Raw genomic sequence first — 57,671 nt, 5'->3', positions numbered from 1 at the left:
TTTGAATGCTGGTGGTGATGTTGTCAAACAAATTTTCGTTTTCAAAGGCGAACCCTGTTTGCTCAAATCCTGCTGGCTCGTCAGAAAAATCCGCCTGCGTGCGACTGTCGTAAGTGTTGTTCATAAATGCTAAAAAATAAAAGGAAAAAATAAACGCCCTACTATTGTAGCAAAAATTCGGTAAAGATGGGTAGATTTATGTGCAAATTGGGTAAATTGTCATCTACCCTGTGTCAGATGATGATTTTTTGGGGGGTGTAATTTTTTATATGCCTTTACTTCATTCTCAACTTAAAACACTAACGCATTGATTGTTCAATAATTATTTTGGCATTGTAGGGGTGAATCACATTCGCCCTTGATAAATCAATCGTTTATATAAAGTTGAGAATAGGGCATGCCTTTATTTAAAAGCTCTTAATTGAATAATGCCCATTATCATCTTATCATCACGCCTTTTTCATAAGCCCGATTACCACGCCCAACGCCAGCAGTTGCACGCCAAAGATGGTCAGCACGGCATAGAGCCATCCACCATGAGCATAGGCGATGGCACAGACCCATGCCCCGACACTGCCCCCACCATAGTAGCCCATGTAGTACAGTCCTGACGCCAACGAACGCCCTTCTTTGACGTGGCTTGCGATGTAGCTGATGGTCGCCGACTGCGTGATAAATACCCCTGATGACATGATGGTCAAGCCGATGATGATGAGTGCTAGGGGGGCGGATAAAGTGATGAACAGTCCTGTGATGGAGCAGATGACGGCAAAGATGATGGTATTGGTCATGCCAAAGCGAGCGATGATTTTGGCGGACAAGGGGGTGATGACCATGCCGATAAGATACAGGGCGAAGATGTTAGCCAGATGAGACGCTGACAGCCGATAAGGGGCATCGGCTAAGTGTAAGTTGATAAAGGTAAAACAGCCCACCAAGCTAAACAGCACACAGCCACCGAGCAGGCAGGCACTCATGACATGGCGGTTTTTGGTGTGGGACAAGAGCAGGCGTAGGGCGTCTTGGAAGTTTTGGCTTTTTTTAAAATGTTGTGATTTGGGCAGGCTTTTTAGTACCCACACCGCCCCCACCAAGGTCAGCCCCGCCATGACCCCATAGCCCCACCGCCAACCTATCCATTCGTGCAAATGCCCTGCAAAGAACCGTCCGCTAAATCCGCCCAGCACCGTGCCTGCCACATACAGGCTCATCATGCCAGCGATGTTGTCACCGTACTCTTCGCCAATGTAGGCAATGAGTACCACCGTGATACCGGGGACGGCAAGCCCCTGCAAAAACCGCCAAAACGTCAGCCCGTCCACCGACCCTGCCATGCCGACCATAAAAGTAGGAATGGCGAGTATGAGTAATGAGCCGATGATAAACCGCCGTCGCCCAAAGGCATCCGAGAGCATGCCCATAAAAGGCGACATCAGGGCAATCGCCATGACTGTTGCTCCGACCGCCAGCCCCACTTGCACTTCGCTCGCCTGCAAGTCCTGCATGAGTACCGGCAAAATCGCCTGCACCGAATAGACCTGTAAAAAGGCAAAAAAGCCAATCATGGCAATGGTGAATTTCTGGGTAAAAGTGGGGTTGTGGGCGGTCATGACATCATCAAAGATAGTAGGTAACATAGGGCGTGCCTACCATTGATAACATTTTATAAAATAAGGTAAAAACTTAACATTTTAAATCAATTTTTTGCATGAAAAATGGCTAAATCTGGTTTTTCTACGTCAAAATCCNNTTTTCTCATTTTTCATTGCAAATACCAATGTTCAATACGCCCTAATATTGTATCACAATTTGTCAGGGGTGGGAGTGATGTCAATGATTTATCAAAAAACTCATCCAAACCGATGTCTATCATCATTTTGTCTTATTTATTTTTTAAAAAACATAACCAAAAGTAAATAAAGTTATTACCAATCCCCAAAAATTTGATATAATATTGCACTGACAACTTTGTCATAATACGATAATCATTTACGCAGGAGTGCGACATGAATACCACCAATTTATCCACGTTCATCACTGTCATGCAAACTGGCAGTATCTCAGGTGCTGCCGAGAAACTGTTTATTACCCAACCTGCCGTCTCTAAGCGGATTAAGAGCTTAGAAGATGAGTTTGGTACGGCACTGTTTGACACCATCGGGCGTGGCATTATCCCTACGGCATCGGCTCATGAGCTACTGCCCTACGCCAAAAAATGGCTTGAAGACTATGAGATTTGTAAAGCCAGTCTGCTCTACTCAAAGGAAGTGGCGACAGGGCGATTGGTCATCGGTACAAGTCACCATATTGGACTGCACCACCTGCCCCCTGTCTTAAAGCAGTTTATTCAAACCTATCCGTCTGTTCAGCTAGAAGTGCAGTTCATGGACAGCGAGACGGCACACAAGGCGGTGCTAGAAGGCGATGTGGCATTGGCATTTTTGACCTTACCCCCAACCTTTGACAGACGGCTTGCTTATCATACGCTGTGGTCTGACCCCTTGTATTTTGTGGCAGGCGTGCTAAGTCCATTGGCTCAAAAGTCCAATGTCAGCCTACTGCAATTGGCTCGCCACCCCGCCATTTTGCCTGCGGCGAATACTTTTACCAGTCAAATCACGCTGTCGGAATTTAACAAGCACAATCTGCGTCCCTTTGCCACCATGAGTACCAATCCGTTAGAATCCATTCGTATGCTTGTGTCGGTGGGACTGGGCTGGTCGGTTTTGCCTGAGACACTCATTAATCAAGATTTGGTAAAGATTGATTTAAAAGAAAACATCGAATTACAGCGACATTTGGGACTGGTTATTAACCCCAATCTTACCCGCTCCTCAGGCACAGACGCATTTTTGCAGATGCTGGGCGTGGAGGAGATTGTGGGTGGCAATGGTGTGTGAGCATCAAGCGTGTTTTTATGGTTTATATTGTAATATTATAGAAATATAAAATTACAAAAACTATACAAAATAACGCTAAAAAAAAACAATATATTGACAATATTTCTATTTTGTTAGAAAATAGGGTTAATTAGTAGCATTAATACACATTTTGGTGATAATGTTTATTAATTGCCCTTTTTTGTTAATTTATTCGTTCGTGTGGTGTTGTTTCGTGCTGAGATTTTTGAGGTTTTTTGTTGATTCCAAACTTGTTAAGGGGCAACAAAAACCGATAAATCAACAGTGATTTTGAGTGGTTTTTTAAAAACAACACCACCATTTTTTTAAGGATTTGCCATGAAAATCAAACACATCGCCTTAACTTCGCTTGCCCTAGCGGTAGCTACATTGATGACAGCTTGTAATGATGGTCATTATCAAGTGAAAAAACCAACCGAGTTGGTAAAACCGACCACCACCACGCCAAGCAACCCAACTAACCCAAGCAATCCAAGCAATCCAAGCAATCCAAGCAATCCAACGCCACAACCTACCTGGGATAATACCGTCAGCTATGGCTCACTCAAAGCAGGGGCAGAGGCGGATGCGGTGGCATATGTGAGAAGTGAGCTGGGCGTAGCTCCTACGAACATGAGTTATTCTTTAACCATTGATGGTAAACCTCAAACGAGCGACATCAACCTAGGTCAATATGACAAAGGACACAGCACGCATAAAATTACCGAAACGGTAACAGGGACAGTGGCGGGTGAGCGTGGCTCTATCACCAGAAATTCCAAGGCTTATATTTTCCAGCAGGATTATTCGTTGGTGGCAGGCATTCATAATGTGGACATGGTTGCCAACGGTCAAAGAGAGGAGATTGATGAGGTGCATTTTGCCATCAAAGGCGATCCCACCAAAAATCTACCAACAACAGGCACATTTAATTACGCAGGCACTGGCATGGTCGCCACTTCGGCTGGCATGAGTCAAGGTAAGTTTAGCTATGATGTGGATTTTGTAGAAAAAACAGGCAGTGGTAGCATTAGTGGTTTGAGCAATTCTAGTGATATTGAACTGACCAAAGGAAGTATTGAGCTAATCACTCACACAAGTGAGCTGGGCGATACGATGACCATGCAGGGTGTGAACGCCATTGCGATGAATGATAAGAATATTGGTGGTTATACGCTGGGATTTTTTGGACCTAACGCTGAGGAAGTGGTGGGCAAGGTTGAGTTATTAAAAAATAGTTCTTATGAGGGAGCAAAAGGTATTTTTGGCGGTAAAAAACAATAATTCATAGTTCTATATGACACAAAAAGCCGTGAGAGTACGGCTTTTTGTGTGTTTATTTACAAGGAAAAATAAATGAAAAAATTAGGTTTGACTGCCGTTGCTCTCATGGGTGTTCCTGCGATGGCTGATGTCGTGGCGTATGGCAGTTTGGCAGAAGTTCGGCACATTGCCATGCCATTAGAAAAACCCCCTGACATCACACCGATACAAAAGGCAGGCTCTGAGATTAACATGGGTAAAGTAGGTACGCTAAACCTAGGTGATGGGCTGACAGGGCAGATTAATCGGGCGATTGTGGCAAAAGATTGGCAATCGCTTGATGGGCTGCTACACACCTATCAATCATCAGCAGAATATGACCCCATACTATACCAATATGCACTGGGGGCATGGCATCGCTCACAATTTAATCATCATCGGGCGATAGCAGTGTATCGGCAAATGCTGGCGGACAATCCTGATTTTCATTATGTCCGTTTTGACCTTGCGCTCATGCTCTTTGAAGATAAGCGGTATGATGAAGCCAAATCAGAGCTGATGGCAGTTAAGCCTTTGCTAAATGCTGACATGCAGGCATTGACCGAACGTTATCTTGACCAAATTGATAAACGCAATAAAGCGAACACAAGTTTTAATGTCAATTATGAAAAAACCGATAACGTCAATAACGCCTCACCTGCCACCCAAGTCAGATGGCAAGGCAAGACATGGAAAAAAACCGCTGAGAGTCTGCCCCAAAAAGCCACAGGGGTGCGATATGGCTTTGACATCGCCAAAGACAAACAGCTTAGAGCCAATCACTACCTAACCGCCAATGCAGGCATTGATGGGGTGCATTATTGGAATAAGCCTGAATATGATGAACAAACCGCCACGCTTGGGCTGGGATATAAGCACCAAAACGTGCGTGGTAATGTTAGCGTTGTGCCATTTTTAAATCATACATGGCTTGATGATAAGCCTTATCAATATGAAACAGGCATCAAGGCAAACATCAATCGCCGTATCAGCTCAAAACTTCATGTGGGGGCAGGCGTGCAATACGCCAAACGATACTATGATGAGAAGCGACTGGCAGAGCGTTATGACAGTGATGTCCGTCGTGTGAGTGCCAGTTATCGCTACGTATTAACGCCGAGCTTGATGGTTTTTGGTGGGGTGGACATTACCGATGATGACACTAAGGATAAAGAGGTTGCGTCTGTGCGTCATGGCATAAATTTGGGTGTGCTAAGTGAGATGGATAATGGCATGGGCGGACGTGTGTCGGTGCGTTATGCCAAACGAAAATTTGACGCGCCCGAACAGCTGCTTTATGGTTTTGTCCGTCAAGATGATGAATATTATCTACAAACAGCACTGTGGTATGATAATTGGCAATACAAAGGCTTTGTACCAAATCTTAATATTAACTACCGCAAGATAGACAGTAACATGGCGGATTTGTATTCTCGTGATGGTGTGCAGTCATTTGTCAGTGTTGAGAAAAAGTTCTAGGGGTGTGGTTAAATAAGTAAGTAGGGCGTGCCTGCCTTTTATAACACTATTTACAATATAGAAATATTTTAGAAATAAACCAATCGTTTTTGCATGAAAAATGGCTAAATCTTGTGGCTCGAAGTCAAAAGCTCGTTTGATAGAACGACCATCAAACTTCGCTTTTTCCTTGAAAAACGTGCGATTTTTCGTGATTTTCATTGCAAATATAAAAGGCAGGCACGCCCTAGTTTTATTCATAAAACAAAAGGCTGTGGCATATTCACAGCCTTTTGGTCATTTACAATCATTCTTTAACAAATGATTTTCCAGATAATGAATGTTTTGAGCATCTTCGGTAAAGGCTTCATCTTGTAATATCACATCACGGTGCAAAGTGGCGTTGGTTTTAATGCCTTCGATGATGAGTTCGTCTAGGGCGTGTCGCATTTTTTGTACGACCTGCTTGCGAGTTTGGGCATGACAGATGAGCTTACCAATCATTGAATCATAGTAGCTGGGAATACTGTATCCTTGATACAAATGACTGTCAAAACGCACGCCAGCACCACTGGGGGCGAATAGATTATCAATGCGACCAGGGCAGGGCATAAAGGTTTTGGGGTCTTCGGCATTGATGCGACACTCCATGGCATGCCCACGAATGGTAATCTCATCTTGATGGTAAGACAGACCATAACCTGCGGCGATTTTAAGCTGTTCAACAATGATATCAATGCCAGTAATCATCTCGGTAACAGGGTGTTCAACCTGTACACGAGTATTCATCTCAATAAAGAAAAACTGCTCGTTTTCATACAAAAATTCAAATGTTCCTGCCCCACGATAGCCAATTTGTTCGCACGCACGCACGCACGCATCCAAAATTGGCTGTTTGATGTCATCAGCAATGCCAGGGGCAGGGGCTTCTTCTAGCACCTTTTGGTGACGGCGTTGTAGTGAGCAGTCACGGTCAAACAGGTGTAGGGCGTTGCCATTGCCGTCGCCTAGGACTTGGACTTCTACGTGGCGTGGGTTTTTCAAAAACCGCTCCATATAGACCGTATCATCGCCAAAGGCGTTTTTGGCTTCGGTTTTGGCGGCTTGGACTTGATTGATAAGCTCTTCAAAACGTTCAACCACACGCATGCCACGACCACCCCCCCCAGCTGCTGCCTTGATGATGAGTGGAAAGCCAATGGCACGAGCCTGCTCTTCGGCATTGTGTAGGGTGATGGTGCCTTGTGAGCCAGGAACGGTTGGTACACCTGCTTTTTTCATGGCGTTGATGGCAGAGACCTTGTTACCCATCAGGCGGATGTGGTCAGGGTGGGGGCCTACAAAAGTCAGCCCTGCTTCTTCGACCTGCTCGGCAAAGTCGGCATTCTCGGACAAAAAGCCATAACCAGGGTGAATGGCATCCGCCCCTGTTATCTCGGCAGCAGTCAAGATGGCAGGGATGGACAGATAGCTTTGGGTGGATGGGGCATCGCCAATGCAGACTGCTTCATCACAAAACCGCAGGTGCATCAAATCCTTGTCCGCCGATGAATACACGCCCACCGTCTGTATACCAAGCTGTTTGCACGCACGCACGATACGCAGGGCAATCTCGCCACGGTTGGCAATCAATAACTTCTTAATCATAACTCACCCGTTAGGCTTTGTAGCGAATGACTGGTTGCCCAAACTGCACCACGTCAGCGTTAGATACCAAAATCTCTTCAATGATACCGCTTTGGGTGGCTTCTAGGGGGTTCATGATTTTCATGGCTTCGATGATACCAAGCTGGTCGCCTGCTTCTACTTTTTGTCCGACTTTGACAAAGGGTGGGTCGTTTGGGCTGGGGGCGGAGTAAAATACCCCGACCATGGGCGATGTCTCAACCTTGCCGCTCGGAGTTTTTGGCGTGGGGGCGGTTGGTGCGGTACTGGCAGGAGCGGACATTTGGGGCATGGCAACGGTTTGCACCGCCACGTTACGGGTCAGATGAACATAGCTGTCATCGTTGCCCAGTTCTAGGTTTGCCAAATCTTTCTCTTCCATGAGTTCAATCAGCTCACGAATCTGAGCGATGTCAATGGTGGCATTCGTTGCCGTCTGTGTTTTTGTGGATTGGGAAGTTGGTTTTTGGGTGTTTTTTAGAATGCCCATGCCGTCACCTTATAAAATGTAAAAGTTTATTGTAACAAATTTTTTCAAAATCGCCTAGTGGCAATCATCGGCGTTATTGTTAAAATCGGTAACGCCAAAATTTGTGTTATCATCAGGTGCATAGTGTACATGCGTACGGATATTTTGCAAGTATTTTTTGCAATTTTGGGTAAATTTTTTACAAAAATGGGGTAAATTGGGCAAAACAATGATTAAAAATGAGTAATTTTTAATCATTTTTGATGTCTGGGTCATCAATAAATGTCCTTTAAAATCGTCTTTATAAACTGGGTTGGGCTTGTTGCCAAGACTGGGGTGTAGTAAAATTGATTTTAATTGGCAATGATTGTGTTTTGACTGGGGTGTTTTATGAAATTATTTTTTAAAATAGGTGTTGTGTTTACTGCCGTTATTTTATCTGCTTGTGGTGGTATAAATGAGCAAGTGCGACAACATGATGACTATTTACCAAATGATAATGGGGTTAAAAAGGCTTATGATGGATTATATGCAAATTTATCCAATAGCCTAAAAGTTGCCTTAGAAGATAATCAAAAAAAGTGGCAACAAGACACTTTTAAAAACTGCACTAAAAATCCACAAACACAAAAGCAGTGCCAAGCAACTGCCAATCATCATCGCTTGTCGGTATTGACCCATCATCAAAGACATCTTGCTAATTTATTAAACTTCCTGCAAAACTAGTTTTCCGCTCGCCCTGAGCTTGTCGAAGGATGGCGGAAAACCGTTATGGTTCGACAAGCTCACCACGAACGGTTTTCTTTAATCTGGGGTTTTGCAGGAATTCTATTAAACAAAGAATTAAACGGTTTGGAAAAAACTGATGGCAAATACGTTGGTGCTTTTGATGCTTATTGTATGTGCGGTGCCGTTTTTCCTTTTATCGATACAAAAAATAACACAATCATTTGGAAAGACTTTTGTACTAACGTTATTGAAAAACACTCCATTGATAACGTGCTTTTGTCAGATGATGGCATAAGTTTTATCATGACAAATAAAAGTGGCTCCAACTATGAGCTGATGGTTAAATATCATCAAAATGGGCTATATAAAGTCATGATGAATGGCGATTATGATTTAAATCAAACGGTATACATCCCAACTTACCTTGCAAATAAAAAACTTTATCCTGTTGATGCGGATTTGATTTGTGGGGATTTTGATGGGTGATAAATAAGAAAGTTTTTGCACCCAAGAAATTTTAAAATTACCACAAACGCAATGATGTTTGGATGTGGGGGCGTGCTGTGCGTGCCTATAAAAATAGCAATATTAAAGGACATGTGCGGAGCCGATTCTTACAGACTCATGACAAATATCAAGTTCGTTGGGTGTAACCCCAATATGATTGTTAAAAATGAGAAGGATAAAATATTTTACCCTTATATATCAAATTGCAAAAACCATCCAACCAACCACCCCTGTGTTTGGCATAACATTAAGAAACAATCTCATCAAGCCATGCCGGTCTAACCCATTTGGGGGCGTCGATGAATTTAAAATTTGCCATTTTGTGCAGTAGCTCTTCGCTGTTGTCGGCGATGCACAAAAGCTGTAAATTCTCTTTGGGCATAAACCCACTCTCGGCAGTCTTGGCGAGCATGTTAAGTAGCGGGTCAAAGAAATGAGCGACATTTAATAAGCTGATGGGTTTGCGGATGAGATTAAGCTGAGTGATGGACAGCACTTCAAACAGTTCTTCATACGTCCCCAAACCGCCTGCCATGACGATAAAGCCGTCCGCCAGTTCGATGAGCTTGGTTTTGCGAGTGACCATGTCGGGGGTTTCGATGAGTTCGGTCAGTCCCAGATGGGCGACTTCTTTTTGTTTTAAAAAGGTGGGAATCACGCCAATGACTTCTCCGCCATGCGATAACGTGCTGTCGGCAAGCGTTCCCATGAGTCCGACATTGCCCCCACCATAGACAAGGCGGATGTTATGATGGGCAAGGCGTTCGCCTAGGATTTGGGCGTGATGATAATAATCGGGAATCTCACCAAAGTTAGAACCACAATAGACGGTGATGTTATTTAGCTTGATGGCAGACATAAAAACTCGCTATATTTTACTTATTTATAAAGGTAATTTGTGGGTGTTGTTACAAAAAAATTTAAATGACATTTATCAAAAGTCATTAATGTACACCCGAGAAACTTTAAAATTACCACAAACACAATGAAGTTTGGGTGTAGGGGCGTGCTGTGCACGCCTATAAAAATTGGCATGTTATCAAAGGACGTGCGGAGCCAGTCCCTACAAAGCCTGTGGTAAATATTAAGTTTGTTGGGTGTATAATGCCATTTTGTCAAAACAATAAACACCCTAATTTAACAAAACTTTGATAAAAAATCAATGATGGCTTGGGTGGTATGGTGTGTCAAGATGATTTGAACAAACGACTTTTTAGCGCGCCCACATAACGCCATGGCTGTACCGTGCCAAGCCCCATGCCGATGAGCCCTAGCACCATGACGCTGTTTAGGGGTTCGCCCAAGAGTGGCACGGCAAGTAAGGCTGAGATAAACGGGGCAAGACTGGCAAGTCCGCCAGCGAAAAACGCCCCAAGTCGCTCAACCGCCAGCGAATACGTCATCGTGGCAAATATCATCACCATGACGCTATGAAACGCCCCTTGGATGATGGCATGCGACAAAGCAACGCCACCAAAGCCCAAACCGCCCACACCCAGATACAGTAGCACGCCATAGATGGGCAGGTAGAGTATCGCTGACCAGATGGCGGTGCTACACATGACTTGCCATGGGCTAAATCCCCATTCTTTTAGCATGATACCATAACCTGCCCAACAGCAGGCACAGATGACGAACAGTATATCGCCCACGCCAAAGGACAAGCCCTTGATGAGCATGAGAGCGGTCATGAGCATGAGTGTGATGATGATAAGGATGAGTGCGATTTTGGTGTCGTGGTCGGGGCGTTTTTTGAGCAGTAGGAGCATGAGCAGGGCGGTGGCGACAGGTATCATGCCATTTAAAAACACCGCCCCATGCACCACAGGGGCGAGCAAAAAAGCACTGTACACAAGCGAGCTATAACCGACCCCACCAAACAGTGCTAAGATGACGGCTTTGGGTTGCCACAAAAACGCCATGTTTCGCCGATAGATGAGTATGGGCAAAAGTAGCCCTGCCGACACGCCAAAACGCACGGCGATGATGTCCCACGCTGATATGCCCCAACTGGCATTTAGGCGAGCGAGCAAGCTAAAACTGCCCCACACGAGCATGGTCAGCACGATACAGACATAGCCTTGGGCGGTGGGCGAGAGCTGACAAAACAGCTGGCGTAAATGAGTCATGAACACTACCAAGCGATGGATGGGTGGGCAGATGGGCGATACAAAAACCGCCTATTTTACCACAGCCTTGATACGCCCGTCATGAAATTCGATGTCAATCTCGCCTTGTCTGATGGTGTTTGATGAGCCAATGACATGCCCGTCTTGATGGATGAGTGCGTAGCCTTTGGTTAGGGTGCGGGCAGGGTGTTGTACCAAAATCATGCTTTGTAAGTGGCGAGTCTCATCACGCAAGGCGGATAAGCGGGGCAGTAGTGCTTTGTGCCGAGATAGAGTGTGGACGGTGGTTTGGCGAGCGTGTTTGATGTGTTCGTGAGCGGTTTTGTGCTGACGGGTGAGCAGGTCGCTGATGGCAGATGAGAGCGTGTGGGTGCGGTATTTGGCATGACTGCTTAGCGTGCTTAATAAAAAGTCTCTGTCTTTTTTGGCAAGTTTTAGGGTTTGGCTTGCCCCGTGATGGACGCTTTTCATGGCAAGATGGCTTTGCTCTTTGGCGTGGTGCAGGCGAGTGCGACTGATGTCGTTGATGGTGGTCATGGCACCTTTGGCAAGGGCGACCATTGTGACCAGATGGTTTTCGATGGCTAGGATGACCTTAGATGGCGTATCAAAGCGAGTGTATGCCACTTCATCGAGTAGCACCTTATCACGCTCATGCCCGATACCGACCCACACAGGCATGGGCGATTCGGCAACCAATGCCGACAGCTCATAGTCATTAAGATACGCCAAATCGCCCACCGCTCCGCCCCCACGGATGATGACGAGCAGGTCGGCATGATGGGCGTGACTGGCATAAAACTCACCGATGGCGTGCGTGATGGCTGTCCTTATCTCGCTTGGGGCGTGATTGCCCTGAAAGGTGGCGTGATGATAATAGAACTGGCACGCCCCCGTCTGTGCCAATCTGTCCGCTTCGGCACGAAAATCACCCAGTCCTGCCGCCTGCTCGGGGGCGATGACGATGACGTGACGGATGTCAAAGGAGGTGGGTAGGGCTTTATTTAGGGCGGTCAGTCCTTCATCATGTAGGCGTTTTAGCATGGCGTTATAAGCCTGAGCCAATGCCCCGAGCGTGTAAGTGGGGTCAATGTCGCTTATATTAATACTAAACCCGTACTGCGGATGAAAACTTGCCGAACCTTTTATCAGCACCGCCAGTCCTGCCGAGAGCGGTTTGCCTGTCTCGCGGGTGAATTTGCCGACAACCGCATTTGCCCGATATCGCCATAACGTCGCCCGAGTACTGGCGATGATATTGCCGTTATCGTCTTTTTCGGCAAGTTCAAAATAATAATGCCCACCCTTGGTATTGACCGCTCGCAGTTCTGCTTGTATCCACACTTCATGGTCAAAGGTGTCGCTGATGACCAGTTTTACCGCTTCTAGGTAGCTACTTAGTGATAACTGCACCCCTGCCAATGTCGGCTCATCGGATACGCCATTCATCTCATCGGCGATGGCTTGATGTAGGGCGTTGATGTCGGCACTGTCTTGGGTTTGTGCTAGCCTGTCTAGGTTTTGGTCTAGGGCGGTCAAAATGGCTTTGTGGTTCATGGTGGCTGTTTTAAAGTAAAAAGGTAAAAAGTAAAAAGGCATTTAAAGGGCAAAATAACACCGAGATTGTAACAGATTTTTGATGATTTATGAATGCTGATGGTGGTAAAGGGGTAGGTTTTAATTTAAAATTGCCAAAATGCCATAAATAACGTAACATAGCAAAAACTTTGAACAAATCTAAATGAGCAACACAAAGGCACACCATGAGCAAAACTATGAGCAAAAACACCCCAATCACCCCGACCGAACTGACCGCCATTTGCGATGAATATTTACAAGCAAGCGAGTTTAACGACTATTGCCCCAACGGCTTGCAAGTCGATGCCGATACGCCCATTAGCAGGGTCATCACAGGCGTAACCGCTTGCCAAGCCTTGATAGATAAGGCGATAGAGCATAACGCCCAAGCGATATTGGTACATCATGGCTATTTTTGGAAAGGCGAGCCTGCCCCATTGGTCGGCATGAAAGGCAAACGCATTCGCACCCTGCTCCAACACAACATTTCACTCATCGCCTATCATCTGCCCCTTGATGCTCACCCTGTCATCGGCAATAATGCAGTGCTTGCCGATGAGCTTGGCTTGACCATAACAGGGGCGTTATATCCCCATGAAAAACACCCTGTGGGTAACATCGCCACTTGTCTGCCCACGACATCTGCCGATTTTGCCAAAAAAATCGAACAAGTGTTGGGGCGTACACCCCTGCACATTAGCGATGACCCTAACCGCACCCTAACCAAAATCGCCCTATGCACAGGTGGTGCCCAAGACATGATAACCCAAGCTCACATCATGGGCTGTCAGGCATTTATCTCAGGAGAAGCGTCCGAGCGTACCACACATTTGGCACGAGAGCTGGGCGTGGATTATTTTGGGGCGGGTCATCACGCAACCGAGCGGGGCGGTATCAAGGCATTGGGCGAGCATTTGGCGGACGTGCTTGGGCTTGATGTGGTTTTTGTGGATATTGATAATCCTGTTTAAAGGGGTGTTTTCAGTCATATTTTAAAAATTCATTTGCAAAAGTAACTCATTTCGCTTGTCTTTTTGGTATTATTTTTTAAAAAATAATGGTAAAATTAGCCGATTTTTGTTTGTATTGTAAATTTTAAAGTTTATTAAACAATATTTTAAATTATCCTTTATCTTATAAGGAAATCTATGTTAAATCTCACCGCCACAGACGTGCGTATGAATGTACAGGCTACCAATAAAGACGAAGCCTTATCCCTGCTTGCCAAGATATTGAGCGAAGATGGGCTGGCAACTGCCGATTATTTTGCGGGGCTACAAGCCCGTGAAGCACAGACCAGCACCTATCTGGGGCAGGGGATTGCCATTCCGCATGGCACGCCAGAATCACGCTCTTGTGTGCAACAAACAGGGGTGCGGCTGGTGCATTTTGCCGATGGTGTGGTGTGGAATGACGATGGTGAGCGAGCGTATTTGTTGGTGGGGATTTGTGCCAAATCTGATGAGCATTTGTCTATTTTAAGGCAACTGACTCGCACCCTTGGCGATGATGTGGCAGATGACATCAAAAACGCTAAGACACCAGAGCAAATCATCACAATCATTAATGGCGATAAGGCACACGGCAAAACCAGCTTTGTGGTGCATGAGAATTTATTAAAAACCGAAGTAGTAGCCAACGATATCGATGAGCTGTATGGCGTGGCGGTCAATGTATTAAAAAATCAAGGCAAGATAACAGGGGTGGTTGGCATTCGTCCTGCCTTTGTGCAACTGTCATCACATTTGGGCTGTGTAACCTTAGAGCATGATGAGTTGGTTGCCGAGCCTGCCCTAGCGTTGGTGGTTGCCAAAAAAGCCCTAGCATGGCAGGATAAGACGGTGCAAGCGTTGGCGGTAATTGCTGACAATCGCCACACCGATAAGCAGGCATTGGCAGGGGTGTACGATGTTTTGTTAAATGATGAATTTAATGCCAAGCTGACTGCCCTTAGCGTGGGCGAGCTTGCCGAGTGGCTTGGTGCCGAGCGTGCCGTGCATTGGCAGTCGGCAAGTGTGGTACTGCTTAACGCTCATGGGTTGCACGCACGTCCTGCTACTGCCTTATCCGAGCTTGCCAAAGGAGCAACAGGCGAGCTAAAAGTAGCGGTGGATAATGGGGCATACGTCTCCGCCAAGAGCTTAACCAAACTGCTCTCACTGGGGGCGACACGAGGGCAGAGCCTAACATTCATCGCTGAGCCAAATACCGATGCGACCGAGTATTTACCTAAACTTATCCAAGCGGTGCAAGACGGACTGGGCGAAGAAGTAACACCGATAAGTCATAGCCAAGCAAGCAACCAAAAAAGTGGCAAAGAAAATCATGAACCCGCCCCTGTGCTTGACTTGACCGGCAACACCGTCATCACCAAAGGCGAACGCACACACGCCACGTCAGCGTCAGCGGGACTGGCTCATGGCGAAGCATTTGTGGTGCGTCAAGTGCGGTTTGATTATCCTGTCCAAGGGGTCGATAAGGCGAGCGAGTGGGCGAGCTTGCAACAGGCGATTGGGGCGGTCAAAGATGAGCTAAAAGTCATTGTTCAGACTGCCAAAAAAGCGTCCATTGCTCAGATTTTTACCGCTCATGTGGCTCTGCTTGATGATGAAGAAGTGACGCACGGGGCAAAAGATGGCATTGATGATGGGTTATCGGCGGCGGCGGCGTGGCATGCTCACATTGAACAGCTTGCCAAAACCCAAGCCAGTCTTGCCAATCGTCTGCTTGCCGAGCGAGCGGCGGATTTGCGAGATGTGGGACAAAAGGTGCTTGCCAAGCTGACAGGTCAAGTAGTCGCAACCGAGCCTGATGAGCCGTATGTGCTTATCAAAGAAGATCTGCTACCGTCTGATGTGGCACGCCTAGACCCTGCACGAGTGGCAGGCATTCTCACGGCAGTGGGCGGTGCCAGTTCGCACAGTGCCATCGTCGCCCGAGCGTTGGGCATTCCTGCGATTGTGGGGGCAGGCAAGGGCGTGCTTGACATTAATGATGGCGAGCAGGTGCTAATAGATGGCGGTCAAGGCTGGTTTGTGGTGGCACCAACCGATGAGATGGTGGCGGTCGCCAAAGCCGAGCAAGCAAGCTGGGCGGAGCGTAAACGCCTAGCCAGTGAGACCGCCCTAAACCCTGCCATTACCCAAGATGGTCATCAAGTGGAGATTGCCGTCAATCTAGGCAATGTCCACGACACCAAGATGGCGGTAGAGAATGGGGCAGAAGCGGTGGGACTACTGCGTACTGAGCTTGTGTTCATGAGTCATCAGAGCGTGCCTGACATTGACACGCAGGTGGCGGATTATACACAAGTGTTTGATGCCTTAGATGGTCGTCCGCTTGTGGTGCGTACCTTAGATGTCGGTGGTGATAAGCCCTTGCCGTATCTACCCATGCCGTTTGAAGACAACCCATTTTTGGGGGTGCGTGGCATTCGCTTAACCCTAAGACAACCTGCTTTATTAGAAAATCAGCTCATCGCCTTGATTAAAGCGTCCAAGGGGCGTGATTTGCGTATCATGTTTCCCATGATAGGCAGATTAGAAGAATGGCATGATGCCAAAGCCATACTAGATAAAGTACTGACCGACCACCCCCATGACAAGCTCCAAGTGGGTATGATGATAGAAGTGCCAAGTGCGGCGGTCATGGCGGATGTGTTTGCCAGTGAAGTGGACTTTTTTAGCATTGGCACCAACGACCTGACTCAGTATGCCCTTGCCATTGACCGTGGTCATGCCACGCTCTCAAAGGATGCGGACGGTTTACACCCAAGCGTGCTAAGACTTATCCAAAACACCGTTGCCAACGCCCACGCTCACGGCAAATGGGTGGGTGTGTGTGGCGAGCTGGCAGGCGATGAGCGAGCCATACCGATACTGGTGGGGCTAGGTGTGGATGAGCTGTCCATGTCGACAGGCAGTATCGCCCTGACCAAGGCGGTGGTGCGTGAGCTTAACTTTACCGATTGCCAATACCTTGCCAAAAAAGCCCTAGCCTGCACCAGTGCTGGCGAAGTGCGTGCCTTAACCACTGCTAAGGAATCCTAAGATGACACAAGTACTCTGCATTACCCTAAACCCTGCCATTGACCTAACCGTCAGTCTGGACGAATTAAAACTAGGAGCGGTCAATCGTGCCGTATCTAGCCAAATGGACGCCGCAGGTAAGGGGCTAAATGGGGCTCAGATTTTGGCGGATTTAGGTGTGGATGCCATTGCCACAGGGTTCTTAGGTGGCGATAATGACGGCATTTTTAATCGGCTTTTTGGCGAGCGTGAAGCACTCAATCACAGCGAAAATTTGGGTCAAGTGGCGGATAACTTTGTGCGTGTGGCAGGCATTACTCGCACCAACATTAAGCTTACTGATGATTATTATGGCATTGGGCGTACCACAGATGTCAACGGACAGGGCTTTGTGGTTACCGAGACCGACAAACTGCACTTTTTTGAGCAGGTGGCACAGCTTGCCCCTACCTGTGATGCGGTGCTGATTGCTGGCAGTTTGGCGACTGGTTTTGGTTTGTCGGATTTTGACCATTTGCTCACGGTTTTGACCGACATTCATGATAAAGTGGCGGTTGATGTCAGCGGCGAAACCCTAAAAATCGCCATGCGATATCCGCTATGGCTCATCAAGCCCAACACCGATGAGCTGACCGAAGTCTTTGGCGTGCCTGTTGAGAGCCTAGATGAGCAGGTGGCACTTTTTGATGAGATTCACAGTGATATTGAGCATATTTTTGTGTCTATGGGCGAGCAGGGCGTGCATTGGCTAAGACGACAGGGCAACACTCGTGAGCTGTACCGTGCCGTTCCGCCAACCATGAAAATCAAAAGCACGGTCGGAGCAGGCGATACCTTTGTGGCAGGCATGATTTTTGGGTTATTAGTCAATGACGAGCCACAGACAGCGTTGGTGCGTGCCACCGCATTATCAGCTCATGCGGTCTCTATCATTGGCTTTAAAGTGCCAGAGCAGGACGTGCTAAAAGACTTAATCGGACAGGTGTCTGTGGAAAAATTGGCTTAATCTAAGTTTAGACTTAATTGAATTTTAAAATTTAAAAAGAAAAATAGGCAAACCCTATGACGAACAAAACTTATGCCATTAGCGTGGTGGATGATTCTGCTTATGGCTTGCTCATTGCCAAGCAGTTGGTTGCCAGTTTGCAAAAAAATGGCATTGATGCACAATTTATTACAGACAAAAACACCGCTCATGGTGTGAGCGTGGTCATCACTGATGATGAGCGAGCTAGTACCGAGCAGGTCATTTATCTAAATCAGCACGAGCTTGACTCAGCCAAATTTGGCGATGTGGATTATTTAAAAACACTGCTTACGCCTAACCAAACCGACCAAGCGGTTTTAAAATCGGCAACTTCATCGGTGCGTAACATCGTGGCGGTAACCGCTTGCCCGACAGGGGTGGCCCACACCTTTATGTCGGCAGAAGCTATTGAGAACTATGCCAAAGCACAGGGCTGGAACATCAAGGTAGAGACCCGTGGGCAGGTTGGCGTGGGTAACGCTATTACGGCAGACGAAGTGGCACAGGCGGATTTGGTGTTTGTGGCGGCGGATATTGACGTGGATTTGTCCAAATTTAGTGGCAAAAAAATGTACCGCACGTCCACAGGACTGGCACTCAAAAAAACCGAGCAAGAATTTGCCAAAGCCTTTGAGCATGCAAGCGTTTATGGTGGCACCCAAAGTGCAAGCACGGCAGGCGAGAGCGATGAGAAAAAAGGGCTGTATAAGCACCTAATGACAGGCGTGTCGCATATGTTACCATTGGTGGTGGCAGGTGGTTTGCTCATTGCCATGTCCTTTATGTTTGGCGTGGAAGCCTTCAAAGATGAGAGCATTGCCTTTGGCTTACCAAAAGCACTCATGGACATCGGTGGGGGCGGTGCATTCGCCTTGATGATTGCGGTGTTTGCCGGCTATGTGGCGTACTCTATCGCTGACCGCCCCGGTTTGGCGGTGGGTTTGATTGGTGGTATGCTTGCCAATACCGCAGGGGCGGGGATTTTGGGTGGTATTATTGCTGGCTTTTTGGCAGGTTATACGGTCAAGTTTTTAAATGATGTCGTCAAACTACCTGCCAGTTTGACGTCCTTAAAGCCGATTTTGATATTGCCGTTATTGGGTTCGCTCATTGTTGGTCTGCTTATGGTCTATGCCATTAATCCGCCTGTGGCGGCACTCATGACCACCCTAACCGAGTGGCTAAAAACCATGAATGACACCAATGCCATTATCTTGGGGCTGATTTTGGGAGCGATGATGTGTACCGACATGGGTGGTCCTGTGAATAAGGCGGCCTATACATTCTCGGTGGGTATGATTGCCTCAGGAGTGTTTACACCGATTGCGGCGGCAATGGCAGGGGGTATGGTGCCGCCCATTGGCATGGCGATAGCGACGTGGATTGCCAAAAATAAGTTTAATGACAATCAGCGTAACGCTGGCAAAGCGTCCTTTGTGCTGGGTCTGTGCTTTATCTCAGAAGGGGCGTTGCCCTTTGTGGCGGCTGACCCTGCTCGTGTGATTATCGCGTCTGTGGTCGGTGGGGCGTTGGCAGGGGCGATTTCTATGGGGCTTGGTATCGGGCTACAAGCACCGCATGGCGGACTGTTTGTGATACCGTTCGTCTCACAACCGCTCATGTATCTGGTGGCTATCACGGTTGGCAGCGTGGTAACTGGCGTGCTGTATGCCTTTATCCGCCAAAAAGAACCGCAAAAAATGGTGGCATAATGATAAAAACCCTGTCGGCTGGCAGGGTTTTTGGTGTTATAAAAATTGAACGGTAAAAAATCGGACAGTCTCCCGTCCGATTTTAATTTAGGTTGTTTTGTTAGTTTTATTTTAGTATTTCTCTAAAAGTACCGTCTGTGTTCATGCGTAGCAACATTTTGGCACGGTCAGTATCTAGTGATGCCTGCCAGAAACGGTCTTGGTTTGGCACGAACAACACATAACTCACCACGCTTGGCACTTCTTCAATAGGGGTCAAGTCGTCTTTTTCCACTGTTTCGTTGTATAGCTTGATGAATTTGTCCGCTACGTCAGCAAAACGCAAGTCGTGCATTGGTGTTAGGTTTGGTTCTAAATCGCCACCGCCAGAGAGTTGAACAGGAGTGGGTTCGCTCCATTTGCCGTCTGACCATTTGTAGATGTAGTTATCAATATTCTCAGGCTTGTCGGGGTCTTGGATGTCAATGCTGATTTGGATGTCAGTAAAATTAACGCCTTGGAAGAATTTTAACTCCTTGCCTGCAAATTGGGGCAGTGCCAGCAGTTCATCTTGAACTTTTTGTAGTTTTGCTGCATCTGTCAAGGGATGAACGGTTGTGGCAGGAGTCTCTTCTGCTGTGGCGACATCAACGGCAGGCTCGGTTGGGGCAGGTTGTGTTGTTGGCGTTGCTGGTGTTTCGGCTGTGGTTGGTGCTGGCGGGGCGGTTTCTGTTTTGTCACCGCCACAGGCAGTCAATAGAGCAACCAAGCTCAGTGGTAGGATTGCTTTTTTCATGAGAGTTATCTCCTTTGGGTTAAACGAAATTTAAATAAAATTAGGCATTATCCTGAGTTGGGGTCTTGGCAGGTTTGCGACTACGGGTAAGCAGATGACGACCAAGTAAGCCAATCATGCCCATGATAATCCATGAAATCCCTGCCTGCAACATCGCATCATCGCCAAAAAACTCAGCTTGTTTGTCCGCTTTGATTTGGGCTTTGGTTGCCATCTCTTGGTAGGTGATGACCCCTGTACCATTCATGACGATGTCATAAGTGATGTTCTCATCAGTGGCATCATATTTGGCGGTGATTTGTTCTTCTAGGACGCTCTCAATGCGAGACTGCTCCAAATCATGGTCTAGTCGTAGCTTGACCATCTGTCCTGATGTTGGCTGTACGTCCAGCTCATAAAACTGCTCGGCGCTGTTTGGTCCACGGCGACGTTTGGTCTCTAAGGTAACATCACGACCTTCAACCACTTTACCCTCAACCACACTTAGGGCGGACTCTGCGGGTATGCCACCGCCTGTACTGGCATTGTGATTGCTAAAAAAGTGCATGCCCACCAAGCCAATACCACCAAACAAGAATAAATAAGACACCAAAAGAATTTTGGCAAAAATATTTTTTAACATGACAGTTACCCATCCATGAATTAGACAAATGGGTATTATATATCGTCGGGGGGTGCGTCAAGCGGTAATTGATAATTTTTATTTACCAAATCGGTTTTATTGATGATGACTTTTGCGGATAAAAATAAAAAATCGGACAGTCTCCTATCCGATTTGAATTGATAAAAAGCATGAATTAACCTTACCCATCCCGCTCCTTATCCTTACCATAGAACGCTTCTTCTCGGCTGTCTTCAAACTCTACCCACACGGCACTGATAATCGCTAGCAGTACGGCAAAGCCTAACCCCAATATCCATGCAAAATACCACATGAGTTATCTCCTAATATAGTGTATGTTCGTTTTCTTTGATGTAAGCCTTGGTAACCTTGCCCCGCATGATAGCGTACGCCCAGCTCGTGTAGCCGACCACCACGGGCAGGATAAACACCACCACATAGACCATGACCATGAGTGTAAACTGGCTGGACGTGCTATCCCACACGGTCAGGCTCGAACGGGGGTCGGACGATGACGGCATATAAAAAGGGAACAAAGCCACGCCTGCGGTCATAATCACCCCAAGCACGCCCACGCTAGACAGCACAAAGGCAGTCAAGGTACGTCCTGCCCGCATGACAAGCACTGCCACGATAGGCATGACAACGCCCAAGGCAGGAAACGCCCACAATGCCCCATGAGCCTTAAAATTGGCAAGCCACGCCCCCTGTTCGGTGATAACGGTCTTACTTGTAGGGTCAATCAAGGCGTTTTTGTCCACCGAACTGGTGATGACATAGCCGTCAAGGTTTGCCACCCAAAAGCCTGCCAGTACAAATAGCACCGACATGATGACGGCGGAGATAGTGGTTAATTTTTTGGTGCGAGCTTGAATGTCATCGACTGTGCGATGAGCCAAATATACCCCGCCTTGGGTTATCATCATAAAGGCACTCACCAGACCGCAGAGCAGGACAAAGGGCGACAGCAAACCCCAAAACGAGCCAGTATAAGTAGAGACAAGCTGATTGTCAAAACTAAATGGCACGCCCAAAAACAAGTTGCCAAACGCCACCCCAAAAATCAAGGCAGGCACGAACGAGCCGATAAACAGTCCCCAGTCCCATGCCATCCGCCAGCGCTCATCTTTGACCATGCTACGGTATTTAAACCCCACAGGGCGAAAAAATAACGCCCACAGTGCCGCCATTAACGCCCAATAAAACCCGCTAAATGCCGTGGCGTACAGCAGGGGCAAGGCAGCAAAAATCGCTCCTCCTGCACTGATGAACCACACCTGATTGCCTTCCCAGTGAGCCCCAATGGTGTTGATGACCACACGCCGTTCCTTGTCGGTTTTGCCGACAAAGGGCAATAGACTACACACGCCCATGTCATGACCGTCCATGATTGCAAAGCCGATGAGCAGGATACCGATAAGTAGCCACCAGATGAATTTTAGGGTTTCATAATCAAATAACATGGTTATACTCCTTTAAATTCATTGGGGTTGATGATGTTTTTGTCGCTTTTTTCGCCAAAATACCGCCCTGTGCCGAGACTGGCAGGGTCCAGACGGACGTATTTTTGCATCAGATAAATCTCAATGATAAACAAAATGGTATAAAACACCACAAAGCCAATCAGCGACCATATCACATTGCTAATGGCGATGTTCGACACCGACAAATGTGTCGGCAATACCCCATACACCGTCCACGGCTGACGACCATATTCGGCAACGAACCAACCTGCTTCGGCAGCTATCCAAGGGGCAGGGAGCATGATGACAGCAAATTTTAATAGCCATTTTTTCTCCATAAAATTACCCTTAATGGTAAAAAATAGCGATAAGGCAAACAGCACCAGCATCAAAAAGCCCAAACCGACCATAATACGAAACGTCCAAAACATGGGTGTTACCCTAGGAATGGTGTCATTTGTAGCACCAGCGAGCATCTCTGGGGTTGTTTGGGTAACGTCATGGGTGTATTTTTTGAGCAATAAGCCAAAACCCAAATCGTTTTTGTGGTGTTCAAATTGTGCCAGTGTCTCAGAACTGACCGTCTGACCTACTGCCATGCTCTCACGCATTTCATCTAAGGCACTGACCGCAAAAATACCGCTGACGATGCGTTCTTTGTTAATCTCTTTAATATCACTAATGCCCAGTATCTTTTTGTCAAGTGAGCGTGTGCCAATGATGCCCATGGCGTAGGGGACATGTACGGCAAAATCGTTTTTTTCTTCTTTTTCATTGATGAGTGCCACGATATTAAAACTGGCAGGGGCAGGTTCGGTCTCCCACATGGCCTCCATTGTGGCAAGTTTGGTCTGCTGAGCCAGTCCGATGGAGTAACCAGATTCATCGCCCAACACAATGGTGCTACAAATGGATGCAAAACCAAAAGCAGCCGCTACATGAAAACTGCGTTTGGCAAAGGCGACATCTCGTCCTTTTAGCAGATACCAAGCCGACACCGACAGTACAAACATTGCTCCAACCACATAGCCTGCTGAGACGGTATGGACAAATTTATTTTGGGCATCAGGGTTTAATAGGATTTGGGTAAAACTGGTCATCTCCATTCGCATGGTTTGGTAGTTAAATTCTGCCCCCACAGGGTTTTGCATCCAACCATTGGCAATCAAAATCCACAAAGCAGACAGGTTTGTCCCCAGTGCCATGAGTATGGTTGTGATGAGATGCTGTACACGGCTCATACGCTCCCAACCAAAGAAAAATAGCCCAACCATTGTTGATTCTAAGAAAAAAGCCATCAAACCTTCAATGGCAAGCGGAGCTCCAAACACATCGCCAACATAATGCGAATAATACGCCCAGTTCGTACCAAACTGAAACTCCATGGTAATCCCTGTGGTAACACCCAAAGCAAAGTTAATGCCAAAGAGCTTACCCCAAAAGCGAGTCATGTCCTTCCAAATCTGTTTGGCTGTGATGACATACACCGACTCCATGATGACCAATAGCCATGTCATGCCAAGTGTTAAGGGGATGAATAAAAAATGAAATAAAGCAGTAACGGCAAATTGTAGCCGTGAGACATCAACCAAAGACTCGGTAATCATAGGTTCACCAGTGTAATAATAATCGCTTGTTTTATTAAAATATAAGAATAAATGACAAGCAAGCAAATAAGGGCATTGATAAAAATATTGATGATGCCAAAAATGACGAACACACCCCAAATGGACATGCAACAATTTTGGGTAATTTTGTGATTAAAAATCATTTTTGTCAAGGCGAAAACTGTTGATAAATGGTTAAATATCATTCATTTTAAATACATCAATCAAACTCTCAAACAAAACCCCCAACAAAACCCCCAACAAAAAAACAGACAAGTCAAACTTGTCTGTTTTAAAGTAAGTAAAAAGAGTAAAAACGCCATGCCAAATCTACGACATCGGCAAATCAAACAACAAAAATTCTGTAAATTCATCACTTTGGGCGATGGCTTGGTTTTCATCAATCATCGCCACCGCATCGCCTGCTTGATACCGCTCGCCATTTATCGTGATAGACCCTTTGGCGACTTGTAGCCAGTAAGCTCTGCCTTTATCAAGGCTCACGACTTGCTCGCCGTCCAACTGATACCGCCACAGTTTCATGTCTTGATACACCACAAACGACCCACTCTCCCCTGTGGGCGACAGGATTAGCGTACCGCCCATATGGTCATCAAACTTTGCCTGTTCATAGCGTGGGGTTATGCCCATGCGGTTGGGCATTATCCAGATTTGGTACAGATGTAGCTCGTCCGTGTCGCTCGGGTTAAACTCCGAATGACGCACGCCCGTCCCTGCCGACATGAGCTGAAACTCGCCTGCTGGCACGGTCTCGCTGTTGCCCATGCTGTCCTTGTGAGCGACTACCCCTGATAGCACATAGGTCAAAATCTCCATGTCCTTGTGTGGGTGCATACCAAAGCCCATGCTCGGGGCTATCCAGTCTTCGTTGATGACACGCAGGGCAGAAAAGCCCATAAAATTAGGGTCATAATAGTCGGCGAACGAAAAGCTATGGCGACTTGTTAGCCAGCCATGCTCGGCAAAACCACGCTCGTGCGACAGTCTAGGGATAATCATAAAAATACCTGATGTTTTTAAAATTCATCCCATTATAAATCTTTAAAAGTGGTAAATAAATAGCGGTTTGGTTGATGTATCTTTTCTTAATAGGAAAAATAAAACACGCTTGTCAATATCGCCTAAATTGATTATGATAACCCCACACTTTTTGGGAGATTATCGTGAATATCAAACCCCTTATTTTTGCCCTATCCCTTTTACCCCTATCCGCTTTGGCGTGTGAAAAACCACAGGTAACGGGATATGATTTGGTTGATTGTTTAATAGATGATTTGGCGATTGTACAGAAAAACAACAAATACGGTTTTGTTGATAAAAAAGGCAAGATAGTCATTCCTGTTCAGTATGATTTGACTTGGGGTTTTGAAGAGGGCTTGGCGAGTGTTAAACAAAACGACAAATGGGGATTTATTGATAAAACAGGCGAAGTGATTATCCCCTTTAAATATCAGATTGCTGGTCTTTTTATTGATGGTTTGGCTGTTGTAAAATTAGATAATAAATATGGCTTTATTGATAAAACAGGTAAAACAGCCATGCCTTTTCAATACGACTACGCTTCTTGGGGGTTTGAAAATGGTAAAGCCAAAGTATCATTAGACGGCGAAAACTTTTATATAGACAAAACAGGCAAACGCATTGACTAAAAGGATAAAATGATGAAAACACTTATAAAACCTTTAATGCTCGCTTTGTCCCTTTTGCCCCTATCCGCTTTGGGGTGTGAAATGCCAGAGATGTCAGAGTATGATACTGTGAGTTGCTTGGTGGATGATTTGGCAAAAGTGGCAAAAAATAATAAGTGGGGATTTGCCCATAAAAATGGCAAGCAGATTATTCCTATCCAATATGATGATGTTTTGGATTTTAAAGAAGGTTTGGTGGGGGTAAGTCAAAATGGCAAATGGGGATATATTGATAAAACAGGCAAAATGATTATTCCTATTCAATATGACTTTGCTTTTAACTTTTTATAAGGTCTAGCAGGCGTAAATCAAAATAACAAATGGGGTTTTATTGATAAAACAGGCAAGATAATTATCCCTTTTTACTATGATGATGTCAGAGCTTTTTCAGAAGGCTTGGCAGGGGTAAAACAAAATGGCAAATGGGGTTATATTGACAAAACAGGCAAGGTGGTTATTCCCATTCAATACAATGATATTAGAAATTTTTCGGAAGGATTGGCAGGCGTTGAGCAGGATGGTAAATGGGGTTTTATAGAAAAAACAGGTAAAGTGGCGATTTCCTTTCAATATGATTATGCTGAGAGATTTTCAGATGGCTTGGCAGGAGTAGAACAAAATGACAAAAACGGCTTTGTTGATAAAACAGGGAAAGTTATCATCCCTATCCAATATGATTATGCCGAGAAGTTTTTGGATGGTTTGGCAAAAGTAAAACAAAATGGTAAATATGGTTTTGTAGATAAAGCAGGCAAAGCTGTTATTCCCATTCAATACAACCATGTTTGGGATTTTGTAATGGATAAAGCCATTGTTGAATTAAATGGTGAAATATTTTATATCGACAAAACAGGCAAACGCATTGATTAAAACAAAAGTGCCAAATGGACATTTTGATTTTTACAGCTAACAAATTTGAATTTTATTAGGGCGTGTTGAATATTTATTTACAATGAAAAATGAGAAAAATCGCACGTTTTTTAAGGAAAAAACGCAGGTTGATAGTCGTTCTACACTCAATAAACTTTAAAATTGCTACAAACGCAATGATGTTTGGATATAGGGGCGTGCTGTGCACGCCTTACACGGTACTGTCATCAAAGGGTGTACTCAGCACGCCCCTACAAACCCGTGGTAAATATCAAGTTGGCTGGGTGTATCAGACAAGTTTTTATTATGAAAAACAATCCGACCACTTAATCAGGTAAATTTTAAGATTTTCACTTAATTTTTTAAATTAAGTGGTCGGATAGCCATTTTTCATGCAAAAATTGATTGAAATTGTCAATTTTTCATCTTATTTTATAAAAATGTTATCAATGTTCAACACGCCCTAGCTGTATATCTAAATTGTAAATAGTGTTATAAAGGTTTAACACGCCCTGCTTGTTATAAAGTTGAGAATGGGGTTGTCAATTTAAATGTATTATTGTACAAAAGCAGGCATGCCAAACCGTCAAGATTTTAGCCCCATTGCATAGGTAGCAACCATCGGTTTGACAAAGGGGATTTTGTCAAAGGCGATCAGCCCGACATTACGAGCGACTTTCATGACAGGGTTGGCACTGGTAAAACTGCCAACAACAGTGTCGCAGAATTTAATCACTCGCTTTTGGTCGGTTTGGCGGGATTGTTCATAGCCTAGTAGGCGGGCTTGATTGCCAAAGTCGGGGGTGGTCATGCCAAATTTACCGCTTTGGGCGTTTTGTAAGTTCTTGCCCAGTAGTTTGGCAAGAGCGTAGGCATCTCGCAAGCACAGGTTAAAGCCTTGACCTGCCACAGGATGTAGCGTGTGAGCGGCATTACCCATGAGAACGCAGCGACCGATGACCTGCCGATGAGCCAGTACCTTGGTCAAAGGGTATGCCCCACGTCTGCCTGCTTGTATAAACTGCCCTGCATCCGTACCAAACACTTGTTGCAGTGTCGCCAAAAAGTGAGCGTCATCATGCAAGTAGGCGTGTTCATCGCCTTTGGGGCAGATAAAGACGACCGAACGGCGATATTTGCCATCTGTGCTGTCGGGTAGGGGTAGCACCGCCAACGGTCCGGCAGGGCTGAATTTTTCAATGGCGACATGTTCATGTGGCGTGTCTGTCTCAACCACGCCAACGATACCCACTTGCCCATAATCATGACAGTCCGCTCCCACGCCGAGCATGTGGCGAGCAGGCGAGTGCTGACCATCGCACGCCACGACCAGTGGGGCAGATAGCTGAATAGCACCGTTGCTCGTGCCGTCATCTTGGCTAATGGCAGTAACATGAGCCATGTCGTCATCTTGGCTAATGGCGGTCACTTGGGTGTTATCATGCAGGCGTATATAGGGGCTTGCTTTGACTGCTTGGAGCAGTACCCGCCCTAGCCATGCGTTTTCCATGACAAAGCCAAAACTCTCAACGTTCTCCGCTTGTTTGTCAAGTGTCGCCCGTCCAAAGCTACCAAGCTCGCTAATCAGCACCTTATCAATACGGCAGGCGTGGCTGTCCAACTCATCCCACAGCCCAATCTCATGATAAATCTGCACGCTACGTCTGGATAAGGCGGTGTTACGACTGTCTAGATAAGACTGGCGTTCACGGTCTTGGTCGGGAGCGATGGTCGGGTATTTGACTGTCTCCAACAGCGTGCTATAAATGCCTTGATGAGCCAAAAGCAGGGCAAAGGACAGTCCGACATGACCGCCACCGATGATGATGACGTGGTTGTGCTCGGGCGTGGTATCGGGGTGTGGGGCTGTCATGACCGTCTCGCTGGATAAATGGATGGGTGTATTATACTTTAATCTCAATTTAAAATGATAACTTATTGATTGCTCATAATTATTTTTGGGTCGTAGGGGCGAATCATATTCACCCTTGATAAATCAAGCACTTGTATAAAGCTGAGAGTGGGGTATATTATATAACAATTTCCCATTAAGTTAAAATTTTGTTATAATGGCTAACTGTATTATTATCCTTTGGAGTTTATGATGAACATTCAAGCACTCATGCAACAAGCCCAAGCCATGCAAAAGCAGGTTGAGCAAAACGTTGAATCCGCCAAAAAAACCCTTGCCCAAAAAGAAGTCCAAGGCGAGGCAGGTAATGGGCTGGTAAAAGTGACCATGACAGGTCGCCATGTGGTCAAACGCTTATCTATCGACCCAAGTTTAATGGGTGATGAGCCTGACATGATTGAAGATTTGGTGGCGGCCGCCATCAATGATGCAGTACGCCAAGCAGATGAGCTATCGGAGGAAATCATGGCAGGGGCGACCACAGGCATGGGTCTGCCTAAGGGCATGCAGGGGCTGTTTGGTTAATGCTCACCCCCAAATTTGACCAACTGGTCAAAGCCTTACAAATCCTACCGTCTGTCGGACAAAAGTCCGCCCAACGCATGGCGATAGAACTACTGTCCCAAAAACGCCCCCAAGGCTTGGCACTTGCCTATGCCTTGGAGATTGCCATGAATGAGATTAAAGAATGTCAAATCTGCCATTCATTTAGCGATGATGACATCTGCCCCATTTGTGCCGATGTTCGCCGTGATGACAGTCAGCTGTGCGTGGTGGAGCGTGCTTCCGATGTGGTGGCGATTGAGCAAAGCGGGGCGTATCGTGGGCGGTATTTTGTACTGGGCGGTCATCTGTCGCCCTTGGACGGTATCGGGGCGGATGATTTGCACATGGATGAGCTGGTGGCGTTGGTCAAAAAATCCGCCATCAGTGAGCTGATTCTTGCCACGGGGGCGACGGTCGAAGGTCAGACCACCGCCTTTTTTATCCATGATACCCTAAAAGCCCACGTGGATAACATCACTCGTCTCGCCCAAGGCATTCCCATGGGTGGGGAGTTGGGTTATGTCGATAGCCTAACCTTGCACCAAGCCCTACAAAATCGGGCATTTTTATAACTAAATTTATCAGTTTAAGTTACACCCGAGAAACTTTAAAATTACCACAAACATAATGAAGTTTGGGTGTAGGGGCGTGCTGTGCACGCCTATAAAAACTGGCATGTTATAAAAGGATGTGCGGAGCCAGTCCCTACAAAGCCTGTGGTAAATATTAAGTTTGTTAGGTGTAAGATGAAAAATTGACAATTTCAATCAATTTTTGCATGAAAAATGGCTATCCAACCACTTAAATTTAAAAATTGAGTGAAACTCTTAAAATTTACCCAGTTAAGTGGTCGGATTGTTTTCTGCGTCAAAAACTTGTCTGATAGAAAAATCACAACCTTTATTTCTTTGAAAAACGTGCGATTCCCCTGCTTTTTTAAACAGGCATTTTTCATTGCAAACACCAAAGGTAGGCACGCCCTAGCCAAAACGGTTGGGATTATCCAACCGTTTTTTAATGCGTGGGTTGCTTGAAATACAAAGGACGATTATTTTGTCAAATTATCTTGGTAAAAGTGTTATGGATAAAACACCCAAGCCCCTAAAACCGCTCTTGTGCATGCTCCATGATTTTATCACGCAGGGCATGGTTTAGGTATGCCATGGCTTGGGGGGTGGTGTGCCTGATGTGATTTAGGATTTGGGTGGTGGCAAGGGCATGACTGTTGGGCAGGCGAGTGTAGCTATCGCTGGGCGTGATGATAAATTCATCATCGGACAAATCAACGCTCACCAGCTCCTTGGCGGTGTTTTTGTGCAGGACATTGACGTTGCCTGACAGTAGGATATTGTCAATCTCATCAGCGACTGCTTGGGTGATGTCACGCTCATCGGTGGTCTGACTGTCTTTGGCGGTATTGGTAAATTGCAAATGCAGAGCAAGGGGGAAATCATCCCACACGATGACGGTCGTGCCTGTGATTTTGATGTGGGTGGCAGGGCTTAAGCTGTCGGGACTGACCCCAAAAATCGCACACGCCTGTGCTGTGGTTACTTTGTCATTCATCCGCCCAAAAAAGTCGGTCAAAGGCTTTTGAGCTTTTAACTCATCGCTTAGGCGGTCATAATGAGCCAATAGCATGAGTGGCAAATCCTGCTCACAGATGAATTTGTCTATCTTGACATTATGCACCCGAAACGGCACGTCATCAGTCAGTACTTCTTGTAAAATAAAACGGTCAGTCATGTTAATACGAGTGTTAAAAACGCATAATATAGCACACTATCGGCATTGTTGCATGGCTGTTGTGTAACTCTTTGTTTTTGGGCTGTTTTTGGGCTGTTTTTGGGCATGGATGCTGGGATTATTTTGCTTTGCTTAACGCCACACACATATCCAGCAAGCGATTGGCATAGCCGACTTCATTATCATACCATGCAAGAACTTTAAATTGGCGACCTGCCTGCATAAGCTGAGAGCCGTCTATGATGAGCGAATGGGTATCGCCGATAAAGTCAGATGAGACAAGCGGTTCATCGGTATAATCCATAATCCCGTGCAGACGGTGTTGGCTCGTGTGTTTGAGTAGTTCTCTGATGTCGTCAAGGGTAGGGTCTTTTTCAAAGATGACCGTGATGTCAATACAGGCAACGTTCACAGTCGGCACTCGAATAGAATGCCCGCTTAATTTGCCTTGTAAAAACGGCAACACCCGTACAGTGGCGTTAATGCTACTTGATGTGGTGGGAATGATGTTTTGCCCTGACGCTCTTGCCCGTCTTAGGTCTCGGTGAGCTTGGTCTAGCACCGTTTGGTCGGCGGTTACGGCATGAATCTCGGTCATCATCACGCTGTCTATGCCATAGACTTGCAAAGTGTGCAGTAGGGGAACTAGGGCTTGGGTGGTGCAGGACACGCCTGAGATGATGGGCAAATCGGTGTGTAGTATCTCATCATTGACCCCCATGACCACGCTGGCATCCACGGTATCAAAGGGGGCAGAACCGATGATGACTTGTTTTGCTCCTGATAAGCGGTGCAAACTGGCGTCATCATAGGAGCGAAAATGCCCTGTGCATTCTAGAATCACATCAATGTCAAGCTCGCCCCATGCGATGTCGGTGGGGCTTTTTTGGTTGAGTAGTAATATCTGGCATAGGACTTGCCCGTTTTTTTGTAAAATCAAACGGTCATCTTGTAGATGTGCATCCACACCCAGTCTGCCGTGCGTGCTGTCAAATTTTAATAAATGCAGGAGCGTGTGAGCGTCTGCGATGTCATTGATGGCGATGATGTCAAGGCGGTCAAACCTTGTGATGTCGGACAGATACGCACGCAGTAGCATTCGCCCAATACGTCCAAAACCGTTGATGGCAAGGCGAAGTGTCATGGCTTATCCTTGTTGGTGCTACTGTTGGTTGTTTTGCTGTCATCTGACGTGTCTGTTGTATCGGCTTTATCGGTTTTGGAGATGTCCAAAAATGCCAACGCCAACCTTGCGATGTTATAATAACCATTGCCTTTACCACTCATCTCCACGATGGGTTTGAGCTTGACGCCGCCTTCAAGTTCGCCTTGGGCATCGAGCTTATCATAGATGGCTTTGATGGCGTGTAGCTCGTCATCACTGGGGGCAAAACGCAGGTAGTTGTCTTTGCCATCACGCTCGATGAGCTGAGTGATGTGGCTGATGATGGTGGATTTGGCAAGCTCACGTTTCTGTGCTATCTCATCAAGGCTTAGACCTTCTTTGATGAGTGCTAGGGTCTCATCTAGGGTTTTGCCAACTTGGGTGGGTGATTTGCCTTGGGTTTGGTTGGCGTTGATGTGCTGTTTGCGGGCTTGCTCATCTTTGACTTTTTGCAAAAGTTTTTCTTGGCGAGCGATGATGGTATCATCAGTAATACCATCACAGGCGATAATGAACTGTTTGTGAATCTCGCTTAGGGTGTCATCATCTAAGGCGTAGAACTTTTCGGCTTGTTCGTCGGCAATCTCTAATAGACGGTTATTGACGTGAAACACCCATTCATCTAACAGTAGGCTATTTTTATTCATACCAAGGAGCTTTAAGCCGTCCAGTGACCGCAGGCGAGAGAGAGCGACATAGCCTTGCCCCATCTCAAAGGTGCGAGATAAGTCAATCTCGGCAGCGTCTAGGGTCATGCCTTGGCTTTTGTGAATGGTGATTGCCCATGCTAGGGCAAGGGGGATTTGGCTGTAACTGGCTAATATCTCGCCTTGGTTGTCTTCTATCGTCCACTCATCAGGCTCGGCATAGACCATGCGACCATTGTCGAGTCGTATCATGGGATATTTGATGGTGCTGGTAGGCTCGTCACTGCCATCAATGTTTGCTTGTGGCAGGGCGATAAAATCAACCACTTCGCCCATCGTGCCATTAGAGACACTAAGGTTTTGGTTGTTTTTGACAAACATGACCCGAGCCCCGATTTTTAGGGTCAAAGATGGGGCGGCTTTGACGTTTTTGGCAAGCATTTCTATCAGGGCTTTATCGCCATAGGTGGTGCAGTCAAAGGTGTGAGCGTCGCCATCTAGTAGGGCAAGCTGTTCTTGGTTGATGCTATCCACATTGCCATTATGAGTGTACAGACGTGTACAATTGTCGCTGATGTCGTTATGGCGAGTGCCAAGTAGGATATCTTGGGCAAGGGCGTCCACGTCCTGATGGCGGATTTGGTTCAAGATGTCATTTAGACTCATGCCAAACCGTTCACGCTCATCATGCCCTGCTTGGCGGTGCTGTTCTGATAGGTAGCAGATTTGAAAATTGGCGGTTTTCCATGCCTTTGCCATAAAGGCAAACTTCTCCTTGTTGCTCTCACCCTTGTTACCAACAGGGGGCAACTGAAAAAAGTCGCCCGAGAAAATCACCTGCACCCCACCGAAAGGGGCGTCATTATCACGAATGGTGCGTAAAATCTCGTCCAGCAAATCTACTTGTTTGGCATGGAGCATGGAAATCTCATCAATGATGAGTACCTTAGCGTCTCTTAGGCGGTCGGTCACGGCTTGGCGATATCTTAGGCGTTTAAAATCTTCATCGGTAAAGCTGTCTTTGATACCCATACCAGACCATGCGTGTATCGTCATGCCATTCATGTGCGTGGCGGCAATGCCAGTGCTGGCAGTGATGGCAGCTGAGATGCCACGCACTCGCAGGTAGTGAATGTACTGGTTTAGGACATAGGTTTTGCCTGCCCCTGCCTGCCCTGTCAAAAAGACGTTTTGTCCTGTTTTTAAAATATCAAGTGCGGTACTTTGTTTCATGGCATTTACTTTGGTAGTTGTGGCGGTTTGTCAGGCTTGGGTAGTGGGTTTTTGGCATTGGTCTCACTGTTCATGTCAAGCCCCATCTCGCCCGCCTGAGCAGGCTTGTCATCTTGCTTGACTTTATCGAGCATGCCTTGGCTTAGGTCGGTTTTGGCGACATTGACCGCATTTTGGATGTCTTTTAGGGGGTCTGTTTTTTTACTGCCTAGGCGACGAACGACCGAACCACTAGGAATGGCAGTTTCTTTGACGTTGTCATCATAAATAATCCGTCCTTCGCTGTCAATGCGTGCGTATTTGACACTTTCATTTCTAGGAATGAAAAAGTCCCGTGGGCGCGAGATGAAATGTTTGAACATCAGCTCGCCCAAATCTTTCCACTGGCTAAAATGTACTTCTTTGGAACGCAGGGCAATCATGAGCGACAGCGAAAAACTAACAATCAGGTTCACCATACCGATGAGTAACACGCCAACAAAGGCATATAGGGCAAGTTGCCATGTCAAATCAGTAGGGGATAAGAAAAACAGTCCATGTACAAGGTTGGCGGAGGCAAAGGCGATGTGGCGAATGTCAAGTGGCAGTCCAAGCATATAGCCGATGGTGGCGGTACTGCCCAAAAAACAGCCAAAGATAAAGTTACCCATAATCGCCCCAAGATTGGCTTCTACAAAACTGCCAAGACGATTTTGCCAGTTTTGGGGCATGAGACGGGCAAGCAGGCGATGACGTTTGACCCGCTCACCGATTTTATTAAAGGCGGCAAGGTTGTCATAATACCCCGAGATAAGTCCTGATAGGAACAAAAATACCCCAGCGATGGCAGCGTGTGGCAAGGAGAGTGAACGCAAGGGGTCAAGCTCGTGAAGTAGATAAGCAGCCTTTTCAGTGTTAATCATCGGCTCGCCATAGAACTGCACCCAGCCAAAGGCGATAAGTAGGGCGATGGGCATGGTGATGGAGATGTTGCCCATGATGGCGATGAACTGCGTTCTTAGGATATCAACAATGAGTTCGGCAAGTTTGGTCAGCTGTTTGGTTTTTTTGTTGCCACTCTCGGAGATGGTGGAGGCGATGGCGGCGGCGGTCATGGCAGGCTGTTTGGTGGCGACCGTTCCCCCTGCGATGTGAATGCCGACAAAGCCAAGCCCATAAATCATGCTGTTCATGAACGCCTTGCCGATGGGGGCAAGGACAAGCGATGAGCCTAGGATTTTTAAGGTTGCCATAAAGGCGATGAAAAATCCGCCAATGGCTGCCTTTTTGTACATTTTTTTGTAGCCGAGCTTGTCGGTGCTGATGTAATGCTCGCCCACTTGACCTGAGTTTTCGGTGATTTTACGAGACAGCAGGCGGGTGTTGTTTTTGATGAGATAGCCAAAGCTGTATCGAGTTTTGGCGGTGCGGACAATCTCTTGGGTCAGCTCTACGATGGCTTTATCACGGCTTTTATTTTTGTCAGAGACAAGTTCAAGTAAGATGTGCATGCGATGAATGCTTTGCTCTAAGCGAACGAGCATGTTGGTCATGCGAATGGAAATGCCTGTTTTGTACACTCGTTTACGAATGTTTGCCACGATGTCACTGCATTGCTCTAACATGACGAGCAAGGGGGCAGGGTCAATGTCCACATCAGGCATGGTGTCGGTCATGGCGTCCAAGTTATGGGCTTGACGGTACTGATTGACGAACAGGACGGTTTCTTGGTTTTGGGCGACAAAGGCGGCGGTGTAGTTTAAAATCTGCGGATAGGTATCCATCATCTCGGTGTGTAGCCCAATGCCACTGATGCGATAGGATAAGATGACCAAGGCGTTTAGTATGCTGTTTTTAGCACTGGCGACCAGCTCTAAACTGCTCTCATCAACCTTGATAAGTTCCACCAGCTCATCCCAATGCTCAGGCGTGATGAGTGATAGCCATTTCTCATCGGTCGCCCCGTCAAAGAGATAGTGGGCAAGTTCCACCACCGAGTCTTCTTTGGGCAGTAGGGGCAAAAAACGATGTCCTATCAAGCGGTTAATGCTGTGTGAAAAGCTGTCATCAGAGATAATGCCCGTATCTGCATAGAGTGTGATACGCTGATAACTGTCTGTCAAACGCAGGATGAATGCCGCCAGTCCTGCACCATATTCAGGATTTTCTTTTAGGATGTCAATGAGTTCACGGATTTTGGCATTGACCGCTTCTTCATCATCACCCGTCACTCTTAGGGCGTCAATGAAACGTTTCAAAGACGCAGGTTCGGGCAACTCTTGGAGTAGGCTGATGTATTGTAAAATATGGCGTAAGTCAGAGCTATGGTCTAGCAAAAGGTTGTCCTTAATGAGTATTTAGATAAACGGACTATTTTAGCACAGTTTTTGGGGATAATTATAAAGCGATGAGCGATTTTTCTTATTTTTCATTGCAAATGCCAAAGGCGGGTACGTCTTAAATATGTTCTAAAATAGTGAGAGATTTTTTTTGTGGTTTGATAAAATGACAAATTAGGTTGTCTTGCCTATTTAATGGAACTTGTTGGTAAAGACAACAAAATAAAAATCGGGACATTCGCCCGATTTTTATATGATACAAATATATGCTACAAATTTATCGCAAAATTTACCCAAAAAATCCTTCATCAAACGCCATGATGCTATCCGCCCCGTTTTTTGCCATGACTGCATGAGCGTGCAGGCGGGGCAGGATACGAGCGACAAAGTAGTCGGCGAGTCGGACTTTATCGGCATAAAAATCTCCGTCCTTATCCGCACACGCCTTGACGGTCAGCACATACATATAAGCATAGCACAGATAACTCACTGTGTGTAGATAGTCCACCGCCGAGCCGTTAATGGCGTTGGGGTCATCGCTTGCACTTGTGATAAGCTCGGCAGTCAAGTCCGCCACCGTATCGCACGCCCTTAGTGTATCAACCTTTAATGGGCTGTCGGACAGGGCATTGGCGGACGCTCTGATTTCATCAATAAACGCACTCATCGCTCGTCCACCGTCCTTGACGACTTTTCGCCCGAGTAGGTCTAGGGCTTGAATGCCGTTGGTGCCTTCATAGATTTGGCTGATACGGGTATCACGCACGATTTGCTCCATGCCCCACTCTTTGATATAGCCGTGTCCGCCAAACACCTGCTGGCAGTCAATGGTCGCATTAAATGCCATGTCGGTCAAAAACGCCTTGGCAATCGGGGTCAGCAGGGCGACCTTGGCGGAAGCTGATTTTTTGGCATTGTCATCATCGGAGAACTTAGCGGTATCAAGTTCACGAGCCACATACATGGCAAAGGTGCGAGAAGCCACGCTGTTTGCCTTGGCGTTTAGAAGCATACGGCGTACGTCCGCATGATGAATGATGGGGTCGGCAGGTTTGTCAGCATTTTTAACCCCGTCATCGGCTCGCCCTTGTAAGCGGTCGTGGGCATAATTGCAAGCGTTTTGATAAGCAAGCACGCTCGCCCCAAGCCCTTGGAGTCCCATCGTAACTCGCTCATAGTTCATCATGACAAACATACTTGCCAAGCCTGTATTCTCCGCTCCCACCATATAGCCTGTGGCGTTGTCAAAGTTCATGACGCACGTGGCGGACGCTTTTATGCCCATTTTGTGTTCAATAGACCCTGCTGTCACACCATTACGCTGACCTAACGTACCATCTGCATTGATTAAAAATTTTGGCGCGATAAATAGTGATATGCCTTTTGAACCTGTTTTGGCATTGGGCGTTTTGGCAAGTACCAGATGAATGATGTTATCTGTCAAGTCATGTTCGCCTGCACTGATAAAAATCTTAGTACCACTAATGGCATAAGAGCCGTCAGCGTTGGGGACAGCTTTTGTTTTGATAATCCCCAAATCCGTCCCTGCGTGTGGTTCAGTCAGACACATCGTCCCCGACCACTCGCCACTGTATAGCTTGGGCAGGTACAGAGCCTTTTGTTCATCGCTACCGCTTGCCAGTAGGCACAATGTCGCCCCTACAGTAAGGTTAGGATATAGAGCGAATGATTGGTTGGTGGCAAACAGCATCTCTTCAGTGAGCATACTTACCATTTTTGGCATGCCTTGCCCGCCATATTCAGGGTCGCCCCCAAGCCCAATCCACCCAGCATCAGCATAGGCTCTAAATGCGTCTTTAAAGCCCTGTGGCGTGGCGACTTGTCCGTCTCCAAGATAGCTTGCCCCTTCTTCATCACCTGATTGGTTTAGGGGCAACAGCGTGGACGTGGCAAATTTTGCCATTTCGTCCAAAATCATGTCCACGGTGTCGCCATCCACATGGGATAGGGCAGGCGTGTTTTGCCAAAAGGTTGGTGCATCAAAAATGTCGTTTAACACAAAACGCATTTCATCAAGAGGGGCGGTATAAGATAGGGTCATGGCGATGTCCTTGTGTCCGTTAAAAATAGAAAGTGAAAAATCATGATAAAATTTAACCAAAAAACCGCCATTTGGCAAGGGCTGATTTGAACTGATGGGTCATTTATAAATATGTTGATAAAATTATTGTTATATTGTATTGCAAGTGTTATTTTTTTATTAGACTTCTTTCCAAACCCCGATTTTTGTGGATTTTTAAAAACTTCAACCCCAATACTTATAAAGGTTTATTTTTAGTTTGGAAAGAGATTTATTGTATATTAACATTGTTTGGAAATTCTCAAACAGGTTTTTATTTTAGTTAAATAAGGTAATACGCATGAAAAAGTTTGCACTATCTATTTTGGCGGTGTCATCATTGGCTTTAACGGCTTGCGGTGGCGGTGGTAGTTCTGAGGCGGTAACAGGTGGTCAAACCAATCCCACCACGCCTGTGGTTAAGCCAAACCAACCAAGTAACCCACAGCCTCCTGTAACTACCAGTCAGTACACAGGTAAATCAGCAGTTATCAATACAAAAACAAATACAGACGGCGATATTGTGGCTATCAGCACTGATAACATTAATACCTTAAAAGTAAATGGTAAAACTTTTACAATCGGTCAGTCAGGCATCTCTTCTGGTACTTTTAGCGATATCAATCAAAAAGACCTGCACACAGTCATCAGTGGCACGCACATGACTCATGCCAAATACGGCTTTGTTCGTGATAAAAACGCCCAAATGGAATATTATTTTTATCAAGGCGACCAAACACCTGTAGCAAATATTCCAAAATCGGGTGTGGTTAACTATACAGGTCGTTCAACCTATGCTTGTGAAAAATGCAATGGTGAACACATTAAGGGTACATCTAAGTTTACTGCCGATTTTGGTAAAAAGACTTTGACTGGTAATATCAGTAATGAGCGTGCTAATGTTGCACTAAATGCCAAAATCTCTGGCAATACATTTAGTGGTAAAAATAGTGCAGGCACTCAGACCGAAGGTGCGTTTTTTGGTAAAAATGCCGAAGAAGTAAGTGGCATTTACCTAAATAATGGTCAGGCTTTTGCTGGTGCATTTGGTGCGAAAAAATAATCATCAAACCATCGGTGGCAAAACCCCAACAGATTCATTATCAGTTGGGGTTTTGATTTGGGTAATGGGTTTGCCTATCGGTCTATAAATCATAAAATAGCGAAACTTGAAAAATATAACAACAATCAAAAATCATTCTCATTTAATGAGTATGAACAATCGTTTTCTAATTTTTAATTAAAATTCTAAAAAGTAAATCGTTGATTTTGGTTATTTTTATGGCATAAATTTTATATAAATTATTGATATTTATGGTATTTTTAAAAATGACTTATAAGTTTACAAAATAGTATTGCAATTTTTATTTTATAAATAATGCACAAAAAATGATTTTACAATGATGGTGATTTTTGTGAATATTTGCTACTTTATGCTGTTTATCTATCAATCAATACCGTCTATCGGCAGTTTACAATGTAATGATTGAACATTTAGCCAAATCGCCTATATTAAGTCTAAGTTTTTTGATTTTAATCCCAATTTACTTTGCTTAAACAGTCATAAAATGCACTCTTTTTATACCAAATAGGGCATTTGATTGGTTAGGCTACTGCGAAGAAACTGCCAAAATTTTAGTTAAACCGTTTGGTTGTTGCGTGATAATGTCCCCTGTGATGATTGGCTAAACTTATCATTATGGGTAAATCAAAGCCACAGGCTTGATGGCGACATCATTATGATTTATCTGTCTTGTCTATTGATGTCAAGTAACCCTAAGCGTAATGGCTTATGAAGTGCTTGAATGCCCATCATAGATGATATGGATATCTAACACAGCAATCGCACCACATATCACTTACATTATGTTGTTTATGATACAAGTCGTGTGGTGTTTACGGTAAGATAGGAGAATATTATGCAAATCATTCGCACCAATAATCACCGATTTTATTATTCATTTTATGCCAATAACCCAGCAGTATTAGATAATAACACCAATCCAAATTTTAAAGCAACAACCTTTAAGCCATTTATCATCCAAAAATCTGCCCTGTGTCTATCAGAACTTAATAAACAAACTCATCAAGGTCTTTTGGGTAAATTCGCCCAAAGGCTAAGCACCACCAATAAGACAGCAACCACACTTGCCAAATGGGCATTGTGTTTGGGGACGGTGTCATTATTTGCTTTGCCTGTCAAGGGTTTTTTGACTCCGACCGTGCCCGTCCCATCATTGACTGCCTTGGAGAGCGTGATACAAAAAGGCGAGATTGTCGTGGCGACCACCAAAAGCGACAGCACCATTTTTAATCACGGCGACATCCAGCATGGCTTTGGTCATGACATCGCCCATCGCTATGCCGATGAGCTTGGTGTCCATCTTAACCTAAAAGTCTATGATAGTGAACAAGAAGCTCTAAATGCCCTACAAATAGGCGATGTGGACAGTCTGTTAGGTGTGGCACAGACGGATGTGGCAGGCGTGCGACTGGCGTGCAATGATGACACAGCAAAAAAAGTATCAAAGCATGGTCTGAACGCCAATATGTCGCTCATGTTTCATGCTAAGGATAACAGCCTAGCACAGCATGCCAAAAACTTTCTGTGCAGTCCTGACGAGCTGGCACTCACAGGCTCTACGGCACGTTTTTATGACCAAACGTTGTTGGCAAATGAGTACAGCGATAAGCACTTTAAAAGAGCGTTAAAACAGCGTCTGCCGTTGTATGAAAATGCCTTTAAACGTGGTGCAAAGGCTCACAACCACGACTGGCAAGTGTTGGCTGCCATCAGCTATCAAGAATCACATCTTGACCCCAATGCCATCTCACGTACGGGCGTTGAGGGGCTCATGATGCTAACCCAAGATACCGCCAAAGCGATGGGCGTGAACAATCGTACCGATGCCATTCAAAGCATCCAAGGCGGTGCTAAATACTTAGAAGTGTTAGAAAAACTCTACATGGACGTGCCAGAATCTGAACGTCTGTGGTTTGTATTGGCATCTTATAACATGGGCCCTAATGCCGTCAAACGCATTCAAAGCGAGCTTAATGCCAAAGGGCGAGATGGCAACAGTTGGATGGAATTTTATGGCTATCTGGCCCAAAATGCCAATAAGAATGGACGATATGTACAATGCATGCATTATGTGGCTAACATTCGTACGTATCTTGAAAGCATGAAAACCATGCAAGTATGATGAACAGTTAAGGAGATTGTCATGAAACACCTAGAAACCTTTCGTATTTTTAATGGTGAACAACAAATTTGGCAGCACGCATCAACTGTGCTAAATTGCCAGATGAAATTTGCCATTTATTTGCCCGATACTGTCAAGACCGAGCGTTTGCCAGTGTTGTATTGGCTGTCGGGCTTGACTTGTACTGAGCAAAATTTCATCACCAAATCAGGCTTCCAGCGTTATGCCGATGAAGAAAACGTCATTGTCGTTGCCCCTGACACCAGCCCACGGGGCGAGAGTGTGGCGGACGATACCGCTTATGATTTGGGGCAAGGGGCGGGATTTTATGTCAATGCCACCCAAGGCAGATGGGCGGAGCATTATCAGATGTATGATTATATTGCGGGTGAGTTGCCAAGCCTGATAAATGAACACTTCCCGACCAATGGCAAACAGTCTATATTTGGGCATTCTATGGGTGGGCATGGTGCATTGATGATTGCCTTTAAAAATGCAGGAAATTATGCCAGTGTTTCAGCATTTTCACCCATTGTTGCCCCAAGTCAGGTTCCGTGGGGACAAAAGGCATTTGGTGCGTATTTGGGCGATGATAAGGCAGATTGGCAAGCGTATGACAGCGTAGCACTTTTGGCAAAATATCGCCCCACGTTACCGATTTTGATTGAGCAGGGCGATAAAGATGCGTTTTTAAGCGAACAACTAAAACCTGAATTATTCTGTCAGATGGCAGATGAATTGGGTGTGGACTATCAATATCATTTGCAAGAGGGTCATGACCATAGTTATTATTTTATTGCCACATTCATTGGTAAACATATCAACTTTCATGCACAGCACCTAAGATGATTATTTAAAAAATAAAAACGTGGTCAAAGATGATGTCAAGACATATCCAAAGAGATAATATGGCTGTCTTTTGTTGGTTGCTTATTGTCTTTATACCCCCAAAGTAGCATTTACGCCATGTTTTATTCATCATTAGGATAAGCGAAAAGTTGCCCAATTCCCCTTAAAATAATCCCAAATCTTAAAATTTCCCTAAGGGGGCAACATGAGTGCAAAAAATGAACTAAAAGGCGGGGGCGTGATTCACGACTGGCGACCCGAAGACGATGAATTTTGGGAAAATGGCGGTAAGCAGACTGCCAGTCGCAACCTATGGATTTCTATTCCTGCTCTACTACTTGGCTTTGCAGTGTGGGTGATTTGGTCGGTGGTGGTTGTGCGTATGCCTGATGCTGGCTTTAATTTTAGCAAAGATGAGTTGTTTTGGCTTACTGCCTTACCTGCTTTATCAGGGGCGACTTTGCGAATTTTTTATTCGTTTATGGTGCCTGTATTTGGTGGACGGCGGTGGACGGCTCTGTCTACGGCAAGCCTGCTTATCCCCATGCTGTGGATGGGATTTGCCCTACAAAACCCCAATACACCATTTAGCGTGTTTGTCATCATTGCTTTATTGTGCGGTTTGGGCGGGGGTAATTTCTCATCTAGTATGTCTAATATCTCGTTTTTTTATCCCAAATCCAAACAGGGTACAGCTCTTGGGCTAAATGCAGGACTTGGCAATTTGGGCGTATCTACCGTGCAATTTGTTGTCCCTGCGGTCATTGGCTTATCAATCATTGGCACAGGCGTTACACTTGACAACGGTAAGAGCTTATATCTGCATAACGCCGCCTTTGTGTGGGTGCCTTTTATTGCATTGATGGCGATATTGGCATGGTTTTTTATGAATGATTTATCTTCTGCCAAAGCATCTTTTAAAGACCAATCCATCATCTTTAAACGCTATCACAACTGGGTCATGTGCATACTGTACTTGGGGACTTTTGGTTCATTTATCGGCTTTTCAGCGGCGTTCCCCATGCTCATCAAGCAATCTTTTGCTGACATTGACCCCTTGAAAGTCGCTTTTTTAGGTCCTTTGGTGGGAGCGATATTCCGTCCTGTTGGTGGCTGGCTTGCTGACAAAATGGGTGGGGCAAGGGTTACGTTTTTTAACTTCATTGTCATGGCAGTAGCAACCGTTGGCGTGATTGTCTTTTTGCCAAAAGATGGCACAGGTGGCAGTTTTGCAGGGTATTTTGCTTGCTTTATGGTGTTGTTCATCACCACGGGCATTGGCAATGGTTCAACCTTTCGCATGATTCCTGTCATTTTTCGCACACTTCACGAACGCAAAAACTCGCCCGACCTTATCAATGTCGCTCGCAAAGAATCGGCGGCGGTGGTTGGGTTTACAGGAGCGTTTGCTGCCTATGGGGGGTTTTTCATCCCTAAGATGTTTGGCTGGTTTGGGGTAAATAGTACGCTTATCATGCTCATCGTCTTTTATGTGATTTGCCTTATGATTACATGGTGGTATTATGGTCGTAAAGGGGCGGAATACCCGTGCTAAGGCTAACCAAAAACGCTACTTTTTAAGTGGCGTTTTTTTGCTGTTTTTTTGCTGTTTTTGTTATAATAAATCTCTTTCCAAACTAAAAATAAACCCTTATAAGTATTGGGGTTGAAGTTTTTAAAAATCCATAAAAATCAGGGTTTGGAAAGAAGTCTAATGCGTTGGTTATAGGCTTTGATGGGCTAAGGTCTTGATAATAAAACCTAGTGTACATCCAAGAAACTTTACAATTACCACAAACGTGATGATGTTTGGATGTAGGGGCGTGCTGTGCACGCCTTGTGCAGTAATGTCATCAAAGGGTGTGCTCAGCACACCCCTACAAACCCGTGGTAAATATCAAGTTGGTTGGGTGTATTAAGGCTTAAAGTGTTGCTATTGCTTTATCTGGGCTGTGGGTTCATTTTTGGAAAATCTATTTGGAGAAAACATGATAAACTTCCTGCAAAACTAGTTTTCCGTTCGCCCTGAGCCTGCCTGCGGGTAGGAAAACCGTTATGGGCAGGCATAGCTCACCACGAACGGTTTTCTTTAATTTGGGGTTTTGCAGGAAGTCTGATGAAAAACAATACAGATATAGAAAAAATTGATAAATATTTAATGCTACTTTTTTATTTTGGCGTTGTTGTCATCATTTCTAGTCTTGTATTAACATGCTATTATTATTTTAAAGTAGATTTTGATTACATGATAAAAAAGTGAAGCTCATTTAATTTTGGGTTTGTTTATTTTAATGGCTTTAAAGGCTATATAAAAAAATGGCAGAAATATTTTTCTGAAAATGATTATTCTAGCTTCCAGATGGAGAAAACCAAAAAGCTATTTAATGTCTTTGCTATTTTGTATCCACTAATACTAGTTGTTGTGATAATATTTAATGATTTTTTTAAATAATCTTGTAACCCAACCTAAAATTTAATTTTGCTATTTTCTTTTTAAACGATTGTGCTATAATAAAATCTGTGTGAAAGCACAGTTGTTTTGTCATCAATTTACGCCTTGGAGCCATTATGAAACGCCTACTATTACCCGCATTGCCACTAACTGCCATGCCTGCCGTTGCAGGTGATTGGACGCCTTTGTTAAAGGGTCTAAAACAAGACTGCAATTACGGAGAAGAGATTTATCAGTTGTTAAATAAAGAGAAAAACATACCAAAAAATCTAAAAGCAGACGTCATTAAGCATGATACGATTTATAAGAGATACGATAATGACAAGGTAGTTAGCAAAAATATTGCGACCAGCATGAAGCTACCTGTTATAGTAAAACAACTCTAACATTGAAGAATGCAACTGCTTTTGGGCAGCCCATTCAGGAGATTTATAAGGTTACTGGATGGGAAGATAGTGAATTTGGTCTAAAATTTTCAAATAAAGATTTTGCAAAGATTTTACCTAGTTTTTCGTTTAATGCCCAAGAATACAATGAGATGAAATCTTACAAAATCAAAGGCGGAGATTTGTTGTTGGTGGTGTATGACATGGAAAATGAACGAACATTAGAATTGCCATATCAAGATATAAACAAATATTCTAATGAAAATAGATACACTAAAATAATCCAAAGTAGCCCTAATGGTGTTAAGTATGAAGGCTTCTATTTTGATGTAAATAGAAAAGGCAGAACACTAGCTTGTGGTTCGTATGTCTGATGATGAGTTGTTGGTGGTAAAAATCTGCTGACTGATGGGTTTGTGTAAGTGATAAATCAAATTTTAAGGTTTATCACTCAACTTGTTAATTTTTCCTTAACTTAACCTGTAAGCTGGTATTGATATAAAGTATTGAAAATTGATATTTATCATCAATAAAATCCAACCCCACATCACGCCTACCCCCTTAGTATTATCCCCCTAGCCGTCAAGTTAATACCTTAATTTGGCGGTTTTCTTTATAGTAAGCTCATCAATTTAGCCAAAAACTTTTTAAGTTTAGCCAACCCACAAGGGGGATTTATGAGCCATTTATTAGACCAATTCCGTTTTTTTAAGAAAAAAACGGGCGAATACGCTGACGGACACGGCGAGATTCGTGATGAAAACCGTGATTGGGAGAACAGCTACCGCAGTCGTTGGCAGTTTGACAAAGTCGTCCGCTCAACCCATGGCGTGAACTGTACAGGCTCATGCTCATGGAAAATCTATGTTAAAAACGGACTGGTAACGTGGGAGACTCAGCAAACCGACTACCCACGCACTCGCCCAGACCTGCCCAACCACGAACCCCGTGGCTGTCCCCGTGGTGCGTCTTATAGTTGGTATATGTACTCTGCCAACCGTGTCAAATACCCCAAAGTGCGTAAGCCCTTATTAAAGCTATGGCGTGAAGCCAAGTCAGTCCACAAAAACCCTGTGGACGCATGGGCAAGTATCGTAACTGACCCAGCTAAGACCGAACAATATAAATCCAAGCGTGGCATGGGGGGCTTTGTTCGTTCATCATGGAATGAAGTGGTGGAAATCATCGCCGCCGCCAACATCTACACCGCCAAGACCTTTGGTCCTGACCGCATCATCGGGTTTTCACCCATTCCTGCCATGAGTATGATAAGCTACGCCGCTGGCTCTCGCTATTTGTCGCTTATTGGCGGGGTGTGTTTGTCGTTTTATGATTGGTATTGCGACTTACCGCCAGCGTCCCCGATGACATGGGGCGAGCAGACAGACGTGCCAGAAGCTGCCGATTGGTACAACTCTGACTACATCATCGCATGGGGGTCAAACGTGCCCCAAACCCGTACCCCTGACGCTCACTTTTTTACCGAAGTGCGTTACAAAGGCACAAAAACAGTTGCCATCACACCTGACTATGCCGAGATTGCCAAGCTGTGCGACCTATGGCTAAACCCAAAACAAGGCACAGATGCAGCTCTTGCTCAGGCGTTTTGTCATGTGATTATCAAAGAATTTTATCTAAAAAATCCAAGTGCCTATTTTATCGATTATGCCAAACGCTATACCGATTTGCCCATGCTTGTCATGGTAGAGGGTGAAGGGCAGTCAGCACGAGCAGGGCGTTTTTTACGTGCATCTGACTTAGTGGATAACCTAGGTCAAGACAACAACCCTGAATGGAAAACCATCGCCGTCAATGACAATGGTGAACTTGTGTCGCCTTATGGAGCAATTGGTTACCGTTGGGGTGAGAGTGGTCGTTGGAATTTAGAGAATAAAGAGGGTACAAATAATACAGACGTAAACCTAAGCCTAACTCTAAAAGGCTCAGGTGAGATAACAACCGTTGGTATGGATTACTTTGGCGGTGATGAACATCCTTACTTTACCGCAGCCCAAGGTGACAGCATCCAGTATAAAAACGTGCCTTGCAAGTCTTTGGTGTTGGCAGATGGTAAGACGGTCAAAGTGGTTACGGTGTTTGATTTAATGCTTGCCAGCCTAGGTGTGGATAATGGCGTAGGTAACCAACATGTAACGGATGATTATAATGATGAAACCGTGGCAGGCACACCCGCCTGGCAAGAGAAAATCACAGGCGTCAGCCGTGAAAAAGTCATCCAAATCGCTCGTGAATTTGCTGAAAATGCCGATAAGACACATGGCAAATCCATGATCATCATCGGAGCGGGGGTAAACCATTGGTATCACATGGACATGAACTACCGTGGTGCCATCAACATGCTGATGCTTTGTGGCTGTATCGGTCAGTCAGGTGGTGGTTGGTCTCATTATGTTGGTCAAGAAAAACTAAGACCGCAGACAGGTTGGGCACCTGTTGCCTTTGCCCTAGACTGGCACAGACCGCCACGCCACATGAATGGCACGAGCTTTTTTTATAATCACAGCTCACAATGGCGACATGAGAAAGTCTCTGCCCATGATATTTTATCAGCACATGCCAATAAATCGCATTTTCCTGAACACATGCTAGATTATAATGTGCGTGCCGAGCGTGCAGGTTGGTTGCCATCTGCTCCACAGCTTAATGTGAATCCCTTAGAACTTGGTCGTCTTGCTAAGTCGTCAGGGCAAGACATTGAGAGTTATGTTGTGGATAATTTGGCAAGTGGCAAAGTGCGTTTTGCTGCCGAGTCGCCTGATAATCCAGCCAACTTTCCACGTAATCTATTTATTTGGCGTTCAAACTTGCTTGGTTCATCAGGCAAGGGGCATGAATATATGCTTCATTACCTGCTAGGCACTAAGCATGGTATTTTGGGTGAGGAGACCATTCATGATGGCATTCGCCCAACTGAGATTGACTTTGAACCAAATGGGGCAACGGGCAAACTTGACCTTGTTACCACGCTTGATTTTAGAATGTCATCCACTTGCTTGTACTCGGACATCGTACTACCAACCGCCACATGGTATGAAAAAGATGATTTAAACACCTCTGACATGCACCCTTTTATTCACCCCTTGACAGCCGCTACCGACCCTGCGTGGGAGTCTAAGACAGACTGGGAAATCTACAAACTCATCGCCAAAAAATTCTCCGAGTTGTCTGTTGGTCATCTTGGTGTGGAGACAGATATTGTAACCCTACCCATGCAACACGATAGCGAGGGTGAACTTGCCCAGCCCTTTGGTGGTACCGACTGGAAGACCCAAGGCGTACGTCCAGTTCCTGGCAAAAACTGCCCACACATCAAGGTTGTGGAACGTGATTATCCATCCACCTATGCCAAATTTACATCGCTAGGCACACTCATGGACAAACTGGGTAATGGCTCAAAAGGCATTACATGGGATACCAAAGAAGAGATTAAGCTATTAGGTGATCTTAACTACACCGTTACCGAAGATAACGTGGCCTATGGTCGCCCACGCATAAACACCGCCGTGGATGCTGCTGAGACCGTGCTGATGCTTGCTCCTGAGACCAACGGACATGTTGCGGTCAAAGCATGGGCAGATTTGTCAAGTAACACAGGGCGAGATCATACGCACCTTGCCAAATCCTCCGAACATGAAAAAATCCGTTTTCGTGATATTGTCGCCCAGCCCCGTAAGATTATCTCATCACCAACGTGGTCGGGACTGGAATCTGACAAGGTGAGTTATAACGCAGGGTATACCAACGTACATGAACTCATCCCTTGGCGTACCATTACAGGTCGCCAACAGTTCTATCAAGACCATCCTTGGATGCAGGCATTTGGCGAGCAGTTACAGCAGTACCGCCCACCGATTGACACCAGAACCACAGACGAGTTAAAACGCTATCAGTCCAACGGCAACAAAGAGATTGTGCTTAACTTTTTGACACCACATCAAAAATGGGGGATTCACAGTACTTATTCAGAGAATCTATTGATGCTGACCTTAGGTCGTGGTGGGCCTATCGTGTGGATGAGTGAGATTGATGCCAAAAAAGCAGGCATTGAAGATAACGATTGGATTGAGGTCTTTAACCATAACGGTGCCATCACCGCTCGTGCTGTTGTCTCACAACGTGTCAAAGAGGGCATGACCATGATGTATCACGCCCAAGAAAAACTGGTTAATATCCCAGGTTCTGAAAATTCAGGCACTCGTGGCGGCATTCACAACTCAGTTACCCGAGCAATCCTAAAACCTACGCACATGATTGGCGGTTATGCTCATCAAGCGTACGGCTTTAACTACTATGGTACGGTTGGCTGTAACCGTGATGAGTTTGTCGTCGTGCGTAAGATGGCAAATATTGACTGGCTAGAAGGTAAACCTGATGACAGTCTGCCAGCTCCATTGCCTACTACTTTGGACTGATAAACCGCCAAGTTTATCCCTTTTGGTAGGATAGCAAGCCTTTGACAAAAGGGGTAAACTAAACCAAATTTTGACCTACCGATGTTCTTTAAATGTTAATAATTTATAAGAACTAGGCATAAGGGGAAACCTATGAAAATTCGCTCACAAATTGGCATGGTGCTAAACCTTGATAAATGTATCGGTTGCCACACCTGTTCTGTTACTTGCAAAAATGTTTGGACAAGCCGTGAGGGTATGGAATATGCGTGGTTTAACAACGTAGAATCCAAGCCCGGTATCGGCTATCCCAAAGAATGGGAAAACCAAGAAAAATGGCGAGGTGGCTGGATTCGTAACGCCAACGGTTCTATCAACCCAAGAATTGGGGGTAAGTTCCGTGTGCTTGCAAATATCTTTGCCAACCCTGACCTGCCAACCCTTGATGATTATTATGAGCCATTTGATTTTGATTATCAGCATCTACACACCGCCCCACTAGGAGATCATCAGCCCATTGCTCGCCCACGCTCTCTTATCACAGGTAAGCGTATGCAAAAAATTGAATGGGGGCCTAACTGGGAGGAAATTCTAGGTTCTGAATTTGCCAAACGTCGTGCCGATAAGAACTTTGACCAGATTCAAGCTGACATTTATGGCGAATACGAAAACACCTTTATGATGTACCTGCCACGTTTGTGTGAACACTGCCTAAACCCAACGTGCGTGGCATCTTGCCCATCAGGAGCCATCTATAAGCGTGAAGAAGATGGCATTGTACTTATTGACCAAGACAAATGCCGTGGCTGGCGTATGTGTATCTCAGGTTGTCCTTATAAGAAAATCTATTATAACTGGAAATCGGGCAAATCTGAAAAATGTATTTTCTGCTACCCACGTATTGAATCGGGTCAGCCAACCATCTGCTCTGAAACCTGTGTTGGACGTATTCGCTATCTTGGTGTGCTATTGTATGATGCTGATAAAATCAAAGAAGCTGCCAGCACTCCAAATGAAAAAGATCTGTACAAAGCCCAGCTTGATGTGTTCTTAGACCCCAATGACCCTGCCGTCATTGAGCAAGCTTTAAAAGATGGCGTACCCATGAGCGTCATTGAATCCGCCCAAAAATCACCTGTATACAAACTGGCAATGGATTGGCAACTTGCCCTGCCTTTGCATCCAGAATACCGCACCTTACCGATGGTATGGTATGTGCCACCGCTATCGCCAATCCAAAACGCCGCCGAAGCGGGCAAAGTAGGCATGGACGGGCTTATCCCTGATGTTGATAGCCTGCGTATCCCTGTCAAATATTTGGCAAACATGCTGACAGCAGGCGATGAAGCCCCCATCAAACTTGCTCTAAAACGTCTGCTTGCCATGCGTTCTTATAAGCGTATGCAACTTGTGGATAAGGTTGAGAGTCAAGCGGTTCTCGATGAGGTGGGTCTAAGCAAACATCAAGTAGAAGAGATGTATCGCTATTTGGCAATCGCTAACTACGAAGATCGTTTTGTCATCCCAACGGCTCACCGTGAAGAGGCATTGTCTGATGCTTTTGCTGACAGAAATGGCTGTGGTTTTACCTTTGGTAATGGCTGCACAGGTAATAATGACGTCAGTATGTTCGGTCAACGCAAATCCAATCGTCGTGAGATGATAGAGACTGTGCAGACGTGGGAGCATTGATGTGGAGAGTGATATGAATCATCTTGATTTTAAATTACTAAAAGTGATAAGCCTGCTGATGGATTATCCATCTGATGAGCTGTTTGCTGATGATACTTTAAATGCGTGCAAGGACATTGTGGCAACATCAACACTCATCAGTCCCAATGTTCGCCATGAAATTAATGTCTTTATTGATGAGTTATCAAGCAAAGGGGCGATTGAGGCTCAGTCGGTCTATGACAGCTTGTTTGAACGCGGGCGTTCGTTGTCTCTTTGGTTGTTTGAACACGTACATGGTGAGAGCCGAGACCGTGGGCAAGCGATGGTTGATTTGATGGGGCAGTATGAGCAGGCAGGTTTTGCCATTGATGTTAAAGAATTGCCTGACTATTTACCCATGTATTTAGAATTTTTGTCTTATAAAGCTGGCATGGCAGATGATATTGAGATTCGCATGGACATTGCTGATGTTAGTCATATCATCGCCTTGCTTGGGGCAAGACTTGTGGACAAGAACAGCGACTATGCTGGGCTGTTTAAAGCATTACTACAAATCGCAGGTAAGCCTTTGACCATCATTGATGAAGAGCTTGCCAAGATGGGCAAAGAAAAAGTTGATGATACAACTTTTGATGCCATTGATAAGGAATGGGAAGAAGAAGCCGTGGACTTTTTGGCGGCTAAACAAGAAGAGCGTTGTCCATCAAGCCAAACCGATGTCCGCATCGCTGAGACCTTAGCAAGACAAGCCCAAAATGAGAGCGAAATCCCTGTGCATTGGGTAGATTTTAAAACCAATAAAACCGTTAGCCAAGGAGTGTTATCATGATAACCGCAATCACAGCAACGACCCCCGAAAACTGGCTCCATGTCTTTTTGTTCGGTATTTATCCTTACATCGCTTTGACGGTATGTATTTTGGGATGTTGGGCAAGATTTGACCTATCGCAGTACACATGGCGTGCAGGGTCAAGCCAAATGCTAAACGACAAGGGAATGCGTGTGGCGAGCAACTTATTCCATGTTGGCATTCTTGTGGTACTGTTGGGGCATTTCTTTGGCATGCTAACCCCCCATTTTGTCTATGAACGTATCATCACCGCTCCCCAAAAACAACTCCTTGCAGTCATCGTAGGCGGTATTGCAGGTGTGATGTGTCTTGTAGGATTGCTTATGCTGATTTGGCGACGTTTTACCGATCCACGAGTGAGCCATACGTCTACATTTAGCGATAAAATGTTACTTGTTATCATTTTGGTGCAGTTGCTTATGGGACTTGGTACGATTTTTTCATATCCGCATCATAAAGATGGCGCATTGATGGTATCGCTTGCAGGTTGGGCTCAAAACCTTGCCATCTTACGACCTGTTTATGCAGCGTCTTTGGTAGAGGATGCAGGTCTGATTTATAAGTTGCACATGTTCTTAGGAACAACGCTGATTCTGCTTGTGCCATTTACTCGTCTTATCCACATCATCTCCGCACCGATTTGGTATTTGGGCAGACGTTATCAGATTGTCCGCCATAAGACATCACAGTAACCTGCCTGATTTTAAAAACCATTTTCTCGGTTTTTGCCACAAACATCGCCCTAATGTTTGTGGTTTTTTTATTTTATAACTTATTGATTTTTATAGTAATTTAAAAAATTAATTCTAAAACTGTGCAATATTCACAAGTCCAATATAGAGTGTTTAGCCCTAATTTGGAGAGACTTAACGGTGAAATTAACATGAAATTTGATAAAATATATTGACAATAATAATAATTATTATTATAATTTTATCAATTATAGTACGAGGAGCTTTGTTTTATGCCTAACAAACAAAGAGATATTGAGCGATTGTCAATACAAAATCTTATAAACGCCTACTGTATTGAAACCAGTCGCTTTAAAATTTTACAATCAAGCGAACAAAGCGACATTTGTCGAGGATGTTGTGAAGGACACTCTGCCCTGTCTTTGTTTTTAGAACCCTTAAAAGTCCGTATAGTTGTTCCATTGCTATTTGTCAGTGTGCTAGGACATCATCAAACTTTTGATAAAATATATATTGAACAAGCTGATGGTTTTGTAGAGACTAACTCTTTAATGCTGGCAAATTTATTGTTACAAGATATGCTATATTGGCATTCAGATAAAGAAAGTATAAACATCAACAGTGTGTTGTTAAGATGGATGGATAGTTCAGAAAAATTGCAGGTAATTCTTGATAGTCGACAACAAAAAATTGACAGCATATTTAAAAGAAAAAAACTTAATTTTGTTGATACGGAGCAAGCTCTATTCTGTGGGCATGCCATGCACCCTACTCCGAAAAACAGAATTGGTTTTGATGATGTGCAATGGAAAAATTTTTCACCAGAAACTAATGGTTGCTTTAAGTTGCATTATTGGCTGGTTGAATCAAGTATTTACGTTGAAGAATCAGAGAGTGGTCTGATATTAGAAAGGATAAAAAGTGATATTTTAAATGAAATTAAAATTCAAAAAGAATATGAATCAAAAGATTATAATAACTTTAGGTTGATTATATTACATCCTTGGCAGGCGAAATATTTACAACAAAAAGATATTTATAAAAAATTATTAACAGAAGAAAAATTAATAGATTTAGGTCAAATGGGAGATGATTATTATGCCACCACATCAGTTCGTACGGTTGTAAACTTAAATAGGGAGTGGATGTTTAAATTATCTTTATCTGTTGCAATCACAAATTCAGTACGCATAAATTTACCGAAAGAAGGTCGTAGGGGTTTGTTGGCTAATAAAATTTGGCACAGTCAGTTTGGAGAAAATATAAAAAATTCATACCCAATGTTTGATGTTGTTAATGATTCTGCTTGGAATGGGGTAATTGCAGATGGAAAAATTATAAATGAAACCATTTGCATTATTAGAAATAATCCTTTTAATGAAGAAGGTAACATTACAAATTTGGCAACGTTATGTCAAGATCATCCATTCCAAAAGAAAAATCGCCTATATCACATTATCAAAAATATTAGAGGTAGTCAAAAAGAATTTGGTGTCTGCTTAAGAGAAATTAGTCACAAATGGTTTGAAGAATTTTTGAAAATTTCACTAATTCCCATGATTGATATGTATCATAATTATGGCATGGTTTTTGAGGCTCATCAACAGAATTGTCTCATAGAAATAAGAGATAATTTCCCTTATAAATTTTGGGTAAGAGATAATCAAAGCTTTGGATATGTTACTGATTATGCAGATGAATTGATAGATGAGTATACAGATCTTATTGCCAGAGCAAAGTGTGTTGTTTCTATTGATTTTGCTAATAGTCGATTTATATATTATTTTATTGGAAATACGGTTTTTTCGCTAATTAGCAGTATTGCAAAAACTGGATTTTCAACAGAAGAAAATCTTCTCAATATACTACGGGAGTATATTGAGAATCTGTTGAAAAAGTATCCAAATAGTAAGCTACTAAATACTTTGTTGTTTAGTAATCAATTACCCTACAAAGGAAATTTGTTGACTCGCTTACACGATTTGGATGAACTGGTTGCACCAGTAGAGACCCAATCTATTTATGTAAAGATAAAGAATCCTATAAAGCACAAAGAGGTAAACCATGTTTGATATCATAGGTATTGGTATAGGGCCATTTAACTTAAGCTTGGCAAGTTTGCTAAACCATAAAGATTGTCATTTAAAAACAGTATTTTTCGATAAAAAAGAAAAATTCATATGGCATCAAGGAATGTTAATGCCTGATACCACACTACAAGTTCCGTTTTTAGCTGATTTGGTAACAATGGTAGACCCAACAAACAAGTACAGTTTTCTTAATTACTTGCAAGAAAAACAAAGGTTGTTTCAATTTTACTTTAAAGAGTCTTTTTTCCTACCAAGAATTGAGTATAATAATTATTGCCAATGGGTATGCAGTCAATTAGAAAATTTAAATTTTGGCTGTTTAGTAAAACAGATTCTTCCTATTAATAAAGGATTTAATGTTATTATTGAATGTGATGGGAAAATTAAAAATTATGAGTGTAAAAATTTAGTTATTGGCATAGGAACTTCTCCAAATATTCCCGATTGTACAAAAAATATTGTGAAAAATTTAGAAAATCAGTGCTTCCATTCATCGGATTTTATGAAAAATTTTGGGTAGTGGTATAAAAAGTATGCCAAACTAGGTTTTCCGTTCGCCCTGAGCCATGCCTGCGGGTCGGAAAACCGTCATGGGCAGGCATGGCTCACCATGAACGGTTTTCTTAATAGCATACTTTTTGAACCAGAACCAAATTTTGATGAACTTTTAAAGAAGAAAAAACCCGATATTATTTTGGTTGGTTCTGGGCAATCAGCTGGCGAGATTTTTTATAAATTAATTCAAAATGATTTTAATAATATTCATTGGGTTACTGATGATGAGGGATTTTTTCCCATGGAGTATACGCCATTAGCTTTAGAGCATTTTAGCCCAGACTATATGGATTTTTTTTACAGCCTATCAGAAGAAGCAAGAAAAAATTTATTGAAAAAACAAGATTTTTTATATAAAGGAATTAATTCAAACTTACTAAAAAATATTTACAGCATGCTTTATCAAAAAATAATTTTGAATAATGAAAAATCAATAAAATTAAATTCAAATTTAAAACTAATACAAACTTGTCAGAATCAAGGAAAGATTTGTTGTGATTTTGTACATAATTATACAAATACTTCGTCAAAAATAAGTGCTGATTATGTTATTTTGGCTACTGGATATCAGCAAGCGTCACTGGATTTTATGTCAGAATTAGATCCTTGTATCAAAAAACAACCTTGTGGTAGTTATGATATTGATCGAAATTATGAGGTAAATTACCAACACCCTAATGGTATGGGGAGAATTTTTGTGCAGAATATGGGACTTTGTACTCATGGAGTTGGGACGCCAGATTTAGGATTGAGCGCTCATCGCTCAGCAACCATAATCAATCGGATTTTGGATAAAGAGTTTTATAAGCTAAGTAGAAACAATATTTTATCAAATTTTTCATAGATGAGGTTTTGCAATGAATACATCCAATGCTTATCATTTAAATATAGAGTTGTCGCAATTAAAAAGCGCTGGTCAGTCTTTGATGAAGATTGCTATATCTGAGCTGCTTTACGAAGAAATTATTAGACCAACAAAAGTGGAATATTTGCCAGAAAACAAGCAAAGAATGTTATTTGTTTTTGATAAAATTAATTTGGAAGTAATTATCAAACCAAAGAAATTTGGTGGCTTTATCGTCTACTCTATTAATGACAAAAAAACAGGTGATTCTTTTTATAATCTAACCGATTTTTTTGTTGAGTTGTGTGAAAGTCTGAATATGGATAATGGCACAAAAGCTTATATGGTAAAGGAAATTAATCATACTTGGTTGGCGGAGGCTCATTTATACACAAAGCATGGCTTAACAAGTGAAGCGTTATCAAATCTTAGTGGGTCAGTTGTTGACTCGGCTTTACGTGGACATCCTTGGATTGTTATGGGAAAAGGTCGCCTCGGTTTTGGCTATGAGGATTATAAACAGTATGTTCCAGAGGTTGCTATTGCAAGAAAACTTCCTTGGTTTGCTGTTCATAAAAGTCTTGCGGTACTCTCATTAATTCAAGGGCTAACTTGTGATTGCATTTATAAAAAGACGTTGGGGGAAGGTCAGTATAAATCTTTTAAAAACATTTTGATGAATAAAGGATTGGACAGTCAAGAATATTTATTTTTACCAATACATCCTTGGCAATGGTCAAATTGGATTAGCTTAAATTATGCACTTGAAATCTCTGAACAAAAATTACTGTTTTTAGAAATGTCTAATCATGAGTATTTACCTTTACAGTCTATTCGAACTTTTTCAGATATGACTGATAAAACAGCATATCACATTAAACTACCACTTAGTATTTTAAATACAGCAGTATATCGTGGCTTGCCAAACAAGCGTAATTTTTTTGCTCCGCAAATCAGTGAATGGCTGTTGAGAATACTTAAAAACGACCAACAATTGCAAGAAACCGGTGTTGTTCTATTGGGAGAGTTAGCAACAGTTACTGTAAAACAGCCCGCCTTTGATAAATTAAGCTCTCCACCTTATCAATTTACGGAATTACTGGGTTGTTTGTGGCGAGATAGTGTTGAAAATTACATCACTGATAATCAAAAAGTTATCTCTCAAGCTGCACTTATTCATAAAGATAGACATGATGATTTTTTGTTGCCACATTTAATCCATCGGTCGGGTCTTACGGTTGTTGAGTGGCTAAAAAAATTCTTTAAAGTTTGTGTAACACCATTATTGTATTGGTTGTATCGTTATGGAATTGTATTTTCGCCACATGGTGAAAATAGTCTATTGATACATGAGAATGGCATACCGATAAAAATGGTTTTAAAGGATTTTGTGGATGATATTAATTTAGTTGATGACACTTTTTTTGAACAAGAGCCTAAACCAAAAGTGAACCGCACCCCAAA

Annotated in this window: 48 protein-coding genes (1 of these 48 running past the window's edge); 29 read left to right on the top strand and 19 right to left on the bottom strand. The window is 44.3% G+C overall.

Going from position 1 to position 57,671, the window contains the following annotated elements:
* Nucleotides 1-124: the beginning of a hypothetical protein gene (locus tag B5J94_RS01625; RefSeq protein WP_062499071.1), read on the bottom strand. Its footprint begins 662 nt before the window's first position; the window shows 124 of its 786 coding nt (coding positions 1-124); the start codon lies at nt 122-124; its stop codon lies beyond the left edge, outside the window.
* A gap of 325 nt (nt 125-449) precedes the next feature.
* The gene (locus B5J94_RS01620; protein ID WP_062499073.1) at nt 450-1,610 is read right to left on the bottom strand and encodes an MFS transporter; all 1,161 of its coding nucleotides are present in this window, start codon (nt 1,608-1,610) and stop codon (nt 450-452) included.
* A gap of 396 nt (nt 1,611-2,006) precedes the next feature.
* On the opposite strand from B5J94_RS01620, the gene B5J94_RS01615 reads away from it, so the two are divergent.
* The 3 genes from B5J94_RS01615 (at nt 2,007) to B5J94_RS01605 (ending at nt 5,681) form a co-directional block, all read left to right on the top strand.
* The gene (locus tag B5J94_RS01615) at nt 2,007-2,900 is read left to right on the top strand and encodes a LysR family transcriptional regulator (protein ID WP_062499093.1); all 894 of its coding nucleotides are present in this window, start codon (nt 2,007-2,009) and stop codon (nt 2,898-2,900) included.
* 339 nt (nt 2,901-3,239) lie between these two features.
* Entirely contained in the window at nt 3,240-4,184 is a 945-nt protein-coding gene (locus tag B5J94_RS01610; RefSeq protein WP_062499094.1) for a factor H binding protein domain-containing protein, read from the top strand.
* Between the two features lie 72 nt (nt 4,185-4,256).
* Nucleotides 4,257-5,681, top strand: a complete 1,425-nt coding sequence (locus tag B5J94_RS01605; RefSeq protein ID WP_062499095.1) for a surface lipoprotein assembly modifier — start codon at nt 4,257-4,259, stop codon at nt 5,679-5,681.
* 276 nt (nt 5,682-5,957) lie between these two features.
* On the opposite strand, the gene accC is transcribed toward B5J94_RS01605, so the two are convergent.
* Together accC and accB are read right to left on the bottom strand one after the other, a co-directional pair.
* Nucleotides 5,958-7,307 (bottom strand): acetyl-CoA carboxylase biotin carboxylase subunit, encoded by a 1,350-nt coding sequence (gene accC / locus B5J94_RS01595; RefSeq protein WP_062499096.1) that lies wholly within the window; start codon nt 7,305-7,307, stop codon nt 5,958-5,960.
* A 10-nt stretch (nt 7,308-7,317) separates the two neighbouring features.
* Nucleotides 7,318-7,743, bottom strand: a complete 426-nt coding sequence (accB, locus tag B5J94_RS01590) for an acetyl-CoA carboxylase biotin carboxyl carrier protein (protein WP_062499101.1) — start codon at nt 7,741-7,743, stop codon at nt 7,318-7,320.
* Nucleotides 7,744-8,184: 441 nt separating this feature from the next.
* On the opposite strand from accB, the gene B5J94_RS01580 reads away from it, so the two are divergent.
* On the top strand, nt 8,185-8,520 hold the full coding sequence (locus B5J94_RS01580; RefSeq protein ID WP_062499098.1) for a hypothetical protein: 336 nt from the start codon (nt 8,185-8,187) through the stop codon (nt 8,518-8,520).
* Nucleotides 8,521-8,565: 45 nt separating this feature from the next.
* The gene (locus B5J94_RS01575) at nt 8,566-9,009 is read left to right on the top strand and encodes a hypothetical protein (RefSeq protein WP_062499099.1); all 444 of its coding nucleotides are present in this window, start codon (nt 8,566-8,568) and stop codon (nt 9,007-9,009) included.
* Between the two features lie 268 nt (nt 9,010-9,277).
* Here B5J94_RS01575 and B5J94_RS01570 read toward each other — a convergent pair whose 3' ends face one another.
* The 3 genes from B5J94_RS01570 to xseA all read right to left on the bottom strand — a co-directional run bounded on the left by B5J94_RS01570 (nt 9,278) and on the right by xseA (nt 12,716).
* Complete coding sequence (locus tag B5J94_RS01570; protein ID WP_062499100.1) at nt 9,278-9,889, bottom strand: LOG family protein; 612 nt, start codon at nt 9,887-9,889, stop codon at nt 9,278-9,280.
* A gap of 328 nt (nt 9,890-10,217) precedes the next feature.
* Entirely contained in the window at nt 10,218-11,159 is a 942-nt protein-coding gene (locus tag B5J94_RS01565; RefSeq protein ID WP_062499102.1) for a DMT family transporter, read from the bottom strand.
* 51 nt (nt 11,160-11,210) lie between these two features.
* Entirely contained in the window at nt 11,211-12,716 is a 1,506-nt protein-coding gene (xseA, locus tag B5J94_RS01560; protein WP_158081027.1) for an exodeoxyribonuclease VII large subunit, read from the bottom strand.
* Nucleotides 12,717-12,922: 206 nt separating this feature from the next.
* Here xseA and B5J94_RS01555 point away from each other — a divergent pair, with 206 nt between their 5' ends.
* The 4 genes from B5J94_RS01555 to B5J94_RS01540 all read left to right on the top strand — a co-directional run bounded on the left by B5J94_RS01555 (nt 12,923) and on the right by B5J94_RS01540 (nt 19,504).
* The gene (locus tag B5J94_RS01555) at nt 12,923-13,708 is read left to right on the top strand and encodes a Nif3-like dinuclear metal center hexameric protein (protein ID WP_062499104.1); all 786 of its coding nucleotides are present in this window, start codon (nt 12,923-12,925) and stop codon (nt 13,706-13,708) included.
* Between the two features lie 177 nt (nt 13,709-13,885).
* Nucleotides 13,886-16,786 carry a phosphoenolpyruvate--protein phosphotransferase gene (gene ptsP, locus B5J94_RS01550; RefSeq protein WP_062499105.1) on the top strand — a complete coding sequence of 967 codons (2,901 nt, stop codon included), beginning with the start codon at nt 13,886-13,888 and terminating at the stop codon, nt 16,784-16,786.
* Nucleotide 16,787: 1 nt separating this feature from the next.
* Entirely contained in the window at nt 16,788-17,771 is a 984-nt protein-coding gene (locus B5J94_RS01545; RefSeq protein ID WP_062499106.1) for a 1-phosphofructokinase family hexose kinase, read from the top strand.
* A 56-nt stretch (nt 17,772-17,827) separates the two neighbouring features.
* Nucleotides 17,828-19,504 (top strand): fructose-specific PTS transporter subunit EIIC, encoded by a 1,677-nt coding sequence (locus B5J94_RS01540; RefSeq protein ID WP_211271036.1) that lies wholly within the window; start codon nt 17,828-17,830, stop codon nt 19,502-19,504.
* 106 nt (nt 19,505-19,610) lie between these two features.
* Here the strand turns inward: B5J94_RS01540 and B5J94_RS01535 are convergent, their stop codons facing one another.
* From B5J94_RS01535 to B5J94_RS01510, 6 genes are all read right to left on the bottom strand, one after another.
* On the bottom strand, nt 19,611-20,279 hold the full coding sequence (locus B5J94_RS01535; protein WP_062500087.1) for a hypothetical protein: 669 nt from the start codon (nt 20,277-20,279) through the stop codon (nt 19,611-19,613).
* 40 nt (nt 20,280-20,319) lie between these two features.
* Nucleotides 20,320-20,901 carry a hypothetical protein gene (locus tag B5J94_RS01530; RefSeq protein WP_062500089.1) on the bottom strand — a complete coding sequence of 194 codons (582 nt, stop codon included), beginning with the start codon at nt 20,899-20,901 and terminating at the stop codon, nt 20,320-20,322.
* A 181-nt stretch (nt 20,902-21,082) separates the two neighbouring features.
* A complete protein-coding gene (cydX, locus tag B5J94_RS01525; RefSeq protein ID WP_065256512.1) occupies nt 21,083-21,214 on the bottom strand; it encodes a cytochrome bd-I oxidase subunit CydX in 132 nt (43 codons plus the stop codon).
* A 10-nt stretch (nt 21,215-21,224) separates the two neighbouring features.
* On the bottom strand, nt 21,225-22,364 hold the full coding sequence (cydB, locus tag B5J94_RS01520) for a cytochrome d ubiquinol oxidase subunit II (RefSeq protein ID WP_062500091.1): 1,140 nt from the start codon (nt 22,362-22,364) through the stop codon (nt 21,225-21,227).
* A gap of 2 nt (nt 22,365-22,366) precedes the next feature.
* Nucleotides 22,367-23,971: a cytochrome ubiquinol oxidase subunit I gene (locus B5J94_RS01515; RefSeq protein ID WP_062500093.1), complete on the bottom strand. Its 1,605-nt coding sequence runs from the start codon at nt 23,969-23,971 to the stop codon at nt 22,367-22,369.
* 330 nt (nt 23,972-24,301) lie between these two features.
* A complete protein-coding gene (locus B5J94_RS01510; RefSeq protein ID WP_062500095.1) occupies nt 24,302-24,991 on the bottom strand; it encodes a pirin family protein in 690 nt (229 codons plus the stop codon).
* Between the two features lie 164 nt (nt 24,992-25,155).
* Between B5J94_RS01510 and B5J94_RS01505 the strand changes: the two genes are divergently transcribed.
* The 4 genes from B5J94_RS01505 to B5J94_RS14010 all read left to right on the top strand — a co-directional run bounded on the left by B5J94_RS01505 (nt 25,156) and on the right by B5J94_RS14010 (nt 26,888).
* Nucleotides 25,156-25,641 (top strand): WG repeat-containing protein, encoded by a 486-nt coding sequence (locus B5J94_RS01505; protein ID WP_062500097.1) that lies wholly within the window; start codon nt 25,156-25,158, stop codon nt 25,639-25,641.
* A gap of 12 nt (nt 25,642-25,653) precedes the next feature.
* Nucleotides 25,654-25,971, top strand: a complete 318-nt coding sequence (locus B5J94_RS14885) for a WG repeat-containing protein (RefSeq protein ID WP_062500098.1) — start codon at nt 25,654-25,656, stop codon at nt 25,969-25,971.
* A gap of 39 nt (nt 25,972-26,010) precedes the next feature.
* Nucleotides 26,011-26,550 (top strand): WG repeat-containing protein, encoded by a 540-nt coding sequence (locus B5J94_RS14880; RefSeq protein ID WP_373280031.1) that lies wholly within the window; start codon nt 26,011-26,013, stop codon nt 26,548-26,550.
* Nucleotides 26,551-26,726: 176 nt separating this feature from the next.
* A complete protein-coding gene (locus B5J94_RS14010) occupies nt 26,727-26,888 on the top strand; it encodes a hypothetical protein (RefSeq protein WP_158081026.1) in 162 nt (53 codons plus the stop codon).
* A 248-nt stretch (nt 26,889-27,136) separates the two neighbouring features.
* On the opposite strand, the gene B5J94_RS01490 is transcribed toward B5J94_RS14010, so the two are convergent.
* Complete coding sequence (locus B5J94_RS01490; RefSeq protein ID WP_062501516.1) at nt 27,137-28,423, bottom strand: FAD-dependent monooxygenase; 1,287 nt, start codon at nt 28,421-28,423, stop codon at nt 27,137-27,139.
* Between the two features lie 231 nt (nt 28,424-28,654).
* Between B5J94_RS01490 and B5J94_RS01485 the strand changes: the two genes are divergently transcribed.
* Nucleotides 28,655-28,987: a YbaB/EbfC family nucleoid-associated protein gene (locus B5J94_RS01485; protein WP_029104022.1), complete on the top strand. Its 333-nt coding sequence runs from the start codon at nt 28,655-28,657 to the stop codon at nt 28,985-28,987.
* The gene (gene recR, locus B5J94_RS01480) at nt 28,987-29,580 is read left to right on the top strand and encodes a recombination mediator RecR (protein WP_062501518.1); all 594 of its coding nucleotides are present in this window, start codon (nt 28,987-28,989) and stop codon (nt 29,578-29,580) included. Before B5J94_RS01485 ends, recR begins: the two co-directional genes overlap by 1 nt.
* 529 nt (nt 29,581-30,109) lie before the next feature.
* Here the strand turns inward: recR and B5J94_RS01470 are convergent.
* The 5 genes from B5J94_RS01470 to B5J94_RS01450 form a co-directional block, all read right to left on the bottom strand.
* Nucleotides 30,110-30,754: a hypothetical protein gene (locus B5J94_RS01470; RefSeq protein ID WP_062499994.1), complete on the bottom strand. Its 645-nt coding sequence runs from the start codon at nt 30,752-30,754 to the stop codon at nt 30,110-30,112.
* A 118-nt stretch (nt 30,755-30,872) separates the two neighbouring features.
* The gene (locus tag B5J94_RS01465; protein WP_062499991.1) at nt 30,873-31,898 is read right to left on the bottom strand and encodes a type I glyceraldehyde-3-phosphate dehydrogenase; all 1,026 of its coding nucleotides are present in this window, start codon (nt 31,896-31,898) and stop codon (nt 30,873-30,875) included.
* The gene (locus B5J94_RS01460; RefSeq protein ID WP_079363882.1) at nt 31,895-33,799 is read right to left on the bottom strand and encodes an AAA family ATPase; all 1,905 of its coding nucleotides are present in this window, start codon (nt 33,797-33,799) and stop codon (nt 31,895-31,897) included. Before B5J94_RS01460 ends, B5J94_RS01465 begins: the two co-directional genes overlap by 4 nt.
* 5 nt (nt 33,800-33,804) lie before the next feature.
* Entirely contained in the window at nt 33,805-36,114 is a 2,310-nt protein-coding gene (locus B5J94_RS01455; RefSeq protein ID WP_228144492.1) for a site-specific recombinase, read from the bottom strand.
* A 292-nt stretch (nt 36,115-36,406) separates the two neighbouring features.
* Entirely contained in the window at nt 36,407-38,179 is a 1,773-nt protein-coding gene (locus B5J94_RS01450; protein WP_062499987.1) for an acyl-CoA dehydrogenase C-terminal domain-containing protein, read from the bottom strand.
* 319 nt (nt 38,180-38,498) lie between these two features.
* Between B5J94_RS01450 and B5J94_RS01445 the strand changes: the two genes are divergently transcribed.
* From B5J94_RS01445 to B5J94_RS01380, 14 genes are all read left to right on the top strand, one after another.
* Nucleotides 38,499-39,260: a Slam-dependent surface lipoprotein gene (locus B5J94_RS01445; RefSeq protein WP_062500910.1), complete on the top strand. Its 762-nt coding sequence runs from the start codon at nt 38,499-38,501 to the stop codon at nt 39,258-39,260.
* Nucleotides 39,261-40,116: 856 nt separating this feature from the next.
* The gene (locus tag B5J94_RS01440) at nt 40,117-41,403 is read left to right on the top strand and encodes a transglycosylase SLT domain-containing protein (RefSeq protein WP_062500912.1); all 1,287 of its coding nucleotides are present in this window, start codon (nt 40,117-40,119) and stop codon (nt 41,401-41,403) included.
* A gap of 21 nt (nt 41,404-41,424) precedes the next feature.
* Nucleotides 41,425-42,252, top strand: a complete 828-nt coding sequence (gene fghA, locus B5J94_RS01435; protein WP_062500914.1) for an S-formylglutathione hydrolase — start codon at nt 41,425-41,427, stop codon at nt 42,250-42,252.
* Between the two features lie 205 nt (nt 42,253-42,457).
* Nucleotides 42,458-43,807, top strand: a complete 1,350-nt coding sequence (locus B5J94_RS01430) for a NarK family nitrate/nitrite MFS transporter (protein ID WP_062500916.1) — start codon at nt 42,458-42,460, stop codon at nt 43,805-43,807.
* A 1,013-nt stretch (nt 43,808-44,820) separates the two neighbouring features.
* Complete coding sequence (locus B5J94_RS01425; protein ID WP_062499478.1) at nt 44,821-45,090, top strand: hypothetical protein; 270 nt, start codon at nt 44,821-44,823, stop codon at nt 45,088-45,090.
* Nucleotides 45,091-45,092: 2 nt separating this feature from the next.
* On the top strand, nt 45,093-45,464 hold the full coding sequence (locus B5J94_RS01420; protein WP_062499476.1) for a hypothetical protein: 372 nt from the start codon (nt 45,093-45,095) through the stop codon (nt 45,462-45,464).
* 303 nt (nt 45,465-45,767) lie between these two features.
* Entirely contained in the window at nt 45,768-49,523 is a 3,756-nt protein-coding gene (locus B5J94_RS01415) for a nitrate reductase subunit alpha (protein WP_062499474.1), read from the top strand.
* Nucleotides 49,524-49,655: 132 nt separating this feature from the next.
* The gene (gene narH, locus B5J94_RS01410) at nt 49,656-51,194 is read left to right on the top strand and encodes a nitrate reductase subunit beta (protein WP_062499472.1); all 1,539 of its coding nucleotides are present in this window, start codon (nt 49,656-49,658) and stop codon (nt 51,192-51,194) included.
* Nucleotides 51,195-51,207: 13 nt separating this feature from the next.
* The gene (gene narJ, locus B5J94_RS01405) at nt 51,208-52,005 is read left to right on the top strand and encodes a nitrate reductase molybdenum cofactor assembly chaperone (RefSeq protein ID WP_062499470.1); all 798 of its coding nucleotides are present in this window, start codon (nt 51,208-51,210) and stop codon (nt 52,003-52,005) included.
* An 8-nt stretch (nt 52,006-52,013) separates the two neighbouring features.
* Nucleotides 52,014-52,718 (top strand): respiratory nitrate reductase subunit gamma, encoded by a 705-nt coding sequence (narI, locus tag B5J94_RS01400; protein ID WP_172823663.1) that lies wholly within the window; start codon nt 52,014-52,016, stop codon nt 52,716-52,718.
* 272 nt (nt 52,719-52,990) lie between these two features.
* Nucleotides 52,991-54,790: an IucA/IucC family protein gene (locus tag B5J94_RS01395; RefSeq protein ID WP_062499466.1), complete on the top strand. Its 1,800-nt coding sequence runs from the start codon at nt 52,991-52,993 to the stop codon at nt 54,788-54,790.
* Entirely contained in the window at nt 54,783-55,328 is a 546-nt protein-coding gene (locus B5J94_RS01390) for a SidA/IucD/PvdA family monooxygenase (protein WP_062499464.1), read from the top strand. The genes B5J94_RS01395 and B5J94_RS01390 overlap by 8 nt, the downstream gene beginning before the upstream one ends.
* Before the next feature lie 90 nt (nt 55,329-55,418).
* Nucleotides 55,419-56,207 (top strand): SidA/IucD/PvdA family monooxygenase, encoded by a 789-nt coding sequence (locus B5J94_RS01385; protein ID WP_079363881.1) that lies wholly within the window; start codon nt 55,419-55,421, stop codon nt 56,205-56,207.
* 13 nt (nt 56,208-56,220) lie between these two features.
* Nucleotides 56,221-57,671, top strand: a 1,451-nt coding sequence (locus tag B5J94_RS01380) for an IucA/IucC family protein (protein ID WP_143821871.1), incomplete at its 3' end; no start/stop codon positions are given.

Origin of the sequence: Moraxella lacunata, assembly GCF_002027545.1 — a bacterium.
Classification (GTDB): domain Bacteria; phylum Pseudomonadota; class Gammaproteobacteria; order Pseudomonadales; family Moraxellaceae; genus Moraxella; species Moraxella lacunata.
Note: the sequence above shows the minus strand (reverse complement) of the source record. Positions and strands in the feature narration are given on the sequence as shown.

Excerpts from the sequence above, each read along its gene's own strand:
- B5J94_RS01620 (WP_062499073.1), bottom strand. The coding sequence starts at position 1,610 with ATGACCGCCCACAACCCCACTTTTACCCAGAAATTCACCATTGCCATG.
- B5J94_RS01615 (WP_062499093.1), top strand. The coding sequence starts at position 2,007 with ATGAATACCACCAATTTATCCACGTTCATCACTGTCATGCAAACTGGC.
- B5J94_RS01610 (WP_062499094.1), top strand. The coding sequence starts at position 3,240 with ATGAAAATCAAACACATCGCCTTAACTTCGCTTGCCCTAGCGGTAGCT.
- B5J94_RS01605 (WP_062499095.1), top strand. The coding sequence starts at position 4,257 with ATGAAAAAATTAGGTTTGACTGCCGTTGCTCTCATGGGTGTTCCTGCG.
- accC (WP_062499096.1), bottom strand. The coding sequence starts at position 7,307 with ATGATTAAGAAGTTATTGATTGCCAACCGTGGCGAGATTGCCCTGCGT.
- B5J94_RS01580 (WP_062499098.1), top strand. The coding sequence starts at position 8,185 with ATGAAATTATTTTTTAAAATAGGTGTTGTGTTTACTGCCGTTATTTTA.
- B5J94_RS01575 (WP_062499099.1), top strand. The coding sequence starts at position 8,566 with ATGGTTCGACAAGCTCACCACGAACGGTTTTCTTTAATCTGGGGTTTT.
- B5J94_RS01570 (WP_062499100.1), bottom strand. The coding sequence starts at position 9,889 with ATGTCTGCCATCAAGCTAAATAACATCACCGTCTATTGTGGTTCTAAC.
- B5J94_RS01565 (WP_062499102.1), bottom strand. The coding sequence starts at position 11,159 with ATGACTCATTTACGCCAGCTGTTTTGTCAGCTCTCGCCCACCGCCCAA.
- xseA (WP_158081027.1), bottom strand. The coding sequence starts at position 12,716 with ATGAACCACAAAGCCATTTTGACCGCCCTAGACCAAAACCTAGACAGG.
- B5J94_RS01555 (WP_062499104.1), top strand. The coding sequence starts at position 12,923 with ATGAGCAAAACTATGAGCAAAAACACCCCAATCACCCCGACCGAACTG.
- ptsP (WP_062499105.1), top strand. The coding sequence starts at position 13,886 with ATGTTAAATCTCACCGCCACAGACGTGCGTATGAATGTACAGGCTACC.
- B5J94_RS01545 (WP_062499106.1), top strand. The coding sequence starts at position 16,788 with ATGACACAAGTACTCTGCATTACCCTAAACCCTGCCATTGACCTAACC.
- B5J94_RS01540 (WP_211271036.1), top strand. The coding sequence starts at position 17,828 with ATGACGAACAAAACTTATGCCATTAGCGTGGTGGATGATTCTGCTTAT.
- B5J94_RS01535 (WP_062500087.1), bottom strand. The coding sequence starts at position 20,279 with ATGAAAAAAGCAATCCTACCACTGAGCTTGGTTGCTCTATTGACTGCC.
- B5J94_RS01530 (WP_062500089.1), bottom strand. The coding sequence starts at position 20,901 with ATGTTAAAAAATATTTTTGCCAAAATTCTTTTGGTGTCTTATTTATTC.
- cydX (WP_065256512.1), bottom strand. The coding sequence starts at position 21,214 with ATGTGGTATTTTGCATGGATATTGGGGTTAGGCTTTGCCGTACTGCTA.
- cydB (WP_062500091.1), bottom strand. The coding sequence starts at position 22,364 with ATGTTATTTGATTATGAAACCCTAAAATTCATCTGGTGGCTACTTATC.
- B5J94_RS01515 (WP_062500093.1), bottom strand. The coding sequence starts at position 23,971 with ATGATTACCGAGTCTTTGGTTGATGTCTCACGGCTACAATTTGCCGTT.
- B5J94_RS01510 (WP_062500095.1), bottom strand. The coding sequence starts at position 24,991 with ATGATTATCCCTAGACTGTCGCACGAGCGTGGTTTTGCCGAGCATGGC.
- B5J94_RS14885 (WP_062500098.1), top strand. The coding sequence starts at position 25,654 with ATGAAAACACTTATAAAACCTTTAATGCTCGCTTTGTCCCTTTTGCCC.
- B5J94_RS14010 (WP_158081026.1), top strand. The coding sequence starts at position 26,727 with ATGATGTTTGGATATAGGGGCGTGCTGTGCACGCCTTACACGGTACTG.
- B5J94_RS01490 (WP_062501516.1), bottom strand. The coding sequence starts at position 28,423 with ATGACAGCCCCACACCCCGATACCACGCCCGAGCACAACCACGTCATC.
- B5J94_RS01485 (WP_029104022.1), top strand. The coding sequence starts at position 28,655 with ATGAACATTCAAGCACTCATGCAACAAGCCCAAGCCATGCAAAAGCAG.
- recR (WP_062501518.1), top strand. The coding sequence starts at position 28,987 with ATGCTCACCCCCAAATTTGACCAACTGGTCAAAGCCTTACAAATCCTA.
- B5J94_RS01470 (WP_062499994.1), bottom strand. The coding sequence starts at position 30,754 with ATGACTGACCGTTTTATTTTACAAGAAGTACTGACTGATGACGTGCCG.
- B5J94_RS01465 (WP_062499991.1), bottom strand. The coding sequence starts at position 31,898 with ATGACACTTCGCCTTGCCATCAACGGTTTTGGACGTATTGGGCGAATG.
- B5J94_RS01460 (WP_079363882.1), bottom strand. The coding sequence starts at position 33,799 with ATGAAACAAAGTACCGCACTTGATATTTTAAAAACAGGACAAAACGTC.
- B5J94_RS01450 (WP_062499987.1), bottom strand. The coding sequence starts at position 38,179 with ATGACCCTATCTTATACCGCCCCTCTTGATGAAATGCGTTTTGTGTTA.
- B5J94_RS01445 (WP_062500910.1), top strand. The coding sequence starts at position 38,499 with ATGAAAAAGTTTGCACTATCTATTTTGGCGGTGTCATCATTGGCTTTA.
- B5J94_RS01440 (WP_062500912.1), top strand. The coding sequence starts at position 40,117 with ATGCAAATCATTCGCACCAATAATCACCGATTTTATTATTCATTTTAT.
- fghA (WP_062500914.1), top strand. The coding sequence starts at position 41,425 with ATGAAACACCTAGAAACCTTTCGTATTTTTAATGGTGAACAACAAATT.
- B5J94_RS01430 (WP_062500916.1), top strand. The coding sequence starts at position 42,458 with ATGAGTGCAAAAAATGAACTAAAAGGCGGGGGCGTGATTCACGACTGG.
- B5J94_RS01425 (WP_062499478.1), top strand. The coding sequence starts at position 44,821 with ATGAAACGCCTACTATTACCCGCATTGCCACTAACTGCCATGCCTGCC.
- B5J94_RS01415 (WP_062499474.1), top strand. The coding sequence starts at position 45,768 with ATGAGCCATTTATTAGACCAATTCCGTTTTTTTAAGAAAAAAACGGGC.
- narH (WP_062499472.1), top strand. The coding sequence starts at position 49,656 with ATGAAAATTCGCTCACAAATTGGCATGGTGCTAAACCTTGATAAATGT.
- narJ (WP_062499470.1), top strand. The coding sequence starts at position 51,208 with ATGAATCATCTTGATTTTAAATTACTAAAAGTGATAAGCCTGCTGATG.
- B5J94_RS01395 (WP_062499466.1), top strand. The coding sequence starts at position 52,991 with ATGCCTAACAAACAAAGAGATATTGAGCGATTGTCAATACAAAATCTT.
- B5J94_RS01390 (WP_062499464.1), top strand. The coding sequence starts at position 54,783 with ATGTTTGATATCATAGGTATTGGTATAGGGCCATTTAACTTAAGCTTG.
- B5J94_RS01385 (WP_079363881.1), top strand. The coding sequence starts at position 55,419 with ATGAACGGTTTTCTTAATAGCATACTTTTTGAACCAGAACCAAATTTT.